The sequence below is a fragment of the Actinoplanes hulinensis genome (assembly GCF_019429605.1).
In the GTDB taxonomy this organism is placed as follows: Bacteria; Actinomycetota; Actinomycetes; order Mycobacteriales; family Micromonosporaceae; genus Actinoplanes; species Actinoplanes campanulatus.
Map to the genome: position 1 here is coordinate 153,866 of NZ_JAHXZI010000004.1, position 57,671 is coordinate 211,536.

Sequence of the window (57,671 nt, forward strand, 5' to 3'; positions counted from 1 at the left end):
GCCATCGCTGCCCCCGACCTTGGACGCCCAACCACCGCATCCGGCGGCAAAGCGTCCAAGATCCGCGAACCGCAGCACAAAGAGGAGACCAAGGCCCCAGCCCACGCTCCCCCAGACCTTGGACGCCCAACCACCGCCTCCAGGGGACAAACGTCCAAAATCCGCAGGCCACGCGGCAAACGAAGGCCCCACCGCCATCGCTGCCCCCGACCTTGGACGCCCAACCACCGCATCCGGCGGCAAAGCGTCCAAGATCCGCGAACCGCAGCACAAAGAGGAGACCAAGGCCCCAGCCCACGCTCCCCCAGACCTTGGACGCCCAACCACCGCATCCAGGGGACAAACGTCCAAAATCCGCAGGCCACGCGGCAAACGAAGGCCCCACCGCCATCGCTGCCCCCGACCTTGGACGCCCAACCACCGCATCCGGTGGGGAAACGTCCAAGATCCGCGAGCCGCGGGGCAAAGAGGGGACGGAGGCGCCTCACCCCGACGCTCGCCCGCAGCTCGAGCGACCGGCCACGCGGCCGGAACCGCAAACGCCCAAGAACTGCCGGTCAAGGGAGGGGTGGAAGAGTCCAGTCGGGTGGGTCGGCGGGATGCAGATGCGGATCGTCGACGGAAAAGGTGCGGACCGGGCCCGGGGGCGTGTGCGGGCCTTCGAAGCGGACGGTGACCCGGCCCAGGCCGCTCCCCCACACCCAGCCCGCCCCGTGATCGTCGTGCCGAACATCCTGGCCGGGCCGCCAGACGGGTACCGGGGCCGCCACGTTGCCCAGGCCGGCGGTGTGGTCATCGGTGGCGGGGCCCGCATCGGTGGGGACTGCGGCCACACCAGAGAAGTGGGCGGGTGGAGAGCCGGCGGAAGCTGAATCCGTCCCCGCCGCCGGACCGTCGGGCGCTGATGCCATCGGATCAGCGAGGCCGGTGGAGGAGGAATCAGAAAACTCGCCGGGACGGGTCGCGGGTGAGCCGGCAACAAACTCACCAGACGGATCAGCGAACGAAATAGGAGCGGATCCGGCCACCGGTTGATCAACAGAGCTGGCAGCGGTTTGAGCGACAGACCCGAAAGCAGGATGCGCATCAGTCGCAGCAGCCGCTTGAGCAGCGGAACCAGCAACAGACTCTTCGCCGTGCCGACCGGTGGAACCGGCTGCGGAGTGAGCAGAGCTGTCGGCATCAGGCTGAGCAGTGAAACCGGCGGCAGGCGCAGCAACGAAACCAGCGGGGTGAGCAGCCGAGCCCGGCGGGAGGTCAACGGAGCCGATGGCAGGGTGAGCAGCCGAGCCCGGCGGGAGGTCAACGGAGCCGATGGCAGGGTGAGCAGCCCAGCCAGTTGGGAGATCAGCAACGGAACCGGCGGCGGACTGCGCGGACGAATCGGCAACGGGCTCGGTGGCGGAAGTGGTGGCGGAAGTGGTGGCGGCGTGAACGGCGGGGCCGGGTGGGAGACGGGTGACGGGGCCGGCGGGCGGGGGAACCGGTGGGGTGGGGAGCATGGCGGCCGCGGAGAAGAGGTCGTCCTGGGCGAAGTCGGCCAGGGTGGAGACGCCTACGCCGAGGAGGCGGACGCCGCCTGAGGTGTTGACCTCGGCCAGGAGGCGGCGGGCCAGCTGGGCCAGCAGGCGACCGTCGTCGGTGGGCTGGTCTCGGGTGAAGGCGCGGGTCACGGTGGTGAAATCCGGGGAGCGGACCTTGATGTTGACGGTTCGGCCGGTCAGGCCGCTGCTGCGGAGGCGGCCGGCGACGCGGGCGGAGAGCAGGTCGAGTTCGCGGTTGAGCTGGGCCGGATCGGTGAGGTCGACGTCGAAGGTTTCCTCGGCGGAGACCGACTTGGCCTCGCGTTCGCTGATCACCGGGCGGCTGTCGTCGCCCCGGGCCAGGCGGTGGAGGCCTGTCCCGTGGGCGGTGCCGAACCAGTCGACCAGGTCGTCCAGCGCGACGGTGGCCAGGTCGCCGATGGTGCGGACGCCGGAGCGGTGCAGGCGCTGCTCGGTGGCCGGGCCGACGCCGCCGAGGCGGTTGACCGGCAGCGGGTGCAGGAAGGCCAGTTCGTCGCCGGGGACGACGACGGTCAGCCCGTCCGGCTTGTGCAGGTCGGAACCGATCTTGGCGATGAGTTTGCTGGAGGCGGCACCGATCGAACCGGTGACGCCACCGGTGGCCTCGGCGATCTCCGCTTTCAGGCGGAGGGCGAGCGTGGTCACCGCGGACGGGCTGAGGTCGTGGCCGGCGGCGGCCAAGTCGACATACGCCTCGTCGATGGACACCTGCTCGACCAGCGGGGACACGCCCTGGAGCAGGCTCATGACGACGGTGCTGGTCTTCTTGTAGGCCGCGAACCGTGGCGACAGATATGCCGTGCCGGGTGGGCAGAGCCGCCGGGCCTGGGCCATCGGCATGGCGGAGCGGGCGCCGAAGGCCCGGGCCTCATAGGACGCGGTGGACACCACGCCGCGCCCGGCCACGCCGCCGACGATCACCGGCCGCCCGCGCAGCGAGACCTTGTCGCGCTGCTCGACCGCGGCGAACATCGCGTCGAGGTCGACGTGCAGGATGCTCGGCTCCGCCCTCACGAACGCAGACTATGCGCCGGGTACGACATTCCCGTCGGCTGTTCCGGGACATGGGGATCTCCTGTCTGCCGCCCTGGGGGAAGGTGGCGGAGAGTAGATGCCACAGCGTGGGAGCGATAACAAAAACTCGCGGGACCGAGCTTTACAGGTTCCGAAAAGCTGTGCCACGATACGGCGCGATTACAAATCGATGAACATCGTCGCAGCTAGCGGGCACGGACCCGATCGACGACAGGTACGGGCTTCGATATTTGCAGGCCTTCGGAGGGCCACTTCGACGAAGGAAGCGGGACGGTGACGGAGAGTCATACTGCGTTCGCACAGGACATCGCGGCCCTGGTTCGCGATGCCCAGCGGGGCCGTGTCGCCGCCCGTGACCAGCTGATCACCGGTCACCTCTCGCTGATCTACAACATCATCGGCCGGGCGCTGAACGGGCATCCGGATGTCGACGATCTGGTGCAGGACACCATGCTCCAGGCCATCAACGGGCTCGGATCCCTCCGCGATCCCGACCGTTTCAGATCATGGCTGGTGGCGATCGCGTACCGCCGTGTCCAAATGCATCTGCGCTCCCGCAAGATGACCCTGATGCGCCGCCACCCGGAGCCGGTGGACGTGCCGGACCCGGTCGGCGATTTCGCCGAGCGCACCACCGCCGAGCTGGTGGTGGCCGAGCAGCGGCGGGAGCTGGCCGAGGCGACCCGCTGGCTGGAGGACCGTGACCGGGAGCTGCTCGGGCTGTGGTGGCAGGAGGCCCGCGGCGACCTGACCCGGGCCGAGCTGGCCGCCGCCCTGGAGCTGAACCCGAAGCACGCCGCGGTCAAGGTGCAGCGGATGAAGGCGCAGCTCGACCTCTCCCGCGGGGTGGTCCGCGCGCTGCGCGCCAAGCCGATCTGCCCGGAGTTGCAGCAGACGATCCGGTTCTGGGACGGCAACGCCGACTCGGTGTGGCGCAAGCGCCTGGCCCGGCACGTACGGGACTGCCCGAAGTGCCGCGTCCACCAGAGCGGGATGGTCTCGCCGGAGCGGCTGCTGCTGGGCATCGCGGCGCTGCCGGTGCCGGTCGCGCTGTGGGCCGGGATCCAGGCCGCGGCGACGGGCGGTGCGGCGGTCGCGCCGGCCGCGCTGTCCGGGGTCTCGCTGGTCGCCCACGTGCAGTCGCTGGCCTCGCACAAGAGCCTGGCGGCGGCCGCGGTGGCGGCCACCGTCGCGGTCGGGGGCGGCCTGACCTACGCCGTGGTCCACGAGCCGGAGACGCCCGCCGCCATCGGCCCGTCGCTGACCATCACCGCCACTCCGGAGACCATCACCCCGTCGCGGCCCGCCGCCACGGCCGGCTCGAAAGCGCCGTCGGCCAGGGCCAGCGCCACCGCGCGCCCGGTAGCCGGGCTGGGTGTGCCGAAGGCGGACATCTACGTGGCGCCGGGCGGCTCGGACGACGGCGACGGCAGCCTGGCCCGCCCGTACGCCTCGATCGCGAAGGCCGTGGCGGCGGTGAGGCCGGGCTGGACGATCGCGCTGCGCGGCGGCACCCATCGCCCGACGAGTCCGATAACGATCAGCACGAGCGGCACTGCGGAAAAGCGGGTGACGATCAGCGGGTACGGCGGCGAGCGGGCCGTCATCGACGCCTCGGCGATCCCGGCCGACGAGTGGGCGATCACCCAGCAGTCGTCGTACTGGACGATGCGGGACCTGGAGATCACCGGCGCGCCGGACGCCGCCTACACCTGCCGGTCCTGTACGAACAACGTCTACCTGCGCCTGTCGGTGCACGACAACGCCGGCACCGGGATGATGCTGCGGGACGCCGGGACGGCCGCCAACCAGGTGCTGGACAGCGACTTCTACGCGAACCGGGGCTCCGGGCTGGCGGTGCAGTTCGGCGACGGCGACGGCAACCGGTTGCGCGGCAACCGGTCGTTCCGCAACGGTGGCGACGGGATCAACCTGGGTGCCTTCGGCAGCCGGGTGTCGGTGCAGTACAACTGGTCGTACGCCAATGGGGCGAACGGTTTCGCGGTGGGCGGCGGCACCCCGGCGGTGAGCGCGGCGCACCAGGTCCGGCACAACGCCGCCTGGGGCAACGACGGCCACGGCTTCGTCGACGAGGGCAACACCGGGGCGATCGAGCTGGGCAACAACACGGCGTTCCGGAACACCGGGCTGGGTTTCGCGATGACCACCGCCCCGGCCGTGCTGCGCAACAACGCGGCGATCGGCAACGACCGGGGCGAGCAGGCGCTGTCGGGCACCGCCGAGCCGACCGGCAACAGCTGGCAGGTGTCCGGTTTCTCCGAGGCGACGTTCCGGTCGGTGGATCCGGCGGTCGCCGAGGGCGCCCGGACGGCGGCCGCCAAGCTGCCCGGCACCGGCTATCTGAGCACCGGAAACGGCGTCGGGGCCTCGATGAGCGGCTCGTAAATCACGTGCCCGGCCGGACCGGGACGGGCCAGACTGTCCGCCATGCACTCCGCGATCACGGTCACCCCCGCCCAGCTGCCCGGCCTGCTGCTCCACGTGGCCGTCGTGCGGCCGGTCTTCCTGTGGGGCGCGCCCGCGATCGGCAAGAGCTCGCTGGTCCGTGACTTCGCGGCCGCGCTGGGCCTGGAGTGCGTCACCCTGGTCGGCACCCAACTGGCCGCCGAGGACCTGATCGGTGTCCCGGAGCTGCGGGACGGGCGCAGCCGGTTCGCGCCGCCCGAGTCGATCGCCCGTGACCAGCCGTACTGCCTGTTCCTGGACGAGCTGAACGCGTCGAGCCCGGAGGTGCAGAAGGCGTTCTACTCGCTGATCCTGGACCGCCGGATCGGCGAGTTCGAGCTGCCGGCCGGATCGATCGTGATCGGCGCGGGCAACCGTTCCAGCGACAACGCGCTCGCCCGCCCGATGGCGTCGGCACTGGTCAACCGTCTGATCCACGTCCACCTGCGGGCGTCCTGGGCGGACTGGCTGGAGTGGGCGACGGGCTCCGGCATCCACCCGTGGGTGACCGGTTACCTGACCGAGCGCCCGGATCACCTGTGGTCCGCCCCGCCCAAGGTGGAGGAGGCGTTCTCCACCCCGCGCAGCTGGCACATGCTCTCCGACGCCCTGCGCTCCTACGGCGACGGCATCGGCGAGGAGATGCTCACCCTGCTCGCGGCGGGCACGCTCAGCCCGGCGCACGCCACCGCCTTCGGCGGATACGTCAAGATCATCCGGCATCGGTACGGGCTGGACGCGATCGTCCGCGGCGATGTCGGCTGGCCGTCCGCGCCGTCCGACCGGGACCTGCTCTACTTCCTCGCCGAGGCGTTCCGGGCCCGGTTGGTCAAGGATCTGCCGGCGAACAAGACGCACGTCTCCGCCAACGTGCGACAGTTCGCGCACCGGGCCAAGGCGATGCTGGTCGAGCTGGCCGAACTGTCGCTGGAGTGCGGCCGCCTGGTGATCGCGCCGGACGCCGACGGCGGCCCGGTGCTGCCCGGCTGGTTCCTCGTCGAGGTGAGCCGCGACCTGCCGCGCCTGGTCGCGGCCCGCGCGTAGCCGTGGTCCGCGTGCCGCAGCCGGCCGAGACCGATCCGAACACGCTCGCCTGCCACGCCGCGTGGCGGGAGCTGAGCGGGCATCCGCTGTTCGCGCCGATGACCCGGGCCCGCGGCTACCCGCGCCCCGACGCGTCGCTGACGCTGGTCGCCACGCCGGTCCCGGGGACCGCCCGGGTCACGATGGACGGCCGGATCACGGCGAGCCGGGCCCGTCGGCTCGACGAGGCGGAGTGGCGCTGGGTGCTCGCGCACTGCCTGTTGCACCTGGGTTTCGACCATTTCGATCCGGCGGTGGAGCACGACGCCGCGTTCCGGGCGGCGGCCTGCGTGGCGGTGACCCGGTTCCAGCGGGCCGTGAAGCTGGGCCGCGAGCCGGACCCGCTGCCGCAGTTGCTGCCGACGACGGAGGAGGCCGTGCTGGCCGCCCGCTGGCGCCGGGAGGGGGTGCCGGACGGGTTCGCCGGTCCCCCGGACCTGGATCCCGCCCCCGTCCGGTTCCGGCCGGGGGCGGAGCCGTCCTGGCCGGAGCGCTTCGCGTCGGGTCTGTCGGCGGCCGCCATGGCCGGGGTGGAGGTGGCCGGCGGCGCCCGTGGGTCGATCACCGGCACGGCCCGCCACCGGGGCCCGGCGGAGCGGGCGATGGGCTGGTTCATCGGGTCGTACCCGCTGCTCGGTGGGGTGGCGGCCGGGTTCACGCTGGTGGCCGACGGCGTGCTGGCGCAGAGCCAGGACATCGCGATCGCGGCGGTCTCGGCCGAGGCGGGCGAGATCTACGTGAACCCGTGGCGGTCGCTGAGCGAGGAGGAGTGGCGCTTCGTGCTGGCGCACGAGCTGCTGCACGTCGCGTTGCGGCACGCCGACCGGGTGGGCGGCCGGGACCCGTACCTGTGGAACGTGGCCTGCGACTTCGTGATCAACGGCTGGCTCGTGGAGATGGGGGTCGGGGTGATGCCGGACGGGACGCTGCACGATCCGGAGTTCGCCGGCGCCTCCGCCGAGCACGTGTACGACCGGATCGCCGGTGACCTGCGCCGGATGCGGAAACTGGCGACGCTGCGCGGGCAGGGCGCCGGGGACATGCTGGGCGAGCCGCTGCCATGGGCCGGCCGCCGGGCCGGTGGCGTGGACCTGGACGAGTACTGCCGCCGCGCGCTGCTGACCGGGTTCGCGTACCACCAAGGTGGTGGCCGTGGGGATCTGCCGTCCGGGCTGGTCGCCGAGATCCGGGTGCTGGAGCAGCCGCCGCTGCCGTGGGACGTGCGGCTGGCCCGCTGGTTCGACGAACACGTGCCGCTGGTGGAGCCGGTCCGGAGTTACGCCCGCCCGTCCCGCCGCCAGTCGGCGACCCCGGACATCCCGCGCCCCGGCCGCCACCGCCCGGAGGAACTGGTCCGGCGGCAGACGTTCGGCGTGGTGGTGGACACCTCCGGTTCGATGAGCCATCAGCTGATGGGTAAGGCGCTGGGGGCGATCGCGTCGTACGCCACCGCCCGGGACGTGCCGGCCGCCCGGGTGGTGTTCTGCGACGCGGCCGCGTACGACGCCGGTTACCTGCCGGTCGACGGCATCGCCGGCCGGGTGCGGGTGCGCGGCCGGGGCGGCACCCGCCTCCAGCCGGCGATCGACCTGCTGGAACGCGCGGACGACTTCCCCCGGGAGGGCCCGATCCTGGTGATCACCGACGGTGAGTGCGATGTGCTGCGGATCCGGCGGCCGCACGCGTACCTCATGCCGCGCGGCGCCCGCCTGCCGTTCACCCCGCGCGGTGAGGTGTTCAGCCTGCGCTGAGGGCCGCGCCGAGGCCGGAGGGGATCCGGTAGTCCGGATAGGGCTCCCGCGAGGGGGCCCGGTCCGGGCCGCCGGCCGCGGTGGCCCGCAGCAGCAGCGAGGTGCCGTCGGCGCAGACGATCCGCACGCCGCGCGGCGCCTTCCCGCGTTCCCCACCGGGGCCGAGGTCGGCCAGCGCGACGAGCTGCCAGGAGCGGAAGGCGGCCGGGCGGGCGGCGTCGAGCAGCATCACGGCGAGCACCGCCACCCGGTCCGGCCGGCGGCCCGCGGGTGGCGGCAGCACGTCCGGCACCGGCAGATCGGTCTCCTGCGGCCAGATCGCACCCCAGAGGTACGCGAGCGCGCCGTCGCCGTACCGGATGCGGACGCCGGCCGGGGACGGGCCGCCGGGTGCGGTGCCCGCGCCGAAGCGTTCCACCGCCTCGATCTCCGGGTGGGCGGCGGCCCGGAACAGCGCCTCGATCACGTCGAGGACCTGGGCGAGCTGCAACGGTCTGCTCCGATCGTCAGGGCTTCGACCGGAGTCAACCGTCTTCCGGGGCGGCCCCGCCGCCCGTGTTGTGCGACGCGGGGTAGGTTTCGGTCATGGCTCGCGTACGCGCTGCACTGTATCTGGACTTCGACAACGTGTTCAGCGCCCTCATCAGGCAGGACCCGGATGTCGCCATCCAGTTCGCCGAGGAGCCGGGCGCCTGGTTGTCCCGGTTGACCACGTCGTTGACCGTGGACGGTCCACGCCGCTGGCTCATCCTGCGGTGCTACATGAATCCGGGCGGCTGGGTACCGCACCCCGATCCGGCCGCCGGGATGCAGCGGCTCTACTACTCGCGCTTCCGGCCGTACTTCGTGAACGCCGGCTTCGAGGTGATCGACTGCCCGCGGCTGACACACACGAAGAACGCGGCCGACATCCGGATGGTGGTCGACGCGGTGGACGCGCTCGGGGATCCGGTGCAGCACGACGAGTTCGTGATCGCGTCCGGCGACTCGGACATGACACCGCTGCTGGTGCGGCTGCGGCGGGCCGACCGGCGGACCACGATCGTCTCCCCGGCCGACGCCGCGCTCGCCTTCACCTCGGTGGCCGACCGGCTGATCACCAGCCAGGAGCTGCTGGAGCTGGTGCAGGGCGAGCCGGTGGAGAGCGAGGAGCAGCCGGTGGTGGTGACGGCGCCCGGCGAGCCCGAGCAGCCGGCCTCCTTCGACCAGTTCCGGGACCTGGTCACCTGGCGGTTCACGGCGGCGCCGGGCCCGCTCAACCTGGCCTCGCTCGCCCACGACCTGCGCCGCCAGCTCGGTACCGGGGTGGACGAGTCGAACTGGTTCGGGTTCGGCGGGTTCGTCCGGGCGCTGGAGAGCCTGCGGCTGCCGCACGCCAAGTTCTCCAACCACTTCGTGTGGGACGACAGCCGGCACGGGCCGCCGGAGACCGCGGGCGGCGCCGGTTCCGCACCGGAGCCGGTGGTCCGGCTGAGCGCCCCGCTCGGCCTGCCGCGACTGCCACGGGACATGTGGCCTCCGGTCTACCAGGCGCTGGCCGACTACGCGGCCGGCCACCATTTCAACCTCACCGAGGCGACCCGCTGGGCCCGGGACGCGCTGGCCGAGCAGGGCGTCGACGTGAGCCGGTCGGCGATCGCGTTCGTCACCCGGGGCACCGCGTTCGGCGGCGCCCCGCTCTACCGGACGCCGCCGCCGAACGCCGAGGAGGTCGCGACGGCGTTCGCGGACAACGTGCTGAACCGGGCCGAGGCGGCCGCGATCGCGCTGACCGAGGAGGAGTGCGCCGAGGTCCGCTCCTGGCTCGGAGCACCGGACCCTAAGGCCTGAACAGGCGGGCCGCCGCCGCGTCCCACGCGGTGACCAGGTCGATCGTCTCCGGCTCGCGCAGCCACTGGATCTGGAGGCCGTCCATCAGGGCGACCACCTGGACGGCCAGCTCGCGCGGGCCGGGCACGTCGCCCTCGGCCAGGGCGGCGAACTGGTCCAGCGTGCGCCGCTGCCGGGTCTTGAAGTAGCCGTGCGCCGGGTGGCCGGGGGCCAGCGACTCGGCCTCCAGCACCGCGAAGAGCCGGACGATCTCGGGCTGTTCGGCGTTGCGGCGGACGAGCGCCGAGCAGACCTCGGGCAGGGTGACGCGGCGCGGCTCCTCGGCCCAGAGCTGGTGCACGGGCAGGCCGAGCTTCCCGGCGAGGGAGCGGGCGTCCTCCTCGTCGCGGTATTCCAGGACGGCCACGAGCAGGCTGTCCTTGGAGCCGACGTGGTGCAGCATGCCGGGCACGGTGAGGCCGCAGCCGTCGGCCACGTCCTGCATGGACAGCCCCCAGAAGCCGCGCTCGGCGATCAGCCTCGTGGTCATCTCGAGGATCTGCCGGCGCCGTTCGGCGGCCGGTAACCGGGCGCGGTCGCGCCGGAACTCTGGGGAGGTCTGCACTGCTCTTTCCTATCAGCAACCTCTTGCCGGACCGCCTCTGACCTGGCTATGTTTCGGGGCAGTTAATACCTAGTAGGTACTCAGTAAGGTGGGTGGCGATGGACCTCAGCACCTCGGAACAGGCGGCGATCACCAGCGGCGGCGACTTCTGGCACACCTCGCCGGTCGAGTCGGCGGGCATCCCCGCGGTGACCGTCACCGATGGCCCACACGGGGTGCGCATGCAGGCCACCGACGGTGACCTGCTGGCCGGGGTGCCCGCCACCTGCTTCCCGCCGGCCGTGGCCAGCGCCTCCACCTGGGATCCGGAGCTGCTGCGCCGGATGGGCGAGGCGCTCGGCGACGAGTGCCGGGCGCAGGACGTGGCGGTGCTGCTCGGGCCGGGCGTCAACCTCAAGCGCACCCCGCTGGGCGGACGCAACTTCGAGTACTTCTCCGAGGACCCGATCCTGACCGGGGTGCTGGCCACCGAGTGGGTGCGCGGCCTCCAGAGCCGGGGCGTCGGCGCGTCGCTGAAGCACTTCGCGGTGAACAGCCAGGAGACCGAGCGGATGCGGATCAGCGCCGACGTCGACGACCGCACGCTGCGGGAGATGTACCTGCGGGCCTTCCAGCGGGTGGTCACCCGGGCCCAGCCGTGGACCGTGATGTGCGCCTACAACCGGATCAACGGGGTGTACGCGAGCGAGCACCACTGGCTGCTCACCGAGGTGCTGCGCGGAGAGTGGGGATTCGAGGGCCTGGTCGTGTCGGACTGGGGCGCCGTGGTGGACCGGGTGAGGGCGGTCGCGGCGGGGCTGGACCTGACCATGCCCGGGCCGGACGCGGACGGCGATGCCGCCCTGGTCGCGGCCGTCGAGTCCGGCGACCTCGACCCGGCCCTCCTGCGGCAGAGCGCGGAGCGCGTACGGGAAATGATCGTGAAGGCCGGGAAGCGACCGGCCGGCGGCTATGACGCCGAAGCGCACCACGCGCTGGCCCGGGAGATCGCCGGACGGGCGATCGTCCTGCTGAAGAACGACGGTGACCTGCTGCCGCTCGGCTCCTCGTCAACCCTCGCGGTGATCGGCGAGTTCGCGCGCAGCCCGCGCTACCAGGGCGGCGGCAGCTCGCAGATCACGCCGACCCGGCTCGACGACGCGCTCACCGAGATCACCGCGGCGGCCGGTGGCGAGGTGCGGTTCGCGGCCGGCTACACCGTGCAGGGCGACGCGGACGAGGGCCTGCTGGCCGAGGCCGTGGCGGTCGCGAAGGCCGCCGACGTGGCGATCGTCTTCGCCGGCAGCGTCCACGAGACCGAGGGCGCCGACCGCACCTCGATCGACCTGCCGGACACGCAGGTGACGCTGATCGAGCGGGTGGCGGCGGCCAACCCGCGGACCGTCGTGGTGCTCTCCAACGGCGCGGTCCTCGCCACCCGGCCGTGGGACTTGAAGGTGCCCGCCCTGGTCGAGGGCTGGCTGCTCGGTCAGGCCGGCGGCAGCGCCGTCGCCGACGTGCTGTTCGGGCGGGTCAACCCGTCCGGCCGGCTCGCCGAGACGATTCCGGTGAAGCTCGCCGACCATCCGTCCTACCTGGACTTCCCGGGCGAGCACGGCCACGTCCGGTACGGCGAGGGCCTGCACGTCGGGTACCGGGGCTTCGACGCGCGCGGGCAGGAGGTGGCCTACCCGTTCGGGTTCGGGCTGTCGTACACCACCTTCGGCTACGGCGCGGCTCGCGCCACCGCGACGGCGACCGGCGTCGAGGTCCGCGTCCCGGTGACCAACACCGGCACGCGCGACGGGCGCGAGGTGGTGCAGGTGTACGTGAGCCTGCCCGGCTCCCGGGTGCGGCGTGCGCCGCGGGAGCTGAAGGCGTTCGCCGGCGTGCCGGTCGCGGCCGGGGACACCGCCGACGTCGTCCTGACCGTCGACCGCGACGACCTGGCCTACTGGGACATCCGGCTGGGCCGGTGGATCGTCGAGGGTGGCGAGTACCTGATCGAGGTGGGCGCCTCGTCCCGGGACGTGCGGGCGTCGGTGACCGTGCACGTGGCCGGCGACCCGGACCGGGTGCCGCTGACCATCGAGTCCAGTGTCGGCGAGTGGTTCGCCGACCCGCGCGGCGCCGAGGTGCTGGGCGCGGCGTTCGCGGAGGCGGCGGGCGACGGCCCGATGTCGGCGATGACCGCCAACCCGGAGATGCTGATGATGCTGGCCAGCCTGCCGCTGGCGCGGCTGGCGGCGTTCCCGGGCAGCCCGCTGAGCGCCGGCGACCTGGAGAAGCTGGTGGCCGCGGCCAACTACTGACGGTCAGCCCGCGCGAGCAGGTCCTGGATCCGGGAGACCAGCTCGCGCGGGCTGAACGGCTTGGTCAGGTAGTCGTCGGCGCCGGCGCCGAGCCCGCCCTCCATGTCCTGCTCCCGGACCCGGGCGGTGAGCATGATGATCAGCGTGCCGGCGGTCGCCGGATCCGCCCGCAGCGTCCGGCAGACGTCGATGCCGGAGAGTCCCGGCATCGACACGTCCAGCACGGCCAGCGCGGGATGCCGGGCCCGTGCCGTCTCCACGGCCGTCTGCCCGTCGCCGACCGCGAGCACCTCCAGCCCGGCCTGTTCAAGCTTGAAGGCCACCAGGTCACGGATGTCGGCGTCGTCGTCGGCCACCAGGACGGTCGTCACGCGGCTCCCCCGATCTTCGATTTGCGCTCGCACGTTATACCGATAAGAGTGGTTATGTGGGGAGTTATCAGGAATATCGTCTGCAACCCTCCCGCAACCTGGGAGCGCCCGTGATGCATCCGGCGACCGGTGTGCTGTTCCAAAGGCCACTACCGCGCAACTCGAACGTCTGGGAGGAACGATGAACGCCGTGATCGACGACGTACGCAGCGAAGCGCTCTTCGCCTCAAGCGTGCAACGCTCCCAGGAGCCCACTCCAGAGGTGATCCGGACGGCCGTCTTCACCATGGTCGACCAGCTCGGCGAGTCCGGCTGCGCCGAGATCCTCGCCCAGGAGTACGGCGAGGACCCGGACTGTGCCATCGGACGGATGAACTGGGCCCGGGACGCCGTCCGGCTCGCCTTCGCCGGCTGAGTGCCGGACCCGTGAGGCGTACGCCGTACGCCTGACGGGTCTGGCGCGACCGGCCACCCGGCCGTAAGCTTCCCGGCATGCGCGCGAAATCGACCATGTGGTGGCCCGCCTGACCGGCGGCCCCTTCCCCCGCGCGTGACCACCGCGGCCGCCTCTCCGAGGCGGCCGTTTCTCGTGGGCCGGTCCTCGGCCGGCGGTCCTCGACCGAAAGAGGACCCGATGCCCTTCGCCCTGCTCCACCGTGACGGCGCCGACCACGTCGAGGTGCTGACCGGGGACGTCGTCACCGTCCCCACGCTCGCCGACATCCCGCTGCATCCCGGCACACCGGTGCTGGCGGTGATCCCCTACCGGCAGATCGGCGAGCGCGGTTTCGACTGCGTCGATGACGGCGCCCCGCTGGAGTGCCTGCTGGTCCGCTCGGCCGGCAGAGAGCCCCTGGACGCGTTCCCGCCCGGGCCGCTGACCCTGCGCGACGGCGGTTTCGACCTGTCCGACGACGAGTACGGCCGGATCGTCGAGGAGGTGCTGCGCGACGAGATCGGGCACGGCGAGGGCGCCAACTTCGTCATCCACCGGGTCTACGAGGCCACGGTCGTGGGCGATCCGCTCGCCGCGGCGCGGGCCGCGTTCGGCCGGCTGCTCACCGGGGAGCAGGGCACCTACTGGACGTTCCTGGTCGACACCGGGGAGCGGATCCTGGTCGGCGCCACCCCGGAACGGCACGTCAGCGTCACCGACGGGGTCACCATGATGAACCCGATCAGCGGCACCTACCGCAACGACGGCGGCTACCCGGGCCTGCTCGACTTCCTGCGCGACCCGAAGGAGATCGAGGAGCTCTACATGGTCCTCGACGAGGAGCTCAAGATGATGGCCACGGTCGCCGAACACGGTGGCCAGGTGGCCGGCCCCTACCTCAAGGAGATGGCCCGCCTCACCCACACCGAGTACCTGCTGGCCGGGCACGGTTCGCTGGACGTCCGCGACGTGCTGCGGGAGACCATGTTCGCGCCGACCGTCACCGGCAGCCCGATCGAGAACGCCTGCCGGGTCATCGCCCGGCACGAACGCCGCGGCCGCCGCTACTACGCCGGCGTGCTCGCCCTGCTCGACCACGACGAGCAGGGCCGCCAGACGCTGGACGCGCCGATCCTCATCCGCACCGCGGAGATCACCCCCGACGGCTCGCTGCGCGTCCCGGTCGGGGCCACGCTGGTCCGCCACTCGACAGCGGCGGGCGAGGTGGCGGAGACCCACACCAAGGCGGCCGGCCTGCTCTCCGCGCTGGGCGCGGTCCCTTCACAACCCCTTCCGGTACGGGGTACGGCGCAGACAGCGGAGGTACGTGAGCTGCTGGCCGCCCGCAACGACGAGCTGGCCCGGTTCTGGCTCGACTCCCGGGCGCCGGGCGCGCTGACCGTGCCGTCGCTGGCCGGCCGGCACGCGGTGATCGTCGACGCCGAGGACACGTTCACCGCCATGCTCGCCCACCAGCTCAAGGCCCTCGGCCTGCGGGTCACCCTGCTGCCGTGGACGTCGGTGACCACGCTGCCGGAGGGCGACCTGCTGGTGTTCGGTCCCGGGCCGGGCGACCCCTCGAACCTGGCCGACCCCAAGATGGCGGCCCTGCACCGGCTCGCCGGGGAGGCGCTCGAGGCGCGGCGGCCGCTGTTCGCGGTCTGCCTCGGGCAGCAGATCCTGGCCTCGCTGCTGGGACTGTCGCTGGCCCGGCGGGACTCGCCCTACCAGGGTCTGGCCCGGGAGGTCGGCCTGTTCGGGACGGTCCGGCGGGTCGGCTTCTACTCCAGCTTCTCGGCGGTGTCCGACGAGCCGGTGGCGGCGTCGCCGTACGGGCCGGTCGAGCTGGCCGTCGACCCTTCGGACCGTACGGTGCACGCGCTGCGCGGCGCCGGCTTCGCGGGCGTCCAGTTCCACCCCGAGTCGGTCCTCAGCCGCGACGGCGTCGACGTGCTCCGCGAACTTCTGCCGCCGCTTCTGTCCGTCGTGGTTAGCCCGGCCCTTCCCGGGTAGCGAAACAGTATCGGTGGTCCAAGGTGATCGAGAGCCTCACCTTGGGCCACCGACCCCGTGCCCGCACGATCGGCTACCTCTTCGAGGTGAAACGGGGGCGGAGCCGGCCCTGCCGGGTTTACCGTCGCCGGGTGTACGGGTATCCGGCTGGCGTCGCCGACCTCCGGAGGGGAACCTTGGCCGAGCCGCACGTCACTCTCGACCCCCGCACGCTCAACCCGGTGGAGGAGAAACTGCGCGGTCCCCTGGAGGACCAGCTCAGTTCCGCTCTCCAGGCCGCGACCGTCAAGGTCCGCGAGCGGTACGCCGGGGAGACCGTCGAACAGGTCACCGGCATGCTCCTGGAGCAGGCGAGGGCCGGCCTGCACCCGGACATCGCCGCCGGCTTCCACCCCGACCACGAGCAGTTGCGCCACGTGGCCGAGGTGATCGTCACCCAGGCTCACTGACCCGTCAGCGAGCCGCGATCTCCGCGGCGGGCGGGGCCTTGATGTCGACCGCGACGCCGAAGTCGAAGAACTTGACGGCCGACGACTCCGGGGCCTTGGTGAACCGGTAGCTCGCGAGCCGGCCCTGGTCGTCGAAGCTCGCCTCGAACGGCATCATCGCCTCGCCCGGGCGGGCCCCGGCCGGCGGCTTCTCGCCATTCGCCCGGATCATCTCCACCAGATCCACCACGCCACGGACTCTGTCGGCGCCGACCCATTGAACATCGGTCGCCGACGCGAGGCTCGTCCTGGTCGACTCGGCGATGTCGGCGCCGGCGAGCTTGCCGAACCCGTCGTCGCCCGCGGCCTTGCGCCACCTGCCCTCGGCGCCGGGCTGCCCGTCCGCGTACGTCATTTTCACCTTCACATAGGTCACTCCGCCGACCGCCCGCACCGTCGTGGTGGACGTCTTTCCGGCGGCGATGTTCACCATGACGTACTCATAGATCTTGTTGTTGGAGTCGATCAAGCCGGTCATCGTGCCCTGCCCGGCCATGTCCATGCTCATCCGGTAGGTGGTCCTCGTCAGCTCGCCCGCGGCCGCGGACAGCGCGGCGGTCGCGTCCTTCGGCTTCGCGGGCGCGCTCGGGGGCGCGCTCGCGGTCTCGCCCACCGGCTCCGCGGGGCCGCACCCGCCGGCCGCGAGCACCGCCGCCAGCAGGACTCCGGCGCCGGCCCGTCGCGTGATGCGCATGTTCATGGAACTCTCCCCAGTACGGCCACCCCAAGCAATGATCATCAATCTAGGACCTCAGGTTGAAGATCAGGTCGACGACCAGGGCCGTCCAGCCGGTCTGGTGCCAGGCGCCCAGGCCGGCCCCGTTGTCGCCGTTGAAGTACTCCGGGAAGGCGACCAGATCCTTCCAGTCCGGGTGCGCCTGGAACAGCTCGGTGGCGCCGTAGATCGGCCGGCGGCCCTCGGCGTCCGGCACGAACAGCCCGATCAGGCGGCGGGACAGGTCGTCGGCGATCTCGGTGAGCCCGGCCTTGCGCTGCGAGCCGGTCGGGTACTCCGCCTTCAGGTCCTCGCCGTAGAACTCGGCGAACTCCCGCAGTGCCTGGACCAGGAGGTAGTTGACCGGCATCCACACCGGACCGCGCCAGTTGGAGTTGCCGCCGAACAGGCCGCTGGTGCTCTCCGCCGGCTCGTAGCCGACGGTGAAGTCCGAGCCGCCCAGCGACACCGTGAACGGCTTCTCCAGATGGGCGCGGGACAGGGTGCGCAGCCCGTACGGGGAAAGGAACTCCTGGGGATCGAGCAGGCGCGCGAGAATGCGCAGCAGCTGGTCCTGACCCACCATGCTGAGCAGGCGCTGCCGGCGCCGGTCGGCGCCGCCGAGGCGCCGGGCGCTGATCACATCACCGAACTCTCCCTGGTGATGCAGCATCCACCGGACCCGTGAGTTGATCTCCGGGAGCCGGTCGAGGGTCTCCGAGGTGAGCCGGGTGGTGGCGGCCAGTGGCAGCAGGCCGACGATCGAGCGGGCCTTGAGCGGCACCCGGTGGCCGTCCGGCAGGCGCAGCACGTCGTAGAAGAAGCTGTCCTCCTCGTCCCACAGCCCCTGCCGGTACGCCGCCTTCGCGATGTACGTGAAGTGCTCGAAGAACTTGGTGGCCATGTCCTCGTAGGCCCGGTCGTGCCGGGCCAGGAGGATCGACATGTCGAGCAGGTTGAGCGCGTACATGGCCATCCAGCCGGTGCCGTCGGACTGCTCCAGCACCCCGGCGACCGGCAGCGCGGCCGACCGGTCGAACGGTCCGACGTTGTCCAGGCCGAGGAAGCCGCCCTCGAAGACGTTGTTGCCGCCGACGTCCTTGCGGTTGACCCACCAGGTGAAGTTGAGCAGCAGCTTGTGCATCACGCGGGACAGGAAGCCGAAGTCCCGCCCACCGTCGATCTTGAAGACCTGCAACGCGGCCCAGGCGTGTACCGGCGGGTTCACGTCCGAGAACGACCACTCGTACGCCGGGATCTGCCCGTTCGGGTGCATGTACCACTCGCGGAGCAGCAGCAGGAGCTGCGACTTGGCGAAACCCGGGTCGACGCGGGCGATGCTGACGCAGTGGAACGCCAGGTCCCAGGCGGCGTACCAGGGGTACTCCCACGGGTCCGGCATGCTGATGACGTCGAAGCTGTTCATGTGCCACCAGCCGTTGTTGCGCCCGTGGCGCCGGCCCGGTGGCGGTGGGGCGTTGCCCGGGTCGCCGTGCAGCCACTGCTTGACGTCGAAGTGGTAGAACTGCTTGCCCCACATCAGGCCGGCGACGGCCTGCCGGGCCACGTCCTTCTCGTCGCCGGTGGCCGCCTCCGGCAGCACCTCGGCGAAGAACTCGTCGGCCTCGGCCAGCCGGTGGCGCATCACCGCGGTCCAGCCGTCGCCGAGGTCGGCCGGCGGCAGCTCCCGGTCGCTCTGGGTGAGCCGGAGCCGGATGGTCCGGCTCTCCCCCGCCCCCAGCGTCACCCGGTAGTGCAGTGACCCCTTGGTGCCGGTCCCGGCCGGGTTCACCGTCGGCATGTCGAGCGTCAGGTGGTCGTTGATGCCGTCCTTGGGGAACGGGGTGCGCCCCGGCAGCCCCCACAGCCGCTGCGCGTTCGTCTCGTTGTCGCACATCAGCGGGCGGGGCGTGTCCTGCCCGTCGAGGGTGATGTGGCCCAGTGAACGGTGCCGCCCGGACAGCCGCCCCGGCGTACCGGTGATCTTCGGGACCGGACGGTTGGGCAGCCCCCACGACCACGTGTTGCGGAACCACAGGGTGGGCAGCACGTGCAGGGTGGCCGGCTCCGGGCCGCGGTTGGCGACGGTGACCGCGATGCAGACGTCGTGTGTGCCGGCCTTGGCGTAGTCGACGGTGACCGCCCAGAACCGGTCCTCGTCGAAGATCCCGGTGTCGACCAGCTCGTACTCGCTCTCGTCGCGCGACCGCTGCCCGTTCACCCGGACCAGCTCGTCGTACGGGAACTCGGCCTGCGGGTAGTGGTAGCGCCAGCGCATCCACGAGTGGGTGGGTGTGGAGTCCTGGTACCACCAGTAGTCCTTGGCGTCCTCGCCGTGGTTGCCGCCGTCACCGCCGAGGCCGAACATCCGCTCCTTCAGGATCGGGTCGCGGCCGTTCCACAGGGCGAGCGCGAAGGCGAACGTCTGCCGGTCGTCGCAGAGCCCGGCCATGCCGTCCTCGTTCCACCGGTACGCCCGGGAGCGCGCGTGGTCGTGCGGGAAGTAGTCCCACGCGGTGCCGTGCTCGCTGTAGTCCTCACGAACCGTGCCCCAGGCGCGTTCGGCGAGGTACGGCCCCCACGCGCGCCACGGCTGCTCACCGGAATCGGCCTGTGCGAGGCGTACCCGCTCCGACACGTCCGTCCCCACCCCCATACCTGAAGTCAGCCTTCGAAGTCGATCACATTGAGACTGTCACGCTCATATGTCAAACATGTAAGCCCCGGGACGCTGACACCAGAGCGCCCCCGGATCAGCACCCGGTGAGCAACTCCGGCACGGGAGTCTCCTAACCGTGCGACGTGAACTCTGGGCGGGACTCACCTGGGCCGGTGTGATGATGGTCTGTGTCGCCCTGCGGGTCGGCATCGGGACGACGGGCACCTCCTACCTGGTGACCGTCGCGCCGTACATGCTGGTCAGCGCCGGCACGCCGGTCGCCGTGCTGATCGGCACCCTCCGGCACCGGCCGTCACACCGGGCCGGCTGGTTCCTGCTGGCCGCGGCCCAGGTGGTGTACGCCGTCGCGGACGGGATGACGGTCCGTGACGACTGGCTCGGCGAGTTCCTCGAACCCACCCCGGCCGACCTCATGTACTTCGCCTCCTACCTGCTGCTCTGCGCCGCCGTGCTGGTGTTCATCCGGCGCCGCACCCCCGGCTGGGACATACCGGGCGGCATCGACGCCCTGGTCGTGGCGATCAGCGCCGGCCTGCTCGTCTGGATCTACGTGCTCCAGCCGCTGACCTCCGACTCGGCGCTGCCGCTCAACGCGAAACTGACGCAGTCGGCGTACCCGGTCCTGGATCTGATGGTGTTGATCCTGGCGGTCCGCCTGGTGATGGGCACCGGCACCCGCGGGCCCGTGCTCTGGCTCCTGCTCAGCAGCCTCGCCCTCATGTTCGCCGTGGACACCGCGTACGCGGTGGAGGGCATCGCCGACGGCAGCTCGGTCGAGGAGTCGTACCTCGACGCCATGTGGATGACCTCGCTCGGGCTGCTCGGCCTGGCCGCCCTGCATCCCGGTATCCGCCGGTTCGACCAGCGCAGCGACACCGCCCTGCCGGACGCGTCACCGGGACGGCTCGGTGTCCTCGCCATCGCCGTGCTGATGGCGCCGGGCGTCCAGTTCATCCAGTGGCTGCGCGGCGAGCCGGTCAGTGTGCCGCTGATCAGCGCGGCCTGTGCGGTCATGTTCCTGCTCGTGCTCGCCCGGATGTACGGCCTGGTCACGGCGCAGCGGCGGGCCGCCGTCACGGACAGCCTGACCGGCCTGCACACCCGCCGGCACTTCACCCAGGCGCTGGCCGTCGAGTGCCGCCGGGCCGGCCGCGCCGGCCACGGCGTCGGCCTGCTGATCATCGACGTCGACCACTTCAAGAAGGTCAACGACGGGTACGGGCATCCGGCCGGCGACCAGGTCCTGCGCGAGGTGGCCCGCCGCCTGGCCGCCGGCAGCCGGGCCGGCGGCGTGATCGCCCGCTACGGCGGTGAGGAGTTCGTGGTGCTGGCCCCGCACACCGGGCCCGGCGAGCTCTACGCCCTCGCCGAGCGTCTCCGCGAGGAGATGGCCGGCCTCCCCGTCGACATCGGCGGCGATCTGCTGTCGGTGACCGTCTCGATCGGCGCCGCCGTCGCCGTCCACCCCGACCCGGAGGCGCTGCTGCACGACGCCGACGAGGCCCTGTACGCCGCCAAGGCGGCCGGCCGAAACCGCGCCATCCTGTCGCCCGCCGGTTAAGGTCGGCGACGTGCCAGCTTCCGAATACGTCACCGGCCTGCGCGCCAAGACCGGCCCCGGCCTGATCATGTTCCCGTCGGTGACCGCCGTGGTCTTCGACGACCGCGGCCAGATCCTCCTGCACCAGCGCAGCGACAACGCGAGCTGGACGCTGATCGCCGGGATGATGGATCCCGGCGAGCAGCCGGCCGACACGGTGATCCGGGAGGTGGAGGAGGAGACGTCGGTCCGGGTGAGGATCGACCGGCTGGCCGGGGTGGCGCTGCACGAGGTCACCTACCCCAACGGCGACCACTGCCAGATGGTCAACACCTGGTTCCGCTGCCGTGCGGTCTCCGGCTCCGCCCGGGTCAACGACACCGAGTCCCTGGCCGTCGGCTGGTTCCCGCTGGACGCCCTCCCGGACCTCAACCCCTACGCGCTGCACCGCATCCGCACGTCCCTGGCCGAGGAGGGCCCCGCCTGGTACGCCCCACCCGGCGACACCATGATCCCCGGCTGGTGACCGGCTGGCTCCCAGGGCTGTCTCGACGCCCCCGAAACAGCCCTCAGAGCCAGCCGGGACGGATCAGGCCGGCCTCGTAGGCGTAGACCACCAACTGGGCGCGATCCCGTGCGCCCAGTTTGATCATCGTGCGGCTGACGTGCGTCTTCGCGGTCGCCGGGCTGATCACCAGACGGGCCGCGATCTCGTCGTTGGAAAGCCCCTCCGCGACCAGCACCATCACCTCCCGCTCCCGGTCGGTGAGCTGGTCCAGCTCACGCGGCGGCTCCGGCGGCCGCCCCCGGGCCGCGGCCGCGGTGAACGAACCGATCACCCGCCGGGTCACGCTCGGCGACAGCAGCGCGTCACCGGCCGCGACCGCCCGCACGCCGCGCAGCAGATCCACCGGCTCGGTGTCCTTCACCAGGAACCCGGACGCCCCGGTCCGCAACGCCTCGAAGACGTATTCGTCCAGCTCGAAGGTGGTCAGGATGACGACCTTCGTGCCGGCGAGAGCCGGGTCCGACGCGATCCGGCGGGTGGCCTCCAGGCCGTCCACCCCGGGCATGCGGATATCCATCAGTACGACGTCCGGCCGCGCGGCCCGCACCACCTCGACCGCCCGCAGGCCGTCCGCCGCCTCCCCGACCACGTCGATGTCCGGCTCCGCGTCGAGCAACGCCCGGAACCCGGCCCGCACCAGCGCCTGATCATCCGCGAGCACCACCGAGATCACCGCTCCGCCCCCGGCCCGTTCTCGGACAGCGCCGACTCGGGTGGGACGCCGCCGGGGCCGGTGGGGAGGACCGCGGTGACCAGGAAGCCGCCGCCGGAGGACGGCCTCGCGGTGAGGGTCCCGCCGAGGCTGTGGGCGCGGGCCTGCATCCCGGCGATGCCGCCGGCGGCCGGGTCCCCGGTCTGGGGGGCGGCAGCGGCCGCCCGGCCGGTGTTGGTGATCGACAGCATCAGCGCGCCGGGGGTGTAGCGGATCTCGACCAGGACGGTCGGCTCCGGGCCGGCGTGGCGGCGCACGTTGGTGAGGGCCTCCTGGACGATCCGGTACGCCGCGCGGTCCACCTCGGCGGGCAGCTCGCGCTCCTCGCCGTCGACACGGGTCCGCACCGGGAAGCCGGCGCCTGCGGTCAGGTCGGCGAGGCGGCTCAGGCCGAGGGCCGGTTGGCGGGGCGCCTCCTCACCCTCGGTACGCAGGACGCCGAGCACCGACCGCACCTCACGCAACGCCTCCGCGCTGGCCGTCTTGATCGCCGAGAGGGCCTCCCGCGCCTGTTCCGGCCGGTTGTCCATCAGATGCAAACCCACTCCCGCCTGGACGTTGATCAGTGACAGGTGGTGCCCGAGGACGTCGTGCAGCTCCCGGGCGATCCGCAGGCGCTCCTCCGAGGCCTGCCGCCGCTCCTGCTCCTCCTCGGCGCGGGCCCGCTCGCGCCGGGCCCGGGCGATGGTCGCCACCTGGTCGCGGTGCACCTGGGACACCATGCCGGCGAGCACCGCGCCGCCGAGCCCGGCCGCGGCGAGCGTCACCTCCCGCAGCCCGGGGCTGACCCCGGCCGGCAGGTCCAGCGGGCCGGCGAGGACCACGGTGACCAGAAGGTATCCGGCCCAGGCGGTGGCCGCGGCGATCACGGCGGCGGTCCGGCGGCCCTGCTTGGCCAGGGTGAAGAGCGCGATGGCGGGGGCGACCGCATACATCCAGTACGGCTCGGCGTGGCTGGCGAAGGCGATCGACGCGGCCGCGGACACGGCGAAGGCCACGACCGGGGCGCGTCGCCGCCAGAGCAGCGCCACCGGCCCGGCGAGCAGGAGAAAGTAGTAGAGCGGCCCGGTGGCGAGGTGGACGCCACCCCCGTCGGCCAGCTCGCCGGTGCCCGCGAGGTGGAAGATGGCTGCCGCCACCGCGGCCCCGGGCGGCCAGCCGGCATGCCTGCCCCGCCGCCACGGCGGCCCGGCCGGGTCCACCGCACGCGGCCCGCAGTCGTCGGCCTGCCTCATGCACCCGAACCTACGGCACCGTGCGGGCCCGCACATCGCCGCGCGGTAGCTCCCTCCGGTACGACCCGGGGAGCATCCGCCGGGGGCCGGGTACGACTCCGGGCGTACGAGAAAGATCGACGACGGCGCGGAATGCGCCGCACGGATGCCTCGCCGGGCCGACGCGCGCGCCCCTCCCGGCGCCCACTCTGGTGTGCAGGGAAAACGCGATCGAGGGAGACGACATCATGGAAACCACTCCGGCCCGCCTGCGCACCTCCGACACCGAGCGGGAGCAGGTCGCCGAGATCCTGCGTGCCGCGATGGCCGAGGGCCGCCTCGACATGGTGGAGGGAGAGGAGCGGCTGGCTTCGGCGTACGCCGCGAAACACCGCGACGAGCTGACGTCGCTGACGGCCGATCTGCCCGGCGGCGGCCGGCATGCTCTGGCCCGCACCCCGCAGGCGCGCGCCACGACACGCCGGTGGCTGTGGCGGCACGCCAGCTTCATCATGATCCTCGCGGGTGTCCTCACCGGACTGTGGATCATCTCGGGCTCGGGCTTCTTCTGGCCGGCGATCCCGCTGATGTTCCTGGTAATGGGGCTGGTCAAGCACGCCGCCTACGGCCGCTGGCGGCCGGAGTACACGTTCGGTCACCACCACCGCCGCTGATCGCCGGAAGTGTCGGGTGGCCGACCCCACTCCGACATGGACACGACGGTCGTTGATCTTCTCCGTTCACTCTGCCAGAGTGGGCCAGTTTGTTCGGGGAGGGACAAGAGAAGATGATGGGTCCGTCGCACGCGCTCTCGGGCGCGGCCGCCTGGCTGGCCGGCAGTTGGGCGCTCGACCAGTTCGCCAACGTGAGCCAGACGCCGCTGGAGGTGGCGGTGGGCACGGCGATCTGCGCCGGTGGCGCCCTGCTGCCCGATCTGGATCTCTCCGGCAAGGTGACCCGTAACCAGGGTGGCGCCACGGTGGCCCGCACGTTCGGTGTGGCGTCGCTGTTCGTGGCCGAGGTGGTGGAGAAGTTCTCGCTGGGCGTCTACACGGCGACGAAGCTGAGCCGGGACCCGCGCCGCGACAACGGCCACCGCACCTTCACCCACACGCTGCCGTTCTGTGCCCTGATCGGTTGGGGCACGACGGCGCTGGCCGACCGCTACGGCTACTGGGCGGTGATCGGGATCGTCTTCTTCATGGGTGGCCTGGCGCTGCGCGGCCTGTTCGACGACTGGGCGGAGCGGGCCGGCTGGGTGATCGTGACGCTGTGTTCCGCTCTGATCGCCTGGTTCACGGCGGCGAACCTGCCCAGCGACCGCGGATATCCGCTGCTGGGGCTGGCGGTCGGGGTGGGCTGTTTCGTACACATCCTGGGCGACATGATCACCAAGAACGGCGTGCCGATCATGTGGCCGATTCCGGTCAAGCGCCGCATGTGGATGATGGTCGGCATCCCGAACAGCATGGCGGTGAAGGTCGGCGGCAAGGTCGAGGTGGTCATCCTGCGCACCGCGTTCACCGTGATCGCGCTGCTGTCCATCGCCGGCCTGTTCGTCCCGAGCCTGCTGGAGCGCTTCAACCTGGACGTCTGGGCCAGTCGCTGATGCACGGCCGGGCCGCGGATCACTCCGCGGCCCGGCCGGAACCACTCAGTCGATCGAGTACGCGAGGTTCGGGCGCAGCCAGCGCTCCGCCTCGGCGACCGGGACGCCGCGGCGACGCGCGTAGTCCTCGATCTGGTCCTTCCCGAGCCGGCCGACGGTGAAGTAGCGGGACTCCGGGTGCGCGAAGATCAGGCCGCTGACCGCGGCGGCCGGGGTCATCGCGTACGACTCGGTGAGGTTGACGCCGATCGCCGACGTGCCGAGCAGCTCGAACAGGTCGCGCTTCTCGCTGTGGTCCGGGCAGGCCGGGTAGCCGAGGGCCGGCCGGATGCCGCGGAACCGTTCGGCGTGCAGGTCCGCAAGCGCGGGCTGGGCGTCCGGCTCGAACCAGTCGCGGCGGGCCTTGAGGTGCAGGTACTCGGCGAACGCCTCGGCCAGCCGGTCGGCCAGGGCCTTGACCATGATGGCCCGGTAGTCGTCGTGCTCGGCCTCGAACTTGGCGGCCAGCTTCTCGGCGCCGTGGATGGCCACCGCGAAGCCGCCGATGTGGTCACCTTCGGGAGCGACGTAGTCGGCGAGGCAGCGGTTGGCGCGACCCGCCGGCTTCTGGGTCTGCTGGCGCAGCATCGGGAACGAGCCGCCGCCGTCGAGGACGATGTCGTCGCCGTCGGCGTGCGCCGGCCAGAACCCGTACCGGCCGCGGGCCTGGAACGAGCCCTCCGCGATGATCTGGTCGAGCAGCGTGTTGGCGTCGTCGAACAACTCGCGGGCCACCGGCTGGTCGAGGATCGCCGGGTACTTGCCCTTGAGCTCCCAGGCCAGGAACAGGAACTGCCAGTCGATCAGCCGGCGCAGCTCGGCGATGGTGGGCGCCACCTCGCGGACACCGGTGAACGCGGGCACCGGCAGGTCGCCGAAGTCGACCGTCTCGCGGTTGGCGCGGGCCTGCTCGATGGTGAGCAGCGGCTGCGAGTGGCGCTGCTCGTGCTGGATCCGCAGGCGCTCCTGCTCGGCCCGGTTGGCCTCGTCGAGCTTGCCGGCGCGGACCGGGTCGAGCAGGTCGGCGACCACGCCGACCACGCGGGAGGCGTCCAGCACGTGCACGGTGGGCGCGTCGTACGCCGGGGCGATCCGCACCGCGGTGTGCTGCTTGGACGTGGTGGCCCCGCCGATCAGCAGCGGGAGCTTCATGCCCCGGCGCTGCATCTCGGCGCCGACCGCGACCATCTCGTCCAGCGACGGGGTGATCAGGCCGGAGAGGCCGATGGCGTCGGCGCCCTCGGCGATCGCGGTGTCCAGGATCTTGGCGGCCGGGACCATCACGCCGAGGTCGATCACGTCGTAGTTGTTGCAGCCCAGGACCACGCCGACGATGTTCTTGCCGATGTCGTGGACGTCGCCCTTGACCGTGGCGAGGACGACCTTGCCCTGCCCGCGATGGTTGCCGGTCTCGGACTTCTCCTGCTCCATGAACGGCAGCAGGTAGGCGACCGACCGCTTCATCACGCGGGCGCTCTTGACCACCTGGGGCAGGAACATCCTGCCGGAGCCGAAGAGGTCGCCGACGACGCCCATGCCGTTCATGAGCGGGCCCTCGATGACGTCGAGCGGGCGGGGCAGCTTGTGGCGGGCCTCCTCGGTGTCCGCCTCGATGAAGTCGACGATGCCGTGCACCAGGGCGTGGCTGAGCCGCTCCTCGACCGGGGCGTCGCGCCAGGACAGGTCGACCTCGCGCTTCGCGCCCGAGCCGGTGACCGTGGAGGCGAAGGTGACCAGGCGGTCGGTGGCGTCCTCCCGGCGGTCGAAGAGCACGTCCTCGACCAGCTCCAGCAGGTCGGCCGGGATGTCCTGGTAGACGGCGAGCTGGCCGGCGTTGACGATGCCCATGTCCAGGCCCGCCTTGACGGCGTGGAACAGGAACGACGAGTGCATGGCCTCGCGCACCACGTCGTTGCCACGGAAGGCGAACGACAGGTTCGAGATACCCCCACTGGTACGGACGCCGGGGCACCGCTGCTTGATCAGCGGGAGGGCCTCGATGAACGCCTTCGCGTACCCGTTGTGCTCGGCGATGCCGGTGGCGACCGCCAGCACGTTGGGGTCGAAGATGATGTCGTGGGGGTCGAAGCCGTCCCCGACCAGCAGGTCGTAGGCCCGGCCGCAGATCTCCACCTTGCGATCGCGGGTGTCGGCCTGGCCCTGCTCGTCGAAGGCCATCACCACCACACCGGCGCCGAAGTCCCGGATCCGGCGGGCCTGTTCGAGGAACGGGCCCTCGCCCTCCTTGAGGCTGATCGAGTTGACCACGCCCTTGCCCTGCACGCACTTGAGGCCGGCCTCGAGCACCGAGAACTTCGAGCTGTCGATCATGATCGGGATCCGGGCCACCTCGGGCTCGGTGGCGATCAGGTTGAGGAAGGTGACCATGGCCCGCTCGCTGTCCAGCAGGTCGGCGTCCATGTTCACGTCGAGCAGGTTGGCGCCGCCGCGCACCTGCTCCAGGGCCACATCCACGGCGGCCTGGTAGTCGTCGGCCTCGATGAGGCGGCGGAACTTGGCCGAGCCGGTGACGTTGGTCCGCTCACCGATCATGACGAAGCCGGTGTCCGGGCCGATCGCGAACGGCTCCAGGCCACTGAACCGGGTGGTCGGCGCGGGCGGGTCGATGACACGCGGAGCCGCGCCGCGGACGCCCTCGGAGATGGCGGCGATGTGCGCCGGGGTGGTGCCGCAGCAGCCGCCGACGAGGTTGATCAGTCCGGAGTCCGCGAACTCGGCCAGCAGCCGCCCGGTCTCGGCCGGCTGCTGGTCGTAGCCACCGAACGCGTTGGGCAGGCCCGCGTTGGGGTGCGAGGCCACGTAGGTGCCGGCGATCCGGGCCAGCTCGGCCACGTGCGGCCGCATCTCGGCGGCGCCGAGCGAGCAGTTGACGCCGACCACCAGCGGCTTCGCGCCCTCGATCGAGCGCCAGAACGCCTCGACGGTCTGCCCGGAGAGGGTACGGCCGGAGATGTCCAGGAACAGCGAGAGCCACAGCGGCAGGTCGGGCGCCACCTCGCGGGCCGCCGCGATCGCGGCCTTCGCGTTCAGCGTGTCGAAGACCGTCTCGATCAGCAGCAGGTCGACACCGCCCTCGACCAGGGCCGCGATCTGCTCCACGTACGACGCCTTGACCTTGTCGAAGGTGACCGCGCGGAACGCCGGGTCGTCGACCTTGGGCGAGATGGACAGGGTGACGTTGAGCGGGCCGACCGAACCGGCCACGAAACGGGGGCGGCCGTCCTGGGCGGTGGCCTCCTCGACCGCCTGGCGGGCCAGCCGGGCACCCCGCACGTTCATCTCCCGCACCAGATGCTCCAGCCCGTAGTCGGCCTGGGCGATGCTGGTCGCGGTGAACGTGTTGGTGGTGGTGATGTCGGCGCCGGCCGCCAGGTACTGCCGGTGGACGTCGAGGATGACGTCCGGCCGGGTGAGGATCAGCAGGTCCGGGTCGCCGGTGACGTCCTGCGGGTGGTCGGCCGGGATCAGGTCGTCACGGCGGTAGTCGGCCGGGGTCAGCTTCGCGCCCTGGAGCATCGTGCCCCACGCGCCGTCGAGCACCAGAATTCGCTCAGCGAGCAGCTCACGCAGCTGGGTGACGGTCTGAGTCAACGAGAACACCTCCGAGATCCCTGAGAAGTCGGAGGCGCCCTTGTTTCGGGTGGATCACCGGTCGAGCGTGACGGGTGTGCCCGCTGCAGCGCCTCTCGGCCGGACCAACAACGATACCGACTCCTTCACTTGGCGTCGGCGTAGGCACCAACCACTGAGACGTCCAACGGGAAACGCACCGTGGTCGCGCCGAAAAGCAGACGGCCGGCCGATGCCGCGCTCGCGTGCACCGCTTCCACGACGCGTTCGGCCTGCTCGGCGGGGCAGTGCACGACCACCTCGTCGTGCACGAACAGGACCATCTCGGCATCGGTTCCGGACAACTCGGTCCGCAGGGTGGCGAGCAGGACCAGCGCCCACTCGGCGGCAGTGGCCTGGATCACGAAATTGCGGGTGAACCGGCCTCTCGCCCGGCCGGGTGGTGGGGCCACCTCGTCCGGGGGATCGAGCCCGTCCGCACGCCGCGAACCGGCCGCCGGCGGGCAGGTCCGCCCGAGCCAGGAACGGACCAGGCCACCGGCCTCCCCGGTGCGCGCGGCGGCCTCCACGTAGTCGAAAGCGGTCGGGTAGTGGCGGCGGAGCACGGCGAGGGCCGGGATGGCGTCGCCGCCGGTCTGCCCGTACATGGCGCCGAGCAGGGCGAGCTTGGCCTTGGCCCGGTCGCCGTCGAACGAGTCGGCGGCCAGTGCCGCGTACAGATCCCCGCCGGCGGCGGCCCGGGCCAGACGCTCGTCACCGGAGACGGCGGCCAGGACACGGGGCTCCAGCTGGCCGGCGTCGGCGACCACGAAGGTGTGACCGGGATCGGCCACCACGGCCCGGCGCACCACCTTCGGGACCTGGAGGGCGCCGCCGCCCCGGGTCGCCCAGCGGCCGGAGACGACGCCTCCCGGCACGTACTCCGGGCGGAAACGGCCGTCGCGCACCCAGGCGTCGCACCAGGCCCAGCCGTGCGCGGTCCAGATCCGGTAGAGCTCCTTGAACTCCAGCAGCGGCGGGACCGCCGGATGGTCGACCTGGCGCAGCACCCAGCGCCGGGTGTTGGGGATCTCGATGCCGGCCCGGTGGAACGCGCGCACCACCTCGGCCGGCAGGTCGGGGTGCAGGCCGTGGGTGCCGAACGCCGCGTTGATCCGGGCGGTCAGCTCGGCCAGCCGGCGGGGCGGGCCCATCGGCTGCGGCGGGCCGAGCAGCTCACGCAGCAGCTCGTCGTGGATGTCGGCGCGCCACGGCAGACCGGTGTGGCCCATCTCGGCGGCGATCAGGGCGCCGGCGGACTCGGCGGCCACCAGCAACCGGAAACGGCCGGGATGTCCGGTCTCCCCGACGAGGCGCGCCTGTTCCCCGTACACCTCCAGAAGGTCGGAGATCTCCACGCGCTCGGCCGGAACCGCGTCGAAGAGGGCGACCTGCGCGAAACCGGGCGGCTCGGCATCCGGCCGTGGCCGGTCCGGAGGGATCGGGAGGCCGCGCAGACGGGCGACGGCCGCGGCGAGCCCGCGTGGCTCGCCCCACCGGCCGGCGTGGCCGAGCAGCAGCGCCTCGGTCAGCTCGAGATCGTGGCAGCGGGCCACCCGGACGCCGGCGCGCAGCAGCGCCGGATAGACATCGGCGGTGCGGGTCCAGACCCAGCGTGGCTGCTCCGCGGCCTCCAGCGCGGCGATCGCCGCGGCCAGATCGGGGACGTGCCACCGCTCCCCTGAAGCATGCCGACCCAGACGGCCACCAGGACCGTCCGGGTCGGGAACCACCGCCACCAGCACCGGGTCATTGTCACCCGGGGGTATGACACTTCCCCCCACCCGGCAGAACCCGTCAGCGAACCGGCGACGGCATGAACTCCCTTCGGTCGCTCATGCCGTCACTTGACTGCTCCGGCTGTCAGGCCCGCCTGGATCTGGCGCTGGAAGATCGCATAGACCACGATCATCGGCAGGATGCTCAGGGTGAGCGCGGCGAACAGCGTCGACCACTCGGCGTGGTAACCGGCCTGCGTGGAGATGTTCGCGATGCCCTGGGTGAGCACCCACTTCTGGTCGGCGCCCTGCCCCTGCATGATCACCAGCGGCAGCAGGTACTGGTTCCACTGCCCCACGATGTTGAAGATCGTGATGCTGACCAGGCCGGACTTCGCCATCGGCATCATGATCTGGAAGAACTTGCGGGTGTGCGAGGCGCCGTCGACCGTCGCGGCCTCGTCGATCTCGTGCGGCAGCGTCCTGAAGAACGCGGCCAGGAAGAAGACGGTGAACGGCAGCGAGTAGGCGATGTAGACCAGGATCAGGCCGAGGTACGAGTTCAGCAGCCCGAAGTTCTTCAGGATGTGGAAGAGCGGGCCGAGGGCCATGAACGTCGGGAAGGCCAGTCCGGAGACGAACAGGAAGTAGAGCACCCGGTTGCCGGGGAAGGTGTACCGGGCCAGCACGTAGGCGGCCATCGACCCGAACAGCATGGTGCCGGCGGTGCTCACCCCCACCACGAAGACGCTGTTCAGGAAGTAGCGGCCGATGTGCGCCTGCTCCCACGCGGAGACGTAGGTCTCCAGCGAGAAGGAACTCGGCAGCGCGAACGGCTCACCGAGGAAGATCTCGGTGTTGGACTTGAACGAGGCCAGCAGCACCCAGATCAGCGGTCCGGCGGTGACCAGCGCCCAGAAGACGAGGGCCACGTGGGCCAGGCCGTTGAAGGCACGGACCTGGCGGTGGGTCTCCACCTTGTTCTGCGACTTCTTCTCGGAGACGGCCGCGGTGATAGTGGTCATGTGCGGCCTCTCAGACGGCGTCACGTCGCGTGACCCGCAGGGTCAGCGCGGCGAAGGTCAGGGTCAGGAAGAAGAGCACCACGCCGAGCGCGGAGGCGTACCCGACCTGGGAGTACTCGAAGGTGTTGCGGTAGATCATCATGGCCAGCACCGAGGTCGCGCCGTCCGGGCCACCGCGGTCCACGGTCATGATGTTGATCAGGGCGAACGCGTCGAACGCGGCGATGCCCAGGTAGACCCACGCGGTCTGGATGGTGCCCCAGAGCAGCGGCAGGGTGATCCGGAAGAAGAGGGTGACCCGGGTGGCGCCGTCCAGCGCCGCGGCCTCGTAGATCTCGTGCTCGATCGAGCCCATGCCGGCCGAGAAGAGCACCACGTAGAAGCCGACCGCCTGCCAGACCAGCACCACCAGGATGCAGGTCAGCGCCCAGCGATCGTCGGCCAGGAACAGCCACGGCGCCCAGGAGTCCGGGAGCAGACCGTTGATCATGCCGCTCTTGTCCGAGGCGAACACCCGGCCGAAGATCACCGCGACGATGGCGAGGGCCATCAGCTGCGGGAAGAAGAAGATCACCCGGTAGACCTTGGAGCCCCAGACCCCGCGGGTCATGCCGCCCTTGGATCCGCCGCCCACGTTCAGCAGGAACGCGAAGAGCAGACCGAGCGCGATCGTCACGATCGGCAGCAGCAGGAGCAGGTAACCGTTGTGCCGCAACGACTTCCAGAAGAGGTCGTCGTTCCACAGTTTGACGAAGTTGTCGAAGCCGACGTACTTGATCGGCCCGAACCCGTTCCAGCTGGCCACGGACAGCTGGAAGGTCTGGATGTACGCCGCCACCACGAAGGTGGCGTAGAGCGCCACCGGCACGGCAAGAAAGCCGATGATGAAGGGATACTTACCGTGCCGCATGGCGCTCTACCTCACTACTACTCAGCTACGGGTCTGCTTCTGGACGGTGGAGTCCTTGGCGAGCGCCTGTGAGGCGGCCTCCATCCGGTCACAGAACTTCTGCGCGTCGCCGCCCTTGAACATCAGGTCGTTGACGGCGCTCAGCGACTCGTCGCCGAGCTTCTTGTACCAGGTGTCGAACAGGTAGCCCATGAAGACGTCCTTGCCGGCCTTGTTCAGCGCCTCGTTGGCACTGGTCAGGCCGGGGGACAGCTCGACACCGTCGGCGGCGCCGAGCACCACGGTCAGCGACTTGGTGAGCTTGGTGAACTCGGTCGCCGCCTCCTTCGAGAGCATGACCCGCAGGTACTCCATACCACCACGCGGGTTCTTGCCCTTCGACGACGCGAAGTAGATCTCGCCGGCTGCGGCGTTCATCGCGGCCGCCGGGAGCTTGTCCGAGGCGGTGACGCTCGGGTACGGCGCGACCGCGTACTTGAAGGCCGGCGGGGTGTCCTTGGCCTGCTCGTTCTCCAGCCAGGAGCCGCACGGGTAGAAGGCGACCTTGTCCTGGTTCTGCTGGAGCTGGACCTCGGTGTGCTTGAGGCCGAGGAACGACTTGTCCAGGTACTTGTTGCCGATCTCGCCCCAGGCCTTGGCGGCCTCGAGGACGGCCGGGGCGGTCCACGCGCCGGCCTTCAGGTTGTCGATGTCCTTGAGGACCTGCTCGGTGCCGATCTTGCCGGCGCTGGTGAGCAGGGCGCGGACCATGTAGTACGCGGCGTTGGCGCCGGCGTAGCCGAACGGGACGAGGCCCGCGGCCTTGATCTTGTCGCAGAGGGTGATGAACTCGGCCCAGGTGGCCGGCGGGGTCCAGCCGTTCTTCTCGAACAGGGTGGCGTTGTACCACATGCCGAAGACGGTGTACGAGTAGTTCAGCGCGTACGGCTTGCCGTTGTAGCTGCCCCACTCGGCGGTACCCGGGACCAGCGTCTCCGCCACGGTCTTGCCGGGGATGTCGAAGGACGCGGCGGCGTACAGCTCGGTGAGGTCCTGCGCCTGGCCGGCCGCCACGATGGCGCCGAAGTCCATCATCTTGGCGCCGGAGTTGTTGATCATGTCGGGCGCGTCGCCGGCGTTGAGGCGCGGCTGAACGGTCGTCGAGATCTCCTGGGTCGCCGAGTAGGCGACCTTCGACTCCGGCCACTTCTTGTTGTAGATCGGGGTGTCGACGTCGGTGGCGTACTTGGTGCCCAGACCGCCGTCGAAGATCACGATCTCGAGCGGCGCCTTCGGGTCGACGCCCAGCGGGTTGTCCGCGGACTTCGTGCCGGTGGCCTGGTCGGTCGTCTCGTCCCCGCCACCGCCCACACAGGCGCTGAGCATGCCCACCGCCGGGGTAGCCACCAGGCCGACCGCGGCGGCGCGGCGGAGCAGGGTACGGCGGTCCAACTCGGAGTTCGTTATGTCAGACATCGATGTCCTTTCGGGTTCAGCCCTTGACGGCGCCGGCCGTCAAACCGGTGGCGATGTTGCGCTGGATCAGGAGGAAGAACACCACCACCGGGATGGAGGTGATGATCGCACCGGCCATGAGGGGACCCCATGCGGTGCCACGTTCGGTCTGGTTGTAAAGCAGCCAGGCCATCAGGTTCTGGTTCTTCGGATCGTTCAGCGTGTTGATGATGATGAATTCGTTCCACGCCTGGATGAACCCGTAGACCGAGGTGGCGACGAGACCGGGACCGGTGAGCGGCAGAATGATCCGCCAGAACACCTGGGCCCGGGTACAACCGTCGATCATCGCGGCCTCGTCCAGCTCCCGCGGGATGCCGGAGATGAAGCCACGCAGTGTCCACACCGTGTACGGCAGCAGCAGCACCAGGTAGACCAGCGCCACGCCGACGAGCGAGTTGGTGAGGTTCGCGCTCTGGAGCATCAGGAACAGCGGGATGAGCAGGGCCAGGAACGGCACCAGCTGGACCGCCAGGACGACCAGGATGATCGCCTTGCGGCCGTAGAAGCTGAACCGGGCGATCGCGAGCGCCGCGAGGAAGCCCACGACCAGCGCCGCGGCCACCGCCATCGCCGTGATGATCAGACCGTTGATCATGCTCGGGATGAACAGCTCCTCGCCGAGCGCGGACCTGAAGTTGTCCAGTGTGAAGTCGTGCGGCCAGAAGGTCGGCGTGAAGCTGCGGACCTCACTGTCCGGCTTGAACGCCGTGTTGAGTACCCAGTACACCGGGAAGATCATGATCAGACCGAAGACGATACCCGTGGCGTTCGCGAAGAACGTACCGGTGCGGCTGCGTCCGACGGTGATCACACCATCGTCATGGCGGGCCATCAGTCCACCTCTCCGATCTTGAACATCTGGCGGATGTAGAAGACCATCACGCCGAGCATCAGGAGCACGGTGATCACCGAGATCGCCGAGCCGTAGCTGTAGATGGAGCGCCCGAACGCCTGTGTGTAGGAGTAGGTCGCCAGGGTCTGGTAGACCGGCTCCGGGTGGCCGTCGCGCAGCGCCCAGTTCTGGGTGAAGAGGCCGAAGTTCCAGATCACCGACAGCGTGGTGACGATCATCAGCAGCGGCTTCAGGATCGGCAGGGTGATGTTGCGCAGCGACTGCCAGGGGTTGGCGCCGTCCACCGTGGCCGCCTCCAGGAGCTCCTTCGGCACCTGGGTGAGACCGGCGCTCAGCGAGATCGCCAGGAACGGGATGCCGGCCCAGACCACCAGCGCGGTGATCACCGCCCAGCCCTCCCACGGGTTGACGAACCAGCTGTGGGTGGCGTAGTCCAGCCCCAGCTTGGTGAGCACGTAGTTGAGGACGCCGAAGTCCGAGTCGGTCAGCCAGCGGAAGGACTGCGCGGCGACCAGCTGGGGCAGGGCCCAGACGAACATCATCGCGATCATCATGAACAACCGGACGCCGCGGGTGACCCGGCGCATGAGCAGCGCGATGCCCAGCCCGAGCAGCACCGAGAGGGTGACCGAGACGACCGTGAAACCCGCGGTCCGCGCGACGACGCCCCAGAAGACGCTGTCGGTGAGGGCCTTCGTGTACTGGTCGACGCCGGCCCACGGCGGGGTGGCGCCGGAGAACAGCTCCCGCAGCCGCATGTTCTGGAAGGACAGCACGATCATGCGGTAGAGCGGGTAGCCCAGCATCGCGATCAGGATCAGCAGCGTGGGCAGGGAGAGCAGCCAGGCGACACCGGAGTCGCGCTGGCCACGGGTGCGCACCCGCTTGGCGGGCTTGGGCGGCGTGGCCTGCGGCGCCTGTGCCGGGGCGGGCCGGGAGTCGACGGCGTGCATCATGATCCTCCAGTGCGGTGTGCCGCCCGCCCGACGGCGGGCGGCACATGCGTCATCAGGCCTCGTTGAGCGTGGCGGCGATCTGCTCGTCAGCCCACTTGGCGCCGTCGGCCACCGTCTTCTTGCCGGTGAGGATGTCGGTCAGCATGGTCTGAAGGATGTTGCCCTTCTCCACGTCGGCCCACTTCTCGGCGTTCGGCGGGAACCAGCTGTTCTTCGCGGACAGCGCGGCCGGCGCGATCTTCGGGTTGTCCGTGGCGGCCTTGTCCAGCAGCGCGGTCGCGTTCGGCAGCGCGCTGGCCTTGATCAGGCCCTCCATCGACTTGCTGTCGGTGAAGTACTTGACCCACTGAGCGGCGAGCTCCTTGTTGGCGCTCTTCGCGGTCACACCCAGGTTGGAGCCACCGAGGAAGGACGGCACCTCGGGCAGCGGGGCGGCCGCCAGCTTGCCCTTGACCTTGGTCGGGACCAGCTCGGAGTTCGGGTCGTTCGGGTCCTTGCGGACCTCCTCGGCGACACCCTGCTCCCAGGCGTTGCCGTAGAAGATGCCGCCCGAGCCCTGCGAGAAGATGCCGGCCTGCTCGTTCTCGTTCTTGGTGACGTCAGCCTTCGAGTACTTCTTGACCATGTCGACCCAGCGCTGGAGGCCCTCCTGCGACTGCGGGCTGGAGAGCTGGCCGACCCACTTGTCGCCGTCCTTCTTGGCGATCTCGCCACCGGTCGACTTGACCCAGGACATGGCCGCGTACCAGTACTGGCCCGGCATGTAGATCGCGCTGAACTTCTTGTCGGCCGCGTTGCCCGCCTGGAGCTTGTCGGCCGCGGAAAGGAGGTCAGCGTAGGTCTTCGGGGCCTCGGTGACGCCGGCCTTCTCGAAGAGGTCGGTGCGGTAGATCATCACGCGGGCGCCGGCGTAGTAGGGCACGCAGTAGGTCTTGCCCTCGGACTCACATGCGCCGGAGAGGCCGGACAGCCAGGTGCCGGAGTTCTCGAAGTCACCCTTGTTCAGCTCGGAGAAGCCGCCGGAGAAGACGTACTTGGAGAACTCGGTGTTGCCCAGCTCGACGACGTCCGGGACGTCCGAGCCGGCCAGCGTCGCGTCCAGCTTGGTGAGGTGGTTGGCCCACTGCTGGTACTCGACGTTCACCTGCGCGCCGGTGGCCTCGGTGAACCGCTTGGAGGCGTCCTCGACGACGTTCTTCCAGCTGGTCTCGGCATCGACCATGAGCCAGACCTTGATGGTCTTGCCCTTGCCGTCGACCGTGCCGTTGGCCGAGGTCGCACCCTCGTCGCTGCCGGAGTTGCCGCAGGCGGCCGCACCGAACAGCGACGCGGCGAGCGCCGCCGCGACCGCGATCTTGCGCTTCACATTTCCTCCCGAGGGGATTTCATACTTTGTAAGGGTTCAGCTGTCTTTCGCGGCCTTGTGCCCGTGCACCGCCTGAGCGGTGCGCTGGAACGCGGCGTGCGATCGTTCGTGGGTTCGTTGCGCGACGGCGACGTACAGCAGGTCGAGAACGACCAGCTGGGGGTGGCGGGCGCTGAGCGCGTCCGGCCGGAAGGTCGTCGCCTGCGTGGCGGTGAGCAGGACGATGTCCGCGAGCTCGGCCAGTGGGGAACGGGGGAAACTGGTCAGCGCGATCGTGGTGGCGCCCCGGCTGTTCGCCTCGGCGAGCAGCTCGATCGTCTCGCCGGTCTCGCCACTGTGCGAGATGCCGAGCGCGACGTCGCCGGGCCTCGACAAGGCGGCGCTGGCCAGACCGTTGTGCACATCGGTCCAGGCCCACACCGGAATGCCGATGCGGTGCAGACTGAACTGCATCTCCTCGCCGACCAGCGCGCTTCCGCTGGCGCCGAAGATGTTCACCCGTGGCGCGGCGGCGATCGCCACCGCGGCCCGCTCCACCTCGCCCAGGTCGAGCAGTGTGGCGGTGTCGTGCATGGCCCGCGTGTCGGCCGCCATGATCTGGCCGAGGACCCGCTCGAGCGGGTCGTTCGGCTGGATCTCCCGGCCGATGTCCACGGTCCAGCCGGCCGAGCGGGCCCGGCCGGTCTCCGCCGCGATGCCGAGGCGAAGGTCCGCGTAACCGTCGAAGCCGACCGCCCGGCAGAACCGGGTGATCGTGGCGGGCGAGGTGCCGCTGCGCTCGGCCAGCTCGACGATGGTGGCCCGGGAGGCCGCGGCGGGGTCGGCGAGCACCTGCTCGGCGACCCGTTGCAGCGCACCGGTGAAGTCCGGCAGCAACGTCCTGACCCTCGCGAGCACCCCGTCGATGGGCGGATGGTCCACGCCGTTCGATCCGGTGGTGCGCCCGCCCCCGTGGTCGCTCCCGTTGCTCCTGTTCAGAGCGGCGTGGGCGCGAACCAGCGACGGGGTCACCGCGGTCCACGCGGTGCCGTCCATCTCCGGCTCAGCCATCGGTCACCCTTTCAGGAAGGACTGTTTACTGTCGCGGTAAAAGTTCTTACTAACGCCCCCCTGCTGTCAAGGCTGTGAAGGAAGTTTTCAAACCGTTACCGGAGCAGGCCGAATGAACTGATGTTTCCGAGGGGGCGGATGACCAACATCGATCCACAAATGGCCGATTCGACGTGACCGCCATCACATGTCCGAATTTCGCCGCTTTTTCGTCGGCCGAACGACCCATCCGAGCTAGGCCATTTCGGCGAGGCGCGATCATCCGATCGCCCGGTCTCCATGACGCGCTGAAACCTTGGCGTCACACAGGAAACATGATCAAAAAAATTTCCGGTACGCCGTACGCGCTGCGCCGTGGAAGCATGGGGGTAATTGCTCTCATTTCAGGAGAAATAGGCATGCGATGGTTCCCGGTGATCGTCATGGCGGTCCTGGCTTTCCCCGGTCCCGCCCAGGCGAAGGTCACCTTCGACTTCGGCACCAACACCGGTTTCGTGGACGCCGAGGACGTTCGCCGGGCCTTCGACTGGGACGCCGCCACCCTGCGGGCCGAGGCGAAGCGCCTGGAGTTCGAGCACGTGAAGCTGGTTCAGGACAGCTACGCGGTGGTGTGCGGCGGGGCCGGCGCCCGCCCGGTCCGGGCCGTCCACACCGCCCAGGACGCGAAGGAGTTCCTCACCGTCAAGGTGGTCCGCCGGACGGGCACGCGAGAGGTCACCGGCTTCCGGATCGTCCGGGCCTACGCCGGCATCTCCGGCACCACGGTCCCCCCGGAGCCGGGCACGCCGTGTCCGGAGCCGAAGCCGGACGAGAAGGTCCGCACGTCCCGGCTCGTGTCGACCACGGTCACCACCACGCTCGTCGTGAAGTCCGGCCCGGACCGCGTGGAGCTCTACCAGGTCCGGACCGGGCCGCCCGTCCCCGCGCCGGCGGTGTCACAGCCGGCTCCCGCCTCCGCCGCGTCACGGCCGTCTCAAGCCTCCGCCGCGTCGCCGCCGACCCGAGCCTCCGCCGCGTCGCCGCCGACCCGAGCCTCCGCCGTGTCGTGGACCGCCTGAGCGAAGACCTCGGAGCGGTGCTCGAAGTTGCGGAAGCGGCCGTAGCTGGGCGCGGCCGGGGACAGCAGCACCACTCCCCCGGCCGGGGTGATCTTGCGAGCCAGGCGGACGGCGTCGGCCAGGTCCTCGGCCGGTTCGGTGCGGACCCGGGGCAGGCGGGCCAGCGCCTCCAGGATGCGGGGGCCGCTGTCCGGCAGGCCGATCACGGTGAGTTCCCGGTCGGCCAGAAAGTCACGTAACGGTGAGTAGTCGAGGCCGCGATCGTTTCCACCGACGAGCACGGTGAGTGGCCGATTCTCGTACGCCTCGATGGCGTGCACGGTGGCGTACGGGCTCGTCGAGAGGGTGTCGTCGACGAACGTCAGCCCGGACGGGTCCTCGATCTCGGTGAGCCGGTGCGGCAGACCCGGGAAGGACCGGACCGCCGCCTCGACGACCGCCCGCTCCGCCTCCACGTCCACGCCCATGCCGTCCAGCACGGCCAGCGCGACGCACAGGTTGCCCTCGTTGTGCCGGCCCTTGAGCCGCAGCGCGTCGCGCGGGAACAGCGGCTCGTCACTGCACCAGACCTGCCCGTCCTCGACCCGGAACCGGGAGTCCGCGGCGGCCGCCGGCACCGGCGGGAACCGGCCCGCGTCGGTGACCCCGCGGATCTCGTCGCGCAGCCGCCTGTCGGTCCCGTTGACCACGATCAGCTCCGGGCCGTGCCGGAGGATGTTCAGCTTGTCCCGGTAGTACTCCCGCTCGCCGCCGTGCGCGTCCAGGTGCTCCGGGAAGAGCGAGGTGACCACCGCCACCCGCGGCGAGTCGGTCAGGTCGGCGCACTGGTAGCTGGACAGCTCCAGCACGTACAGCTCGGCCTCGGGCATGTCGAGCAGCGGCACCCCGATGTTCCCGCCGTACGCGTTGGGCCGCCCGACCGCCGCCAGCAGATGGCTGATCAGGCTGGACGTCGTGCTCTTGCCCTTGCTGCCGGTGACCCCGACGGTCTTCGCGGCGTGCTCGGCCATCCACAGCGCGCTGCCGCCGGTCACCGTGATCCCGCGCTCACGCAGCTCGACCATGAACGGGTGGGTGGACGGCACCCCGGGCGACCGGACCACCACGTCGGCGCTGGCCAGGGCCGCGAAGGCGTGCTCGCCACCGGCCAGCGGCGCCAGCCCGGCCAGTTCGCCGGTCCACTCCACGGACAGATAATTGGCGCTGTCGTCCACCGCGATCAGGCGGGACGGCTGATGGCGGGCGATCGCGGTCACCGCGGCCCGGCCCTCCCGGCCGGTCCCCCAGACCGCCACCGAACGGCCGCGCAGGTCTGCCAGGCGCACGTCGTCTCCCCGCTTCGCGTCGAACCTCGTCGGACCGAACTAATATTGCCCCTCGGTCATAGGCAAGGAGACTCCGGGTGCGGTTCGACGTCATGCAGTTCCCCTCGTACACGTTCGATCCGGTGACGGGCGTGGCGACGTTCGACTACCTGCTGGACGGGCCGGAGCCGCTGCGCTTCACCGAGACGATCACGCTGCCGGTGCCGGCCGACCCGGCCGTGCCGGAGGCTCTGACCCGGGTGCTCGACCTGCTGCACGTGGTGGCCGGGGTGAGCTATTTCAAGGTCGGCGCGCCGGCCCGGGTGGTCGCGCCCAAACCCGTGCCGCCCCAGGTCACCGATTTCCTCACGGCCGTCTACACCAAGGGCATGGCGGAGTACGCGTACCGCAACCAGCTTCCGCACGTGCTGGAGCTGACCGTGGAGGCCCCGGGGGTGATTCCGGCCGCCGAGCCCACCGGGATCACCGGTGGCCGGCCGCTCTCCGCCGTCGGCGGCGGCAAGGACTCGATCGTCACCCTGGAAATCCTGCGCGCCGCCGGGCTCGACCCGGTGCCGTTCTCGGTCAACCCGAACCCGGTGATCGAGAAGGTGAACGCCGCCTCCGGCCTGCCCGCGCTGGCCGCCCGCCGCAGGCTGGACCCGCGGCTCTTCGAGCTCAACAAGGCCGGGGCGCTGAACGGCCACATCCCGGTCACCGCGATCAACTCGCTGATCGCCGTCGCCACCGCGGTCTGGCACGGGCTCGGCCCGGTGGTGATGTCGAACGAGCGGTCCGCCTCCGACCCGAACCTGATCTGGAACGGCCACGAGGTGAATCACCAGTGGTCCAAGGGCGTCGAGGCGGAGGGGCTGCTGCGGGCCGCCGTGGCGGCGTACGCGGGACTGTCCGACCCGTATTTCTCACTGCTGCGCCCACTGTCCGAACTGCACATCGCCCAACTGTTCGCCGGTCACACTGCGTACGATGATGTTGTTACGAGCTGTAACAAGGCTTTCAAGTTGCACGACCCGACGACCCGCTGGTGCGGTGACTGTCCGAAGTGCCGGTTCGTCTTCCTGGCGATGGCCCCGCACATGTCCCGGGAGCGGCTCGCGCACATCTTCGGGCGGGACCTGTTCACCGACCCGTCCCAGACGGCCGGGTTCCTGGAGCTGCTCGGCATCGACGCGCACAAGCCGTTCGAGTGCGTCGGCGAGGCCGAGGAGTGCCTGGTCGCCCTCGCCATGCTGACCGACGGCGCGCCGGTCCTGGCCGAGCTCCGCGCCGCCGTGCCAGCGACGGCGTGGGCCGAGGTCTCCCACTCGGACGTCTTCACCCCCGGCGGCCCGAACCACGTGCCCGCCGCCTACCGCAAGATCCTCGACGAGGCGCTCGCCGGATGAGCGAGATCTACGTGGGAAACGCCGACCCGGACGCGCTCGCCGACCGGGGCTGGCTGCTGGGGCACTTCAAGCCGGAGGGCGACCCCCGGCACAGCACCGACGTCGAGATCAAGTGGGGCCGGCATCCGCGGGGCGACCGGCGGGCCGAGTGGGTCCGCGGCGAGGACCGGACCGCACTGCTGGTGCTGATCAGCGGCTGCTTCCACATGGAGTTCCCGGAACGCACGGTCGTCCTCGACAAACAGGGCGACTACGTGGTCTGGCCGCGCGGCGTCGACCACTCCTGGTTCGCCGCCGAGGAGTCGGTGGTGCTCACCGTCCGCTGGCCGTCCGTCCCGGGCTACGCCGTCCGCTGACGGCCGCTGACGGCGTACCAGAAATGGGGTTATTCGGGCGCGTCGTGATGGATGCGCGCGGCATCCACGCCGAGCCGGTGCAGCGCCGCGCCGGTGCTGGTCAGCATGAGCGGCGGCCCGGCCACGTAGACCTCGAAGCGGGACCACTCGCCGAAGGCGGCGACCACGTCGGTGACCAGGCCGGACTCGTAGGGCCCGGGATCGCCCTCGGCCACCACCGGGACCACCGCGGCACGCGGCGCCTGGGCGGCCAGCTCGGTGAGGGCCTCGATGTCGTACAGCTCGGTCCGGTCGCGGACGCCCCAGAACAGCACGGCCGGCCGGGTGTCGCCGGTGGCGACCATCTCGGCGAGCATGGCCTTCATCGGGGCCACACCGGTGTCGCCGGCGATCATGAGGATGCCGCGGCCCGGTTCGGCGGGGAGACCCATGTCGCCCTCGGCACGGCTCAGGCGGACCAGGTCGCCTTCGCGGGTGTGGTGGACGAGGGTGCCGCTGACGCCGGTCTCCGTCTTCGCCCGCACGTGCAGCTCGATCAGCTCGTCCCGGTGCGGGGCGCCGGCCAGCGAGTAGGGCCGGCGGATCCCCGGCACGGCGTCGACCTCGACCCGGGTGTACTGCCCGGGGCGGAACGGCATCGGCAGCGACGGCCGCAACGTGATCACCGCGAGGTCCTGGCGGCGCACGTCGTGCTCCATCACCTCGGCGGGCCATGCGCTCGGCTGGTACGCGGCGAGCGTGCCCCCGTGCACCAGCCACTCGTAGATGTGCTGCCACGTCCAGCGCCAGGCCTGGTCGAAGTCCTGCCGCCAGGCGCCCGGGGCCATCCCCGCGCGCATCGCCTCGGCCAGCGCGGCGCCGACCACCCGGAGCCGGGTCCACGGGATGCCGCACTCGGCCAGCACCGCACCGAGCTGAATGCAGCCGGCGACCAGGGCGGGCGGGTCGTCCAGCCGGCGGACCAGCCAGCCGAGCGCGCGGACCAGCTGGGCGCGCTGTGTCTCCGGGGTGCCGGGGAGCGCTTCGAGCAGGGCCGGTTGCGCCTGCCGCAGGGCATGCCAGAGCCGGTCGGCGACCTCGTCGATGCCGCCGGCGGCGTCGAGGCTGGTACGGAGCAGCCCCTGGGTGTCGCGCAGCGCCTGACCGTCGGCCGGGTCGACGCCGTCGGGCCGGGGCGTGCCGCGTTTGCCGGGCACCCCGGGACGGCGGCGGCCCGGATGGCCACCGATCGTCTCCGGTGGCGGGAACTCGGTGCCGGGCCCGCCGAGCCGGCGGGCCGGGGCGACCGGCGGGATGTTCGGCACCGGGCCGGTCGGGCCGGACGGGACGGCCCCGATCGGTGGGATTCCCCGGTCGGGGCCGTAGCGGGCCTGGAAACCGGAGCGGCCGATCGTGTCGCCGGGATCGCCGCGCCAGAGCAGGCCTCCGCCGGGGTGGTGCGACGGGGGCACGTCGGTCTCCTCGTCGTCGGCCTTCTTCGGAACGGGGATCTCGGAGAGCGCGGCGTCGGCATCGGCCACTCCGGCGGCGGCGGCGTCCGGCGCGTTCTGGCGCAACCGGATGGCACGCAACAGGGCGAGCAGATGCGGATCCGACACGGATCACCCCCGGCGAACTCGACAAGGGTGACCCTACCCCGCGAATAATGCCGGTGTGCCAGCACTCAGTATCACCAGCCCGGACGATCCACGGATCGGCGACTATCTAGCCCTCACCGACGTCGAGCTGCGGACCCGGTGGGAACCCCCGAACGGTCTGTTCATCGCCGAGGGGGAGCTGGTCATCCAGCGGGCGCTGCGGGCCGGCTACCGGATGCGCTCGGCCCTGGTCGACGAGAAGCGCGCCGATCAGCTGACCGGGCTGCCGCCGGAGGCGCCGCTCTACACCGCTCCGCCGCCGGTGCTGGAGTCGATCACCGGGTTCCACGTGCACCGGGGCATCCTGGCGTCGTTCCACCGGCGGGAGCTGCCGGCGATGGAGGAGATGCTCGCCGGGGCGCGGAGCCTGGCCGTCCTGGAGGGGCTGAACACGCACACCAACCTGGGTGCGCTGTTCCGGAGCGCGGCGGCGCTCGGCATCGACGCCGTGGTCCTGTCGCCGAACTGCGCGGACCCGCTCTACCGCCGGGCGGTCCGGGTCAGCATGGGTGAGGTGTTCGCCATCCCGTACGCGAAGTCGGACGACTGGCCGGGCACCCTCAAGGCGATCCGGGCGGCCGGGTTCAGCCTGCTGGCGATGACGCCGGGCGAGGGCGCCGTCTCGATCGCCGACCTGACCCCGGCCCAGCGGGAGCGGCCCGCGCTGCTGCTCGGCGCGGAGGGGCCCGGGCTGACGCGTACCGCCCTGGAGGCGGCCGACGCCCGGGTGGTGATCCCGATGCACAACGGGGTCGACTCGCTGAACGTGGCGACCGCGGCGGCGATCGGGTTCTACGAGATCACGCGCTGACTCAGGAGCGGGGTACGAGGCGGCCGCCGGTCCAGGCGAGCCCCATTCCGGCGGCCAGAGCGAGCAGGGCGCCGACGGTCGGTACGGGCTGGTCCACGGACGTGCCCGCACCCATCGCCAGCGCCGCGAGCATCAGCAGCACCCCGTCGGCGGGGTTGACGAGTTTGGAACGGAACACCGCCCAGCCGAGCAGCAGCATCCCGGCGCCGCACACCGCCGCGGCGACGGTGAGCAGGCTGTCGACGTGCCCGGCGACCATCGGCGCGCTCGCCACCACGGCGTCCCCCGGCAGGGCCGCCACCGGCAGCAGCAGGGTGGCGCCGGCCAGCGCGATCAGCAGCCCGGCCAGGGCGCACCGCCGGGTACGGGACCCGGCGAGCAGCCCGGCCAGCGCGATCAGGGAGATCATGGCGAGCCACCCGGCGAGCAGGCCGACGGCGAGGGGGCCGGGTCCGCCCTGGACGTCGAGGGTGAGCCAGCCGTAGAACACCGCGGCGGCCGGGAGCGCCCACAGGGCCAGCCGCGCGTACCGGCGGACCGACCAGATCCAGACGGCGTCCCGCACCGGTAGAAGGTGGTGGGTGTCCGCCTCGGTCGTGGTGGGGGCGCCGACCCACGCCGGCGCGACCCGCAGGGGTCGGCCGCTCGCCGTCTGACGCTGGCTGCTGCTCATGGCTCCGCCTCGTTAGCTGGGGCAACAAGCCGAGCGGCCGGGGGCACCGGTCGGGAATCCTGCTGCGAAGCATGCCAAAGAGTCATCGCCGAATGCGGCTGATCTCACAAAAGCTGGAAAAGTCAGTGTTTTTCGATGTGCTGCACTCCGTCGTAGTCGGCCCCGCCGAGCGCCGCGCTCGGCGGGATCAGGTCGGGGGCGGGCAGTCCCGGCCGCCCGGAGGCCTCCGCCTCGGCCTTCCGCACCGCCTCGTCGACCCGCCGTGCCTCAGCCGCGGCGGCTTCGGCGGCGGCCGCCGCCTCCCGCTCGACGGCGCTGGCGTCCACGTCCGGCCGGGGTTCGTCGCCCACCATGCCCGCCAGGCCGCCGAGCGCCCCGCCCAGCCCCTCCAGCGCCCTGGTGAGCTCGGTCGGCAGGATCCACACCTTGTTGGCGGTGCCGTTGGCGATCTGCGGGAGCGATTGAAGGTACTGGTACGCGAGCACCTTCTGCGACGGATTGGCCTGGTGGATCGCGTCGAAGACGGTCCGGATCGCCTTCGCCTGGCCCTCCGCCTGGAGGATCCGGGCCTGCCGGTCACCGTCGGCGCGCAGCACGGCGGCCTGCTTCTCGCCCTCGGCCGTGAGGATCTGCGCCTGCTTGTGGCCCTCGGCATTGAGGATGGCGGCACGCCGGTCCCGCTCGGCGCGCATCTGCTTCTCCATCGAGTCGCGGATGCTCGGCGGCGGCTCGATCGCCTTGATCTCGACCCGGGTCACCTTGATGCCCCAGCGGCCGGTGGTCTCGTCCAGCACCCCGGACAGGTGCCGGTTGATCTCCTCGCGGCTGGTCAGCGCCCGCTCCAGGTCCAGCGAGCCGATCACGTTGCGCAGGGTGGTGACGGTCAGCTGCTCGATGGCCTGGAGGAAGTGGGAGATCTCGTAGGTCGCCCGAACCGGGTCGACCACCTTGAAGTAGAGCACCGTGTCGATCGAGACGACCAGGTTGTCCGAGGTGATCACCGGTTGCGGCGGGAAGGAGACCACCTGCTCACGCATGTCGACCTTGGTGCGCACCGAGTCGACGAACGGCACCAGCAGGTTGAGGCCGGGCGCGAGGGTGCGCTGGTACTTCCCCAGCCGTTCGACGACGTCCATCCGCTGCTGCGGGACGATCCGGACCGACTTGACGAGCGTGGTCACGACGAGCACGACGATGGCTATGACGAGGATCAGGACGATCTGTTCCATCAACCCACTCCTTCTATAGATCGGGCAGGTCGTCGTGCCACACCTGGACGGTCGCGCCACGCAGCCTGACGACCCGGACATGTGTCCCCGGAAGGAAGACCTCCTGGTCGTCGACCGAGCGGGCCTGCCACAGCTCGCCGTCGATCTTGACCATGCCGTGGTCGGCGGAGACCTCCTCCACCACGGTGCCGCGGGAACCCTCGATCGCCTCGATCCCGAACGGGCGCTCCCCAGTCTCCAGGGCGGGGCGGGCGTGCCGCATGATGATCGGGCGTAGCGCACCGACCGAGAGCCCGGACACCGCGGCGAAGACGATCACCTGAACCACCAGGTCCGCGCCGAGCGCGGCGGCACCGGCCGCGGCCAGGGCACCGGCGGCGAAGAAAATGACCAGAATCGTCGCGGTGAAGGCCTCGGCGATCGTCAGGACGACGGCGAGGACGATCCAGAGCACGGCTTCCACAACACCGATCGTGACACGTCCATGCACCCACGGCGACCGTAGCCGAATCCGGTTCAAACAGTTAGACCCATGAGTTCGCCGCAGGGGAGGGAACCCACCGTGACGCTGCTACCGGAGACCGTCCGCCGGATCGACGGGATCGCCGCCCGGGCACAGTCCACCGGCCGGGTGCCGTCGCTCGCCCTGGCCGTCGTCCGCGACCGCGCCGTCCTGCACTTCGCGGGCGCCGGCGAGCAGCCCCGCCCGGACCCGAAGACCCAGTACCGGCTCGGCTCGATCACCAAGACGATCACCGCGACCCTGGTGATGCAGCTGCGCGACGAGGGCTTCTTCGCCCTCGACGACCTGCTCTACCGGCACCTGCCGGGCACCCCGATCGGCGGCGTGACCCTGCGCCAGCTGCTCGGGCACGTCTCCGGACTGCAACGCGAGCCGGACGGCCCGTGGTGGGAGCGCAACCCCGGCGGCGACGTCGACAAACTGCTGGCCGAACTCACCTACGAGAAGCTGGCCGGGCCGCCGTACCGCCGCTACCGCTACTCCAACCTGGCCTACGGTCTGCTCGGCGCGGTCCTCGAACGGGTCACCGGCATGGGCTGGGCCGAACTCGCCGGCAAACGCCTCCTGGACCCGCTCGGCATGAAGCGCACCACCTACGCGCCGGTCGAGCCGTACGCCCGGGGTTATGTGGTGCAGCACGCCCTCGGCGGCGCCCTGCACGAGGAACCCCGCCCGGACACCGGCGCCATGGCGCCCGCCGGGCAGCTCTGGTCGACGGTCACCGACATGGCGAAATGGGCCGCCTTCCTGGCCGATCCGGCGCCGGCCGTCCTGGCCCGGGAGACGGTCGACGAGATGTGCACGCCGGTCGCCATCAGCGATCTGGAGTCCTGGACCGCCGGGCACGGCCTCGGCCCACAGCTGTACCGGGTCGGCGAGCGGGTCTACGCCGGGCACGGCGGATCGATGCCCGGCTACGTCGCGCACCTGGCCGTACACCGCCGCAGCCGGATGGGTGTCATCGTCTTCGCCAACGCCTACGGCCTCGACGGCACCAGCATCAAGGACGTCGGCCTGGAGGCTCTCACCGCGACCCTGGACACCGAGCCCACCCCCGTCCCCGCGTGGCGCCCGCCCGCGGCCCCCGAGGGCGAGGCCGCCGAGATCTGCGGCCGCTGGTGGTGGATGGGCCGCGAGTACTCGCTCCTCCCCGACGGCGACGCCCTCGTCATGACCGGCCCCAACCATCACACCCGCTTCGCGCGCGAGGCCCCGGACCGCTGGCGCGGCCTCTCCGGCGACAACGAGGGCGAGATCCTGCGCATCCTGCGCGACCCCGACGGCACGCCCGAACGCCTGGACATCGCCACCTTCCGCTACAGCCGCGCCCCCAGCCATCTGGCCTGAGGACCCACCCATCCCCGGTACGGACGTGCCCGTCCCCAACCGCAACCACCCCGTCCCGCCACCTCCGCGACCACCTGCCCACTCCCGCCCGTGCCGCCCCACCGGGCTGAGCTGCCCACTCACCCCACTCACCCCACCCCACTCACCGCACTCACCCCACCTCCCGCGATCTTGGACGATTCCCCACCGCAATCGGTGGCAAGACGCCCAAGATCGCCGAAGCGCCTGGCAGGCCGACGGCAACGCGCTGAGCGCGCCTCCCCGCGGTCCTCGATCTCGGACGATCGACCACCGCCACCGGTGGCAAGACGCCCAAGATCGCCGAAGCGCCTGGCAGGCCGGCGGCAACGCGCTGAGCGCGCCTCCCCGCGGTCCTCGATCTCGGACGATCGACCACCGCCACCGGTGGGAAAGCGTTCAAGATCGCGGGAGGGTGCCTGCGGCTGCGGCTGCGGCTGCGGCTGCGGCTGCGGCTGCGGCTGCGGCTGCGGGGGCGGAGGCGGAGGCGGTGGTGGGTGTGGTGGGTGTGGTGGGTGCGGTGGGGGTGGTGGGTGCGGTGGTGGTGGTGGTGGGTGTGGTGGGGCGGTGGGATAGGCCGAGGGTTAGGCCGGCGGCCACCGTGGCTATGCCGAGCCAGACCAGGGGGGCCGGGGACGGGGCGCCGAGGGCCATGCCGGTGGCGGCGGCCGCGACCGGGGCAACGCCGGTGAGCAGGCCGGCGGGGCCGGAGCCGATGCCGGCCACGCACGTGTACCAGAGCAGGAACGCGACGGCCGTGACCAGGACGGCCAGGTAGGCGCCGGCGAGGACGTCGTCGAGGTGGAGCCGGGTGACCGCGCCGGGACCCTCGACCGTGAGGCCGATCGCGGCGAACACGGCGGCGCCCAGCCAGGTGGCGTGCACGGAGACGCCGAGCGGCCCGTGCCGGCCGAGCACCGGCACCGCGAGCAGGGTGAAGGCGGCCTCGCAGGCGAACGTCACGGCCGCCCAGGCCACGCCGGTCGCGTCGGTACGGCCGAGCCCCTGCACCAGCGCAGCGCCGGCGGTCACCACCACGGCGGCGGCCAGCACCCGGGCGGCCGGGCGACGGCCCTCCAGGAGCGGGCCGAACGCGGCGAGGACGATCGGCACGCAGGCCACGGCGACGCCGATGACCGCGGGTTCGGCGTGCCGGGAGCCCTGGATCAGGGCGACGTTGAAGATCACCAGGCCGGTCAGGGTGACGCCGAGCAGCCAGAGCCATTCGGGGCCGCGGGGCCGGTGCACCGGGGTGCCGGCCCATCGGGCGTAGCCGAGCAGGAGCAGGCAGGCCACCCCGTACCGGGCGGCCTGCACGGTGAACAGCGGTGCGTCGGCGAGGTGGCCGGAGACCGCGACGCTGCCGCCGACGAAGACCATGCCGGCCGCCCCGGCCAGCCCGTAGCGCGCGGTCCGCGACAGGCGTGGCGGTGCGGCGGATTCCCGAACGGAGGGTGTCATGGACAGCATTGTTCCCCCGAGTATGGTCCGGTTCGAGGGCCAATTCGAGCGGGATGAGGTGGACCAATTTCCGGATCGGACTTTCTCCAGCTACGGGCCGGGGAGGCGCCGGCCAAAGGGCTGACCGCCTGGCTGACCGAGGGCCTGCGGGCGGCGATCACGGCCGGGCGGCTGGCGCCGGGCGCCCGGCTGCCGGCCACCCGTCTGCTCGCCGGGGAGCTGGGCGTCTCCCGGGGTGTGGTGGTGCAGGCCTACCAGCGGCTGGTCGACGAGGGGCTGGCCGGGGCGCGGACCGGGTCGGGCACGGTCGTCACCGGGCGCGGCACGGCGCTCGGGTCACGGCCGGCCGGGGACCGCCGGCGGACGCTGGACGAGCTACGGCTGCCGGTCTCCGCCCCGGACGGCGTCGACCTGGACCTGTCGCCGGGTGTGCCGGACCTGTCGGCGTTCCCCCGGGCGGTCTGGCTGCGGGCCGAGCGCGCGGTGCTGGACCGGATCACGGCCGCGGACCTCGGCTACGGCGACCCGGGTGGCACACCCCGGCTGAGAGCGGCGCTGGTCGCCTGGCTCACCCGTACGCGTGGGGTGCGCTCCGAAGCGGACGACGTGGTGGTCACCGCGGGCGTGGCGCAGGGGCTCGCCCTGGTCGCGCACGTCCTCAAGGCCCGGGGCGTCACGACGGTCGCGGTCGAGGACCCGGGGTCGCGGGGCGCCGCCGACCAGATGGCGTTCTGGGGCATGGCGCAGGTGGGGGTGCCGGTCGACGCGGACGGGATGCGGATCGGCGATCTGGTCGCGACCGGGGTCGGTGCGGCCGTGCTGACGCCGGCGCACCAGTTCCCGACCGGGGTGGTGCTGGCCCCGGACCGCCGCCGGGAGCTGCTGGCCTGGGCGGCCGGCGGCAACCTGGTGATCGAGGACGACTACGACGCCGAGCACCGGTACGACCGGGCGCCGGTCGCCGCGTTGCAGGGGTCGATGCCGGAGCGGGTGGCGTACCTCGGCAGTGTCTCCAAATCGCTGGCGCCGGCCATGCGGATGGGCTGGCTCATCGCCCCGCGCCCGATGCAGGCCGAGCTGCTCGCCACCAAGCACGCCAGCGACCTGGGCAATCCGGCGCTGCCGCAGCTGGTGCTGGCCGAGTTGCTGGCGTCCGGCGACTACGAGCGGCATCTGCGGGCGGTCCGGGCCCGCCAGCGGGCACGGCGGGACGCGCTGCTGGCCGGGTTGCGCGAGCATCTGCCGGGGTCGCGGGTGGCCGGGGTGGCCGCCGGGCTGCACCTGCTCGTGCTGCTGCCGGGGACGGCCGACGACGTGGAGGTGGCCGGGCGGGTCGCGGCCGCGGGCGTACTGGTGCAGCCTCTGACCTGGCACCGGCGCCGAACCGGACCGCCGGGCCTGGTGATCGGTTATGCCGCCCACCCGCCGGACCGCCTCGCCGAGGCCGCCCGCCGCATCGGAAGCGTGCTCAGTCCTCGAAGACCGTGACGAAGTCGATCAGCCGCTCCATCGAGTTGATCAGCGGTGTCTCGACGTCCCGGTAGGAGCTGACCGAGGCGAGGACGCGGCGCCACATGTCGGCCGGCTCCCGGACACCGACGGCCGCGCAGACGCCCTCCTTCCACGGACGGCCCGGCGGGATCACCGGCCAGGCGCGCAGGCCCACCCGTTCGGGCCGGACCGCCTGCCAGATGTCCACGTAGGGGTGACCGGTGACGAGCACGTTCGGGTCGGTCACCCGGGCCACGATCCGGCTCTCCTTGGACCCCGGGACGAGATGATCGACCAGTACGCCGAGCCGTCGCGCCGGTCCGGGCCGGAACGCGGCGACCGCGCCGGTCAGGTCGTCGATGCCGTCCAGCGGCTCCACGACGATGCCCTCGATCCGCAGGTCGTCGCCCCAGATCCGCTCCACCAGGGCGGCGTCGTGGATGCCCTCCACCCAGATCCGGCTGGCCTTCGCCACCTGGGCCTTCACGCCGTCGACGGCGACCGACCCGGACGCGGTGACCCGGCGCTGTTTCTCGATCCGGCCGGCGACCGGGCGGACCAATGTGACCGGACGGCCGTCCAGCAGGAACGCGGCCGGGGCGAGCGGGAAGTTGCGGCGCCTGCCGTTCCGGTCCTCCAGGACGACGGCGCCCAGCTCGAACCCGACGACCGCACCGCAGAACCCGGAATCGGCGTCCTCGACCACCAGATCCGGTTCGGCCTCCACCTCCGGTGTCACCTTCCGGCGGCGCCAGTCGCCCGCCAGCACATCCTCCCCATACATGTCCCGCACGGTAACGCGCGATCACTGACACACAGGCGGTGACGCTCCGAGCCGAGACAACTCTCCGCACCGGCACGTACCCTTGCTCGCATGTCACCCGCAGCCGATGCGGCCACCCGTACCGCACGCCGGTCCACCAGGTTCGTGGCCTGGGTGCGCGCCTGGCGCGCCGGCCTCGTCCCGTTCGACGAGCTGGCCGACGAGATCGCCGCGGACGAGGAGCACCTCGTCGCCGACGCCCCCGGCACCTGGACCGACGTCCCGCTGCCCCACGGCCTGCCGATCTTCGCGAAGCTGCACCCCGACGAGATCCGCCTGGTGCTGCCGGTGCCCGGTGACCCGCGCGGTCTGCCCGGCCCGGGCGACCTGACCGGGGCGGCGCTGCTGGCCGGCGAGGCGGTGATGACACCGTCGTTCGGTGTGGTGCCGGAGGTCCGCCGGCACACGTCCGGCTCGGGTGTGGAGTTCTCCACCGTGCTGTGGCGGGTCCACGAGGCGCCCGAGCACCGGCAGGTCTTCCAGATGGGCGCCGCCGAGGCCGAGGCGCAGCTGACCGCCGCGCTCGGCGAGGCCACCGCCCGGCTGACCCGGCTCGACGTGGCGCAGTGGAAACCGGAGCTGGCCGGCGCCCTCCAGGCGCTGCGCCGGCCGGAGAGCGCCGAGACCCTGCCGCCCGGGTTCGACCCGCGCTCGCGGCGGCTGTTCGCCCGGGCCAGCGTCCTGGACCAGGTCCTCGCCCTCGCCGAGACGAGCGCGCCGGGCGGCGCCGTGAACGGTTACGAGGCCCAGCAGCGTGACGAGGCCCTGCGCCCGCTGACCGCCGCCTGCCGCCAGGCCCTGGTGGCGGCCTGCAACTCCCCGTTGCGCCCGTGAGGCCGGCCCTCGACCGGCACGCGCACTGCAGTTTCTGCGGCGCCCGGTTCACCATCAATCAGCCGTGGCCACGCCGCTGCATGGCGTGCGGCGAGGTCAGCTATCTCAACCCCACCCCGGTGGCGGTGGCGGTGCAGCCGGTCGGCGCCGGCCTGCTGGCGGTCCGCCGCGGGATCGCGCCGGCTCGGGGGCGGCTCGCGCTGCCGGGCGGTTTCATCGACGTGGGCGAGACCTGGCAGGCCGCCGCGGTGCGGGAGCTGTTCGAGGAGACCGGGGTGGTGGCCGATCCGGGCCATGTCCGGCTGTACGACACGGTCAGCGCCCCCGACGGCACGGTCCTCATCTTCGGCCTGCTGCCGGCGATGCGCAGCCCCGCCGACCTGCCGCCGGAGCCGGACACCGAGGAGACGGTCCGGCGGGAGGTGCTCTACGGGCCGACCGAGCTCGGGTTCAGCATCCACACCGCGATCGCCACCCGGTTCTTCACCGAGCACGCCCGCTCAGTCGATCAGGTCCGCGCCGACTAGCTCGTCGAGAACCATCCTGATCGCGGGCGCGCACCGCCCGGCGTCGGCCGACGTGAACCAGCCGATCTCGGCGATCTCGTTGGCCGCCTTCGGCTCGCCGGGCTCGTCACTGGTGAAGCACACCAGGCGGACACGGGTGCCCGGCGGCCGGTTGTGGGCGGGCGCGTCGATCGTGATGAGGTGCCGCAGCCCGGCCGGGTCGACACTGATCCCGACCTCCTCGGACACCTCGCGGGCCGCCGCCCCGGCGTCGGACTCCCCCGGCTCGGGTTTGCCGCCGGGCAGGTAGAAGGCGTCCGACCCGGCGGCCCGGACCACCAGGACCCGCCGTTCGCGGACACACACCCAGGCCGCCGCGTCGATGACGCTCAAATCTCGTCGATCAGGTCGGCGACGGAGTTGATGATCCGGGACGGCCGGTACGGGTACGTCTCGCTCTCCATCCGGCTGCTGATCCCGGTGAGCACCAGGATCGTCTCCAGCCCGGCCTCCAGACCGCACAGCACGTCGGTGTCCATCCGGTCACCGATCATCGCGGTGGTCTCGCTGTGCGCGCCGATCGCGTTGAGCGCCGACCGCATCATCATCGGGTTCGGCTTGCCGACGAAGTACGGCTTCACGCCGGTCGCCTTGGAGATCATCGCGGCGACCGATCCGGCGGCCGGGAGCAGGCCCTCGTTCGACGGGCCGGTGGCGTCCGGGTTCGTGCAGATGAACCGGGAGCCGGCGCTGATCAGCCGGATCGCCTTGGTGATCGCCTCGAAGCTGTAGGTGCGGGTCTCGCCGAGCACCACGTAGTCGGGCTCGAACTCGGTGAGGATGTAGCCGGCCGCGTGCATGGCGGTGGTCAGGCCGGCCTCGCCGATCACGTAGGCGGTGCCGCCGGGCCGCTGGTCGGCGAGGAACTGGGCGGTGGCCAGCGCGGCCGTCCAGATCGAGGACTCGTCGACGTCGAAGCCCATCCGGTAGAGCCGGGCCTGGAGGTCGCGGGGCGTGTAGATGGAGTTGTTGGTGAGGATGAGGAACGGCTTGCCGCTCGCCTTCATCCGGTTGACGAACTCGGGCGCGCCCGGCACCGGCTCACCCTCATGGACGAGGACACCGTCCATATCGGTGAGCCAGCTCTCGATCGCCTTACGCTCCTTCATCAGGGTGCCTTTCGTCGCGCGGGTGGGGGGCAGCAGTCCGCGGGGCAGACGTCCCAGGTCGGCAGCGTACCGAGCGCTGGCCGTTCCTGATCATCGGTCCGCTCCTGGACGAGTTGCCGCACCATTGCGACGAACTCGGGATGAACGCCGGGCGTCGCCGCCCGGGCATAGCCGAGGCCGAGCCGCGTCGCGGTCTCCTTCGCCTCGTTGTCGAGGTCCCAGATGACCTCGAGATGGTCGGAGACGAACCCGATCGGGCTGACCACCACGTCGGTCACGCCCTTCTCGGCGAGCAGCGCGAGGTGATCGTTGATGTCCGGTTCCAACCACGGGATGTGCGGCGGGCCGGAGCGGCTCTGCCACACCAGGTCATAGCCCAGGTCGGCGGCGGCCGCCGCGTGCACCAGCCGGGCGGTCTCCTCCAGTTGAGCGGTGTACCGCCCGCCCTCGGGGCCGGCCGTCCTGGCCATGCTGACCGGGACGGAGTGGGCGGTGAAGACCAGGCGGGTGGAGGCCCGGCGGTCCGGGTCCAGCTTCCCCAAGGCTTCCCGTACGGCGGACACGTGCGGATTCACGAAACCGGGATGGTCGTGGAACTGCCGCAGCTTGGAGATCCGTGGGGCGCCCGGCCCGACGTGCGCCCGGGCCGCGGCGATGTCCTCCCAATACTGCCGGCAGGACGAATACCCGCCGTACGCGCTGGTGGCGAACCCGAGCGCGTGCTCGACCCCGTCGTCGCGCATCTGTGCCACGGTGTCGGCCAGCATCGGGTGCCAGTTGCGGTTGCCCCAGTAGGTGGGCAGGCTCACGCCGTGCGCCGCGAACTCGGTCCCGATCGCGGCGAGCAGGTCACGGCACTGCTGGTTGATCGGGGACACCCCGCCGAAGTGCATGTAGTGCTCGTACACCTCGGCGAGGCGCTCGTCCGGGACACCGCGCCCGCGGACCACGTTGCGCAGGAACGGCATCACGTCATCGGGCTTCTCGGGCCCGCCGAAGGAGAGCAGGACGAACGCGTCGTAAACCACGCGCCCATCCTGCCACCGGACTACGCGGTGCCTGCCTTTGGCCTGCCCTCCTGGCCCTCGCCCGAGGCCCGGTGCGGCACCCTCAGCCGGGTGCCGCCCGGTGCGGTCGCTCAGGCCGCAAGAGCGTGGTAACCCCCGTCGACGTGCACCATCTCACCGGTCGTGGCCGGGAACCAGTCGGACAGCAGGGCGCACACCGCGCGGGCGGTCGGCTCCGGGTCGGTGAGGTTCCAGCCGAGCGGCGCCCGCTGGGTCCAGGCGTCCTCGAACTCGCTGAATCCCGGGATCGACTTGGCCGCCATGGTGCGCAGCGGGCCGGCCGACACGATGTTGCTGCGGATGCCGTGCTTGCCCAGGTACATGGCGAGGTAGCGGGAGGCCGACTCGAGCCCGGCCTTGGCGACGCCCATCCAGTCGTACAGCGGGTACGCCTTGGTCGCGTCGAAGGTCAGGCCGACGATGGAGCCACCCTGATCCATCAGCGGCAGGCAGGCGGTGGCCAGGGACTTGTACGAGTACGTCGACACGTGCAGCGCCTGCGACACCTCCTCCCACGTGGTGTCGAGGAAGGCGCCGCCGAGGGCGTTCTGCGGGGCGAAGCCGATGGAGTGGACCACGCCGTCCAGTCCGTCGACGTGCTCGCGAACCTTGCCGGCGAGGCCGTCCAGGTGCTCCTGGTTGGTCACGTCCAGTTCGATGACGGGAGCCGGCTCGGGCAGCCGCTTCGCGATCCGCTCCACCAGCGAGAGCCGGCCGAAGCCGGTGAGCACCACGGTGGCGCCGGCCTCCTGGGCCAGCTTCGCCACCGAGAAGGCGATCGAGGCGTCGGTGATGACGCCGGTGACGAGCAGCCGTTTACCGGCCAGCAGTCCAGACACTTTTACTTCTCTCCTGAAAAAGTCTCGGAAAACTCAGTGCCCCATCCCGAGGCCCCCGTCGACGGGGAGCACGGCGCCCGAGATGTACGCCGCACTGTCGCTCGCCAGGAAGGTCACCGCGGCGGCGACCTCGTCCGTGGCCGCGAGACGACCGGCCGGGACGGCCTTGATGATCTCGGCCTTGCGCGAGTCGGGCAAGACGGCGGTCATCTCGGTCTCGATGAAACCGGGCGCCACCACGTTCGCGGTGATGTTGCGGCTGCCCAGTTCACGCGTGATGCTACGGGCCATGCCGACCAGGCCCGCCTTGCTCGCCGCGTAGTTCACCTGGCCGGGGCCGCCGTACAGGCCGACGACCGACGAGATGAAGACGATCCGGCCCCACTTGGCGCGCAGCATCTTGGTGCTGGCCCGCTTCGCGCAGCGGAACGCCCCGGTCAGGTTGGTGTCGATCACCCGCTCGAACTGCTCGTCGGACATCCGCAGGAGCAGCGTGTCGTCGGTGATGCCGGCGTTCGCCACCAGGACCTCGACCGGGCCGAGCTCGTTCTCCACGAAGGTGAACGCCGCGTCGACGGCCGACGAGTCGGTGATGTCGCACTGCACACCGAACAGGCCCTCGGGGACGTTCGAGCCGCGGTGGGTGACGGCCACCCGGTCTCCCTGTTTGGCGAAGGCCTGGGCGATGGCCAGGCCGATGCCGCGGTTTCCTCCGGTCACCAGAACGGTGCGAGCCACAACACACTCCAATCGACGAGTCATCACACAGGGTCACGACGATCCCTCTGAAAGGCGAGACTATCCGCCCGCACTACCCCTGCCGAGGGATGGTCCCGCCGACTTACACCCCGTTCAGGGCCGCGCCGATTTTCTTAAGTTGTGGTTAAGGGGTACAGTCCGACACGGTTCTGGCCCGGCTATGTAGTGGAGGTGATCGCTGTGCGAGATAGCGATCCTCCCAGTCGTGGCCGGGACGCTCGTCAGCGTTTCTGACCGCTGACACTCGACCCCCACCCGCACGCCACCGGCCCCGTCGAGGCCGGCCCGCCGGCGTGCGGTGGTTCTCGGCCGCGAAGTGACCTACGTCCGTAGCTCAGTCACCAG

At 71.3% G+C, this 57,671-nt stretch carries 49 protein-coding genes; 20 read left to right on the forward strand and 29 right to left on the reverse strand.

Annotated elements, in window-relative coordinates; genetic code table 11:
- Positions 1-557: 557 nt before the first annotated feature.
- The gene (locus KZ829_RS42810) at positions 558-2,579 is read right to left on the reverse strand and encodes a DNA polymerase IV (RefSeq protein WP_308285400.1); all 2,022 of its coding nucleotides are present in this window, start codon (positions 2,577-2,579) and stop codon (positions 558-560) included.
- Positions 2,580-2,873: 294 nt separating this feature from the next.
- Here KZ829_RS42810 and KZ829_RS09165 point away from each other — a divergent pair, with 294 nt between their 5' ends.
- Genes KZ829_RS09165 through KZ829_RS09175 form a run of 3 tightly spaced genes read left to right on the forward strand, consistent with a single transcriptional unit; the run spans position 2,874 to position 7,900 of the window.
- Positions 2,874-5,006 (forward strand): sigma-70 family RNA polymerase sigma factor, encoded by a 2,133-nt coding sequence (locus KZ829_RS09165; protein WP_220143423.1) that lies wholly within the window; start codon positions 2,874-2,876, stop codon positions 5,004-5,006.
- Positions 5,007-5,048: 42 nt separating this feature from the next.
- Positions 5,049-6,110: an AAA family ATPase gene (locus tag KZ829_RS09170; RefSeq protein ID WP_220143424.1), complete on the forward strand. Its 1,062-nt coding sequence runs from the start codon at positions 5,049-5,051 to the stop codon at positions 6,108-6,110.
- Positions 6,111-6,121: 11 nt separating this feature from the next.
- On the forward strand, positions 6,122-7,900 hold the full coding sequence (locus KZ829_RS09175) for a vWA domain-containing protein (protein ID WP_443611881.1): 1,779 nt from the start codon (positions 6,122-6,124) through the stop codon (positions 7,898-7,900).
- Here KZ829_RS09175 and KZ829_RS09180 read toward each other — a convergent pair.
- Positions 7,887-8,390, reverse strand: coding sequence for a hypothetical protein (locus KZ829_RS09180; protein ID WP_220143425.1), 504 nt, complete (start codon positions 8,388-8,390; stop codon positions 7,887-7,889). The two genes, KZ829_RS09175 and KZ829_RS09180, sit on opposite strands and share 14 nt — an antisense overlap.
- A 95-nt stretch (positions 8,391-8,485) precedes the next feature.
- Between KZ829_RS09180 and KZ829_RS09185 the strand changes: the two genes are divergently transcribed.
- Positions 8,486-9,730, forward strand: coding sequence for an NYN domain-containing protein (locus KZ829_RS09185; RefSeq protein ID WP_183217729.1), 1,245 nt, complete (start codon positions 8,486-8,488; stop codon positions 9,728-9,730).
- Here KZ829_RS09185 and KZ829_RS09190 read toward each other — a convergent pair.
- Entirely contained in the window at positions 9,720-10,334 is a 615-nt protein-coding gene (locus KZ829_RS09190; protein WP_220143426.1) for a TetR/AcrR family transcriptional regulator, read from the reverse strand. The two genes, KZ829_RS09185 and KZ829_RS09190, sit on opposite strands and share 11 nt — an antisense overlap.
- 98 nt (positions 10,335-10,432) lie before the next feature.
- On the opposite strand from KZ829_RS09190, the gene KZ829_RS09195 reads away from it, so the two are divergent.
- Positions 10,433-12,625 carry a glycoside hydrolase family 3 C-terminal domain-containing protein gene (locus tag KZ829_RS09195; protein WP_220143427.1) on the forward strand — a complete coding sequence of 731 codons (2,193 nt, stop codon included), beginning with the start codon at positions 10,433-10,435 and terminating at the stop codon, positions 12,623-12,625.
- Here KZ829_RS09195 and KZ829_RS09200 read toward each other — a convergent pair.
- Entirely contained in the window at positions 12,619-12,996 is a 378-nt protein-coding gene (locus tag KZ829_RS09200) for a response regulator transcription factor (RefSeq protein WP_220143428.1), read from the reverse strand. The two genes, KZ829_RS09195 and KZ829_RS09200, sit on opposite strands and share 7 nt — an antisense overlap.
- A 181-nt stretch (positions 12,997-13,177) precedes the next feature.
- On the opposite strand from KZ829_RS09200, the gene KZ829_RS09205 reads away from it, so the two are divergent.
- The 3 genes from KZ829_RS09205 to KZ829_RS09215 all read left to right on the forward strand — a co-directional run bounded on the left by KZ829_RS09205 (position 13,178) and on the right by KZ829_RS09215 (position 15,894).
- Positions 13,178-13,411, forward strand: a complete 234-nt coding sequence (locus KZ829_RS09205; protein WP_220143429.1) for a hypothetical protein — start codon at positions 13,178-13,180, stop codon at positions 13,409-13,411.
- A 219-nt stretch (positions 13,412-13,630) separates the two neighbouring features.
- The gene (locus KZ829_RS09210; RefSeq protein ID WP_220143430.1) at positions 13,631-15,445 is read left to right on the forward strand and encodes an anthranilate synthase family protein; all 1,815 of its coding nucleotides are present in this window, start codon (positions 13,631-13,633) and stop codon (positions 15,443-15,445) included.
- A gap of 176 nt (positions 15,446-15,621) precedes the next feature.
- Positions 15,622-15,894, forward strand: coding sequence for a hypothetical protein (locus KZ829_RS09215; protein ID WP_220143431.1), 273 nt, complete (start codon positions 15,622-15,624; stop codon positions 15,892-15,894).
- Between the two features lie 4 nt (positions 15,895-15,898).
- On the opposite strand, the gene KZ829_RS09220 is transcribed toward KZ829_RS09215, so the two are convergent.
- Positions 15,899-16,633, reverse strand: coding sequence for a hypothetical protein (locus KZ829_RS09220; RefSeq protein WP_220143432.1), 735 nt, complete (start codon positions 16,631-16,633; stop codon positions 15,899-15,901).
- Between the two features lie 43 nt (positions 16,634-16,676).
- Positions 16,677-19,298, reverse strand: a complete 2,622-nt coding sequence (locus KZ829_RS09225; protein WP_308285401.1) for an MGH1-like glycoside hydrolase domain-containing protein — start codon at positions 19,296-19,298, stop codon at positions 16,677-16,679.
- A 145-nt stretch (positions 19,299-19,443) separates the two neighbouring features.
- Between KZ829_RS09225 and KZ829_RS09230 the strand changes: the two genes are divergently transcribed.
- Positions 19,444-20,889 carry a GGDEF domain-containing protein gene (locus KZ829_RS09230; RefSeq protein WP_308285402.1) on the forward strand — a complete coding sequence of 482 codons (1,446 nt, stop codon included), beginning with the start codon at positions 19,444-19,446 and terminating at the stop codon, positions 20,887-20,889.
- A 10-nt stretch (positions 20,890-20,899) separates the two neighbouring features.
- On the forward strand, positions 20,900-21,394 hold the full coding sequence (locus tag KZ829_RS09235; protein ID WP_220143434.1) for an NUDIX hydrolase: 495 nt from the start codon (positions 20,900-20,902) through the stop codon (positions 21,392-21,394).
- Positions 21,395-21,437: 43 nt separating this feature from the next.
- Here KZ829_RS09235 and KZ829_RS09240 read toward each other — a convergent pair whose 3' ends face one another.
- Positions 21,438-22,109, reverse strand: coding sequence for a response regulator (locus tag KZ829_RS09240; protein WP_220143435.1), 672 nt, complete (start codon positions 22,107-22,109; stop codon positions 21,438-21,440).
- Positions 22,106-23,383 (reverse strand): sensor histidine kinase, encoded by a 1,278-nt coding sequence (locus tag KZ829_RS43910; RefSeq protein ID WP_220143436.1) that lies wholly within the window; start codon positions 23,381-23,383, stop codon positions 22,106-22,108. Before KZ829_RS43910 ends, KZ829_RS09240 begins: the two co-directional genes overlap by 4 nt.
- A 227-nt stretch (positions 23,384-23,610) precedes the next feature.
- Between KZ829_RS43910 and KZ829_RS09250 the strand changes: the two genes are divergently transcribed.
- Together KZ829_RS09250 and KZ829_RS09255 are read left to right on the forward strand one after the other, a co-directional pair.
- Positions 23,611-24,036: a DUF1707 SHOCT-like domain-containing protein gene (locus KZ829_RS09250; protein WP_220143437.1), complete on the forward strand. Its 426-nt coding sequence runs from the start codon at positions 23,611-23,613 to the stop codon at positions 24,034-24,036.
- 113 nt (positions 24,037-24,149) lie between these two features.
- On the forward strand, positions 24,150-24,971 hold the full coding sequence (locus tag KZ829_RS09255; RefSeq protein ID WP_183217707.1) for a metal-dependent hydrolase: 822 nt from the start codon (positions 24,150-24,152) through the stop codon (positions 24,969-24,971).
- 45 nt (positions 24,972-25,016) lie between these two features.
- On the opposite strand, the gene metH is transcribed toward KZ829_RS09255, so the two are convergent.
- The 9 genes from metH to KZ829_RS09300 form a co-directional block, all read right to left on the reverse strand.
- Entirely contained in the window at positions 25,017-28,622 is a 3,606-nt protein-coding gene (metH, locus tag KZ829_RS09260) for a methionine synthase (RefSeq protein WP_220143438.1), read from the reverse strand.
- 125 nt (positions 28,623-28,747) lie between these two features.
- The gene (locus tag KZ829_RS09265; RefSeq protein WP_308285403.1) at positions 28,748-30,385 is read right to left on the reverse strand and encodes a bifunctional 3'-5' exonuclease/DNA polymerase; all 1,638 of its coding nucleotides are present in this window, start codon (positions 30,383-30,385) and stop codon (positions 28,748-28,750) included.
- A 98-nt stretch (positions 30,386-30,483) separates the two neighbouring features.
- A complete protein-coding gene (locus tag KZ829_RS09270; RefSeq protein ID WP_220143440.1) occupies positions 30,484-31,383 on the reverse strand; it encodes a carbohydrate ABC transporter permease in 900 nt (299 codons plus the stop codon).
- Positions 31,384-31,393: 10 nt separating this feature from the next.
- Positions 31,394-32,293: a carbohydrate ABC transporter permease gene (locus KZ829_RS09275; protein WP_220143441.1), complete on the reverse strand. Its 900-nt coding sequence runs from the start codon at positions 32,291-32,293 to the stop codon at positions 31,394-31,396.
- A gap of 21 nt (positions 32,294-32,314) precedes the next feature.
- Complete coding sequence (ngcE, locus tag KZ829_RS09280) at positions 32,315-33,748, reverse strand: N-acetylglucosamine/diacetylchitobiose ABC transporter substrate-binding protein (protein WP_220143442.1); 1,434 nt, start codon at positions 33,746-33,748, stop codon at positions 32,315-32,317.
- Between the two features lie 16 nt (positions 33,749-33,764).
- Complete coding sequence (locus KZ829_RS09285) at positions 33,765-34,622, reverse strand: carbohydrate ABC transporter permease (protein WP_220143443.1); 858 nt, start codon at positions 34,620-34,622, stop codon at positions 33,765-33,767.
- Positions 34,622-35,596, reverse strand: coding sequence for a carbohydrate ABC transporter permease (locus KZ829_RS09290; RefSeq protein ID WP_220143444.1), 975 nt, complete (start codon positions 35,594-35,596; stop codon positions 34,622-34,624). The genes KZ829_RS09285 and KZ829_RS09290 overlap by 1 nt, the downstream gene beginning before the upstream one ends.
- A gap of 55 nt (positions 35,597-35,651) precedes the next feature.
- Positions 35,652-36,965: an extracellular solute-binding protein gene (locus KZ829_RS09295; protein WP_220143445.1), complete on the reverse strand. Its 1,314-nt coding sequence runs from the start codon at positions 36,963-36,965 to the stop codon at positions 35,652-35,654.
- A 36-nt stretch (positions 36,966-37,001) separates the two neighbouring features.
- The gene (locus tag KZ829_RS09300; protein WP_220143446.1) at positions 37,002-38,015 is read right to left on the reverse strand and encodes a MurR/RpiR family transcriptional regulator; all 1,014 of its coding nucleotides are present in this window, start codon (positions 38,013-38,015) and stop codon (positions 37,002-37,004) included.
- 398 nt (positions 38,016-38,413) lie between these two features.
- Here KZ829_RS09300 and KZ829_RS09305 point away from each other — a divergent pair, with 398 nt between their 5' ends.
- Positions 38,414-39,073 carry a hypothetical protein gene (locus tag KZ829_RS09305; RefSeq protein WP_220143447.1) on the forward strand — a complete coding sequence of 220 codons (660 nt, stop codon included), beginning with the start codon at positions 38,414-38,416 and terminating at the stop codon, positions 39,071-39,073.
- Here KZ829_RS09305 and murD read toward each other — a convergent pair.
- Positions 38,989-40,398 carry a UDP-N-acetylmuramoyl-L-alanine--D-glutamate ligase gene (murD, locus tag KZ829_RS09310; protein WP_220143448.1) on the reverse strand — a complete coding sequence of 470 codons (1,410 nt, stop codon included), beginning with the start codon at positions 40,396-40,398 and terminating at the stop codon, positions 38,989-38,991. The genes KZ829_RS09305 and murD overlap by 85 nt on opposite strands.
- Before the next feature lie 92 nt (positions 40,399-40,490).
- Here murD and KZ829_RS09315 point away from each other — a divergent pair, with 92 nt between their 5' ends.
- Together KZ829_RS09315 and KZ829_RS09320 are read left to right on the forward strand one after the other, a co-directional pair.
- On the forward strand, positions 40,491-41,783 hold the full coding sequence (locus KZ829_RS09315; protein ID WP_220143654.1) for a MurL-like N-terminal domain-containing: 1,293 nt from the start codon (positions 40,491-40,493) through the stop codon (positions 41,781-41,783).
- Positions 41,780-42,139, forward strand: a complete 360-nt coding sequence (locus KZ829_RS09320; protein ID WP_220143449.1) for a cupin domain-containing protein — start codon at positions 41,780-41,782, stop codon at positions 42,137-42,139. Before KZ829_RS09315 ends, KZ829_RS09320 begins: the two co-directional genes overlap by 4 nt.
- A gap of 29 nt (positions 42,140-42,168) precedes the next feature.
- Here KZ829_RS09320 and KZ829_RS09325 read toward each other — a convergent pair whose 3' ends face one another.
- The gene (locus KZ829_RS09325) at positions 42,169-43,737 is read right to left on the reverse strand and encodes a flavohemoprotein (RefSeq protein ID WP_220143450.1); all 1,569 of its coding nucleotides are present in this window, start codon (positions 43,735-43,737) and stop codon (positions 42,169-42,171) included.
- A 55-nt stretch (positions 43,738-43,792) separates the two neighbouring features.
- On the opposite strand from KZ829_RS09325, the gene KZ829_RS09330 reads away from it, so the two are divergent.
- A complete protein-coding gene (locus KZ829_RS09330) occupies positions 43,793-44,587 on the forward strand; it encodes a TrmH family RNA methyltransferase (RefSeq protein ID WP_220143451.1) in 795 nt (264 codons plus the stop codon).
- 1 nt (position 44,588) lies between these two features.
- On the opposite strand, the gene KZ829_RS09335 is transcribed toward KZ829_RS09330, so the two are convergent.
- The 3 genes from KZ829_RS09335 to KZ829_RS09345 form a co-directional block, all read right to left on the reverse strand.
- Positions 44,589-45,260, reverse strand: coding sequence for a hypothetical protein (locus tag KZ829_RS09335; protein WP_220143452.1), 672 nt, complete (start codon positions 45,258-45,260; stop codon positions 44,589-44,591).
- Between the two features lie 122 nt (positions 45,261-45,382).
- Positions 45,383-46,489, reverse strand: coding sequence for an SPFH domain-containing protein (locus KZ829_RS09340; protein WP_220143453.1), 1,107 nt, complete (start codon positions 46,487-46,489; stop codon positions 45,383-45,385).
- Between the two features lie 13 nt (positions 46,490-46,502).
- Entirely contained in the window at positions 46,503-46,952 is a 450-nt protein-coding gene (locus KZ829_RS09345) for an NfeD family protein (protein WP_220143454.1), read from the reverse strand.
- A 99-nt stretch (positions 46,953-47,051) separates the two neighbouring features.
- Between KZ829_RS09345 and KZ829_RS09350 the strand changes: the two genes are divergently transcribed.
- Complete coding sequence (locus KZ829_RS09350; RefSeq protein WP_220143655.1) at positions 47,052-48,359, forward strand: serine hydrolase domain-containing protein; 1,308 nt, start codon at positions 47,052-47,054, stop codon at positions 48,357-48,359.
- Positions 48,360-48,776: 417 nt separating this feature from the next.
- Here the strand turns inward: KZ829_RS09350 and KZ829_RS09355 are convergent, their stop codons facing one another.
- Complete coding sequence (locus KZ829_RS09355) at positions 48,777-49,838, reverse strand: DMT family transporter (RefSeq protein WP_220143455.1); 1,062 nt, start codon at positions 49,836-49,838, stop codon at positions 48,777-48,779.
- A 132-nt stretch (positions 49,839-49,970) separates the two neighbouring features.
- Here KZ829_RS09355 and pdxR point away from each other — a divergent pair, with 132 nt between their 5' ends.
- The gene (gene pdxR, locus KZ829_RS09360) at positions 49,971-51,326 is read left to right on the forward strand and encodes a MocR-like pyridoxine biosynthesis transcription factor PdxR (RefSeq protein ID WP_246635374.1); all 1,356 of its coding nucleotides are present in this window, start codon (positions 49,971-49,973) and stop codon (positions 51,324-51,326) included.
- On the opposite strand, the gene KZ829_RS09365 is transcribed toward pdxR, so the two are convergent.
- A complete protein-coding gene (locus KZ829_RS09365) occupies positions 51,307-52,113 on the reverse strand; it encodes a DUF3097 domain-containing protein (protein ID WP_220143456.1) in 807 nt (268 codons plus the stop codon). The genes pdxR and KZ829_RS09365 overlap by 20 nt on opposite strands.
- A gap of 90 nt (positions 52,114-52,203) precedes the next feature.
- Between KZ829_RS09365 and KZ829_RS09370 the strand changes: the two genes are divergently transcribed.
- A complete protein-coding gene (locus KZ829_RS09370) occupies positions 52,204-52,986 on the forward strand; it encodes an Rv1486c family protein (RefSeq protein ID WP_220143457.1) in 783 nt (260 codons plus the stop codon).
- On the forward strand, positions 52,983-53,513 hold the full coding sequence (locus KZ829_RS09375; RefSeq protein ID WP_308285404.1) for an NUDIX domain-containing protein: 531 nt from the start codon (positions 52,983-52,985) through the stop codon (positions 53,511-53,513). Before KZ829_RS09370 ends, KZ829_RS09375 begins: the two co-directional genes overlap by 4 nt.
- Here the strand turns inward: KZ829_RS09375 and KZ829_RS09380 are convergent.
- The 5 genes from KZ829_RS09380 to KZ829_RS09400 all read right to left on the reverse strand — a co-directional run bounded on the left by KZ829_RS09380 (position 53,487) and on the right by KZ829_RS09400 (position 57,305).
- On the reverse strand, positions 53,487-53,885 hold the full coding sequence (locus tag KZ829_RS09380) for an NUDIX hydrolase (protein ID WP_220143458.1): 399 nt from the start codon (positions 53,883-53,885) through the stop codon (positions 53,487-53,489). The genes KZ829_RS09375 and KZ829_RS09380 overlap by 27 nt on opposite strands.
- On the reverse strand, positions 53,882-54,718 hold the full coding sequence (locus KZ829_RS09385) for an HAD-IIA family hydrolase (protein ID WP_372453853.1): 837 nt from the start codon (positions 54,716-54,718) through the stop codon (positions 53,882-53,884). The genes KZ829_RS09380 and KZ829_RS09385 overlap by 4 nt, the downstream gene beginning before the upstream one ends.
- Positions 54,661-55,689 carry a ferrochelatase gene (locus KZ829_RS09390; protein WP_220143459.1) on the reverse strand — a complete coding sequence of 343 codons (1,029 nt, stop codon included), beginning with the start codon at positions 55,687-55,689 and terminating at the stop codon, positions 54,661-54,663. Before KZ829_RS09390 ends, KZ829_RS09385 begins: the two co-directional genes overlap by 58 nt.
- Positions 55,690-55,799: 110 nt before the next feature.
- Entirely contained in the window at positions 55,800-56,567 is a 768-nt protein-coding gene (gene fabI / locus KZ829_RS09395; RefSeq protein ID WP_183217664.1) for an enoyl-ACP reductase FabI, read from the reverse strand.
- 33 nt (positions 56,568-56,600) lie between these two features.
- Complete coding sequence (locus KZ829_RS09400; protein ID WP_220143460.1) at positions 56,601-57,305, reverse strand: beta-ketoacyl-ACP reductase; 705 nt, start codon at positions 57,303-57,305, stop codon at positions 56,601-56,603.
- Positions 57,306-57,671 lie beyond the last annotated feature (366 nt).

Bases quoted from the DNA above. Each gene is read 5' to 3' on its own strand.
- KZ829_RS09305 (WP_220143447.1), top strand. From the start codon at position 38,414: ATGCGATGGTTCCCGGTGATCGTCATGGCGGTCCTGGCTTTCCCCGGT.
- KZ829_RS09170 (WP_220143424.1), top strand. From the start codon at position 5,049: ATGCACTCCGCGATCACGGTCACCCCCGCCCAGCTGCCCGGCCTGCTG.
- KZ829_RS09355 (WP_220143455.1), bottom strand. From the start codon at position 49,838: ATGACACCCTCCGTTCGGGAATCCGCCGCACCGCCACGCCTGTCGCGG.
- KZ829_RS09220 (WP_220143432.1), bottom strand. From the start codon at position 16,633: ATGAACATGCGCATCACGCGACGGGCCGGCGCCGGAGTCCTGCTGGCG.
- KZ829_RS09370 (WP_220143457.1), top strand. From the start codon at position 52,204: ATGTCACCCGCAGCCGATGCGGCCACCCGTACCGCACGCCGGTCCACC.
- KZ829_RS09205 (WP_220143429.1), top strand. From the start codon at position 13,178: ATGAACGCCGTGATCGACGACGTACGCAGCGAAGCGCTCTTCGCCTCA.
- KZ829_RS09185 (WP_183217729.1), top strand. From the start codon at position 8,486: ATGGCTCGCGTACGCGCTGCACTGTATCTGGACTTCGACAACGTGTTC.
- KZ829_RS09250 (WP_220143437.1), top strand. From the start codon at position 23,611: ATGGAAACCACTCCGGCCCGCCTGCGCACCTCCGACACCGAGCGGGAG.
- KZ829_RS09300 (WP_220143446.1), bottom strand. From the start codon at position 38,015: ATGGCTGAGCCGGAGATGGACGGCACCGCGTGGACCGCGGTGACCCCG.
- KZ829_RS09195 (WP_220143427.1), top strand. From the start codon at position 10,433: ATGGACCTCAGCACCTCGGAACAGGCGGCGATCACCAGCGGCGGCGAC.
- KZ829_RS09365 (WP_220143456.1), bottom strand. From the start codon at position 52,113: ATGTATGGGGAGGATGTGCTGGCGGGCGACTGGCGCCGCCGGAAGGTG.
- KZ829_RS09255 (WP_183217707.1), top strand. From the start codon at position 24,150: ATGATGGGTCCGTCGCACGCGCTCTCGGGCGCGGCCGCCTGGCTGGCC.
- KZ829_RS09275 (WP_220143441.1), bottom strand. From the start codon at position 32,293: ATGCGGCACGGTAAGTATCCCTTCATCATCGGCTTTCTTGCCGTGCCG.
- KZ829_RS09335 (WP_220143452.1), bottom strand. From the start codon at position 45,260: ATGAGCAGCAGCCAGCGTCAGACGGCGAGCGGCCGACCCCTGCGGGTC.
- ngcE (WP_220143442.1), bottom strand. From the start codon at position 33,748: ATGTCTGACATAACGAACTCCGAGTTGGACCGCCGTACCCTGCTCCGC.
- KZ829_RS09320 (WP_220143449.1), top strand. From the start codon at position 41,780: ATGAGCGAGATCTACGTGGGAAACGCCGACCCGGACGCGCTCGCCGAC.
- KZ829_RS09340 (WP_220143453.1), bottom strand. From the start codon at position 46,489: ATGGAACAGATCGTCCTGATCCTCGTCATAGCCATCGTCGTGCTCGTC.
- KZ829_RS09315 (WP_220143654.1), top strand. From the start codon at position 40,491: ATGCAGTTCCCCTCGTACACGTTCGATCCGGTGACGGGCGTGGCGACG.
- KZ829_RS43910 (WP_220143436.1), bottom strand. From the start codon at position 23,383: ATGAGGCAGGCCGACGACTGCGGGCCGCGTGCGGTGGACCCGGCCGGG.
- KZ829_RS09210 (WP_220143430.1), top strand. From the start codon at position 13,631: ATGCCCTTCGCCCTGCTCCACCGTGACGGCGCCGACCACGTCGAGGTG.
- KZ829_RS09270 (WP_220143440.1), bottom strand. From the start codon at position 31,383: ATGACCACTATCACCGCGGCCGTCTCCGAGAAGAAGTCGCAGAACAAG.
- KZ829_RS09290 (WP_220143444.1), bottom strand. From the start codon at position 35,596: ATGCACGCCGTCGACTCCCGGCCCGCCCCGGCACAGGCGCCGCAGGCC.
- KZ829_RS09285 (WP_220143443.1), bottom strand. From the start codon at position 34,622: ATGGCCCGCCATGACGATGGTGTGATCACCGTCGGACGCAGCCGCACC.